Origin of the sequence: Roseovarius salincola (genome assembly GCF_026891095.1) — a bacterium.
GTDB classification, from domain to species: domain Bacteria; phylum Pseudomonadota; class Alphaproteobacteria; order Rhodobacterales; family Rhodobacteraceae; genus Roseovarius; species Roseovarius salincola.
The window spans coordinates 1-53,470 of sequence record NZ_JAPTNL010000010.1 but is presented as its reverse complement, the minus strand read 5'-3'; the positions used below and the strand labels follow the sequence as shown (position 1 = coordinate 53,470).

The window sequence follows — 53,470 nt, the reverse complement described above, 5'->3', positions numbered from 1 at the left end:
CTCGTAGTCAAAGCTGGCATAGCCCTTGGTCACCGATTTCAGCCGGTCGTAGAAATCGAACACCACCTCGTTCAGCGGCAGGTCATAGACCACCATCGCCCGCGCGCCCGCATAGGTCAGGTCGACCTGGATGCCGCGCCGGTCCTGGCAGAGCTTGAGCACGTCGCCAAGGAATTCGTCCGGCACCAGGATCGTGGCCTTGATGCGGGGTTCCTCGACATGGTCGACATAGGTCAGGTCGGGCATGTCGGCGGGGTTGTGCAATTCGTTGACCGCGCCGTCCTTCATGAACACGCGATAGACCACCGAAGGGGCGGTGGTGATCAGTTCGATATCGTATTCGCGCTCGATCCGGTCGCGGATCACCTCGAGATGCAAGAGCCCGAGGAAACCGCAGCGAAAACCAAAGCCCAGCGCCGCGGAGTTCTCCATCTCATAGGAAAAGGAGGCATCGTTGAGCGCCAGTTTCTCGATCGCGTCGCGCAGGCTTTCGAATTCGGCGGAATCCACCGGGAAAAGGCCGCAGAACACCACCGGCACCGAAGGCTTGAACCCCGGCAGCGCGGTTTCGCATTTGCGTTTCTCATGGGTGATGGTGTCGCCGACGCGGGTGTCGCGGACCTGCTTGATCGAGGCGGTGATGAAGCCGATCTCGCCCGGCCCCAACGCGTCGACAACCGTCATGGCGGGGCGGAACACCCCGATCCGTTCGACTCCGTAGGTGGCGCCGGTCTGCATCATGCGGATCTTGTCGCCCTTCTTTAGGACGCCATCCATGATCCGCACCAGAACCACGACCCCCAGGTAAGGGTCATACTTGCTGTCCACCAGCATCGCCTTGAGCGGCGCATCGGCATCGCCCACGGGGGGCGGCAAGTGGTTGACGATCGCTTCCAGCACCTCGCGGATGCCCTGCCCGGTCTTGGCGCTCACAGGGATCGCGCCCGAGGCGTCGATGCCGATCACCTCCTCGATCTGCTCGGCGACGCGGTCAAGATCGCTGGCGGGCAGGTCGATCTTGTTGAGCACCGGGATCAGCTCGTGATCGGCCTCGATCGCCTGATAGACATTGGCGAGGGTCTGCGCCTCGACCCCTTGGGTGGAATCCACCACCAGCAGCGAGCCTTCGACCGCCCGCATCGAGCGCGACACCTCGTAGGAAAAATCCACATGGCCCGGCGTGTCGATCAGGTTGAGCACATATTGCTCGCCACTATCGGCCGTATAGTCGATGCGCACGGTGTTGGCCTTGATGGTGATGCCGCGTTCGCGCTCGATATCCATCGAGTCGAGCATCTGCTCTTTCATGTCACGTTCGGCCACGGTGTCGGTCATCTGGATCAGACGATCGGCAAGCGTGGATTTCCCGTGGTCGATATGCGCCACGATCGAGAAATTGCGGATATGAGAAAGCGGTGTCATGAGGATCGCATATGCGCTGCAAAGCAGGGCGGGTCAATAGCCTGCGTGGGGATGCGGGGCTGGCCTGGTCCCCTTTGCCTGTGCGAGATTGGCCCCGGGACACAAGGGAGCATCACCATGAATGAACCCACCGCCATCACGGTCCGCATCACCGGGCGTGTCCAGGGCGTCGCCTTCCGCGCCTGGACAGAAAACGAAGCGAAGAACCGCGGCCTGACCGGCTGGGTCAGAAACGAGGGCGACGGATCGGTCACGGCCCTGATCGGGGGCGCGCGCGACAGGGTCGAGGACATGCTCGCAGCGCTCCATCGCGGCCCGCCCCGTGCCCATGTCGAGCATATCGAAACCACCCCGGCCACGCCGGAAGGGCGCACAACCTTCGAGATCCGGCGCTGACGCCCGGCCCGCCCCTTCATCTGGCCGCAAATACCTCGGGGGGTCCGGGGGGCTGGCCCCCCGGCGCCGGCCCGGAATATCACCCCCGCCCGGTTCGTGCGCCGATCAGCCGCGCCATGTCGAGCATCCGGCAGGAAAAACCCCATTCGTTGTCATACCAGCCGAACACCCGCAAAAGCCCGCCATTGGAGACCGAGGTCTCGAGCCCGCTCATGATGACGGATTCGGGGCGTGCGCGCAGATCCGAGCTGACCAGCGGCTGCATTGTCCAGCCAAAGACCGGCGAAGCCGCGGCGGCGGCCTCGAGCACCGCGTTGGCGGCGTCGGCGCTGACCGGCGCGCGGGTCTGCACGGTCAGGTCGATGCATGAAACGCTGGCGGTGGGCACCCTTATCGCGCGGGCCTCGATGCGTCCTTTCATATGCGCCAGCACAAGCCCGGTCTGATGCTGGGCGCTGGTGGTCGTGGGCACCATCGAGAGGGCGGCGGCGCGGCTGCGCTCGAGCGCGTCGCGCGGCTTGTCCACGGTGGGCTGGCTGCCGGTATAGCAATGCACCGTGGTCATCTGGCCGCTTTCCACCCCGAAGGCGTCATCCAGCAGCCGCACCAGCGGCGCCAGCGCATTGGTGGTGCAGGAGGCGTTGGAAATGATGCGCTGATCGCCAAGGTCGCCCTCGTTGGCGCCCATGACCAGCGTCACATCGGCTTCGGCCGATGGTCCCGAGACCAGCACCGCGCCCGCGCCCGCCGCCAGCCCGCGTTCGGCCACGGCGCGCGCGCCGCCCATGCCGGTGCATTCCAGCACCACGTCGACGCCGCCAAGGTCAAGCGCGCTCAGATCGGGTTGTGCATGAAAGGGAATGGCGCGCCCATCCACCTGCAACAGCCCCTCGCCAGCCGAAACCTCACCGTGCCATGGGCCAAACACACTGTCATACTGGAAAAGATAGGCACAGGTCGCCAGCGGCTCGATCTCGTTGATGAGCACCAGTTCGATATCGCGCGCATCGCGCAGCAGTATGCGCAGGAGCGTGCGACCGATGCGGCCAAAGCCGTTGATGGCCACGCGGATGGGACGGCTTGTCATGGGATGGTCTCCGACAGGTCAGCTTCGCGGGCACTGTGCCGTGCGATGCGGGAAATGCCAGCCGTGAAACAATATTTGATCAAATCACGGCGCACCCGCCGCGACCGGCGCGATCAGGTCCGGCCCGCTGGCCCGGCTGGAATTCACCTCTCTGCCGACGCGCCAGAATGTGAGCACGTCTTCGGGCGGGGCCTGCATCAGCCGCGCCGCCCCCTGCCCCGCCTCGCCGAGCCAGAGCGGCCAATCGCCGCGCGCGACGATCACCGGCATCCGGTGATGGATGCGCGACATGGCTTCATTGGCCGCCGTGGTCACGATGGCGCATGTGGTCAGGCGCTCCGAGCCCTGCCCGCCCTTTGGCGTCCAATCCTGCCAGATCCCGGCAAAGGCGATCGGGCTTTCATCACTGTGGCGGATGAACCATGGCAGGCGGTTGCCCGCGCCGTCCTTGGTCCATTCATAGAACCCCGTCGCCGGGATCAGGCAGCGCCGCGCGCGGCAGGCCGCTGCAAAGGCGGGTTTACTGGCAATGGTCTCGGCGCGGGCATTGATCAGGAGCGGCCCGTCGCCCGGGCTGTCATACCAATGGGGCACGAAACCCCAGCGCATCGCCGAAAGGTGCCGCTGCCCGTCAAGGGACGTGACCGCATGCACGGCATTGGTCGGGCAGATGTTGTAATCGGGAGTGCGCGGCAGGTCATTGGCGGGCGCGGCCTGAAACAGCCGCGCCATGGCGTCATCGGGAAGGGTATTGGCAAAGCGTCCGCACATGCGCCGACCCTGCCGCAGGCGCGCGTGAATGTGAAGCGGCGCAAGGCGCGCGCGCCGCTTGGCGCTTGACCGGCGCGCATGGGCAGGGCATCACCCGGATCATGCTGATCTACAAGATATTGCGCGCCGGTGAATGGCGCGAATTGCGCGAAAACGCCATCAGCCGGGGGGCGCCGGTCGATCTGGCCGATGGCTATATCCATTTCTCGACCGCCGCGCAGGCGCCCGAGACGGCCGCGAAGCATTTCGCGGGCGAAGAGGGGCTGATGCTGCTGGCGGTCGAAGCGGCGGCGCTGGGGGATGCGCTGGCATGGGAAGAGTCGCGCGGGGGCGCACTTTTCCCGCATCTTTACCGCGAATTGCGCCTTGAGGATGTGCATTGGGCGCAGCCTCTGCCGCTTGAGGGTGGCGCGCACAGCTTTCCGCCGGGCATGACATGAGCAGCGTCGCGCGCCAGTTCGAGCGCATGGGGCTGGCGGCTTTGCACCGGCTGGACCCGGAGCGCGCCCATGATGCGGCGCTGATGGCGCTGCGCGCGAGTCTTGTGCCGCTGCCGGGGCGCATCACCTCGCCGCGCCTGCGCTGCGAACTGGCGGGGCTCGCGCTGGACAATCCGGTGGGGCTGGCGGCGGGGTTCGACAAGAACGCCCGCGCTCTTGGCCCGTTGTCGCGCGCGGGGTTCGGCTTTCTCGAGGTCGGGGCCGTGACGCCGCGCGCGCAGCCCGGAAACCCGCGCCCGCGCCTGTTTCGCCTGCGCGAGGATCGCGGCGTGATCAACCGTTTCGGTTTCAACAATGAAGGCATGGAGGCCGCCGCCGCGCGGCTGGCGCAGCGCCCGGAGGATGCGGTGATCGGGCTCAATCTGGGGGCCAACAAGGACAGCGCCGACCGGGCCGGGGATTTCGCCCGCGTGCTGGCGCATTGCGGGCGCGACCTTGATTTCGCGACGGTCAATGTCAGCAGCCCCAACACCGAGAAGCTGCGCGATCTGCAGGGCGCCGACGCGCTGGCAAAGCTGCTTGAGGGGGTGATGGCGGCGCGCGGCTCGCTGCCCGTGCCGATTCCGGTCTTTCTCAAGATCGCGCCTGACCTGAGCGACGGCGAGCTTTCTGAGATCGCCGATGTGGCGCGCGCGGCGGGCGTCTGCGGGATCATCGCCACCAACACGACACTGGCGCGCGAAGGGCTGCATGGCCCCCACGCAAGCGAGGCCGGGGGCCTTTCGGGCGCGCCGCTGTTCGAGCGCTCGACACGGGTGCTGGCGCGGCTCTCGCAGCTGACGGGCGGCGAGATGCCCCTGATCGGGGTCGGCGGCGTCGCGACGCCCGAACAGGCCTATGAAAAGATCCGCGCCGGGGCCCATGCGGTGCAGCTTTATTCGGCGCTGGTCTTCGAGGGCATGTCGCTGGTCGGGCGGATCGTGCGCGGGCTTGATACGCTGCTTGAGCGCGACGGGTTCGGCACTGTCGCCGGGGCGGTGGGCAGCGGGCGCGACGCCTGGCTCTGATCCGCAGCGCGCGTGCTCCGGGGCATGGGCTTTGAGGCTTTGCAGGCGGGCGGCTTCGACCTAAATTGACGGCGAGCGATCAGCTCACTGTCACGGAGAGGCCATGACGCAGGACGAAGGCACAGAGCAGCGGCGCGGCGGGATTTCGGGCTGGATCGACGCGGTGGTGTTTGACCTCGCGCGTCAGATGCGCTGGACCTTCCTGCCGCCGCTGATGGTGTATTTCGCCGCCGGGGTCTCGGGGCTGACCGGGATCGTGGGCACATTCTATGTCAAGGAATACCTTGATCTTTCTGCCGCCTACCTGGCGGGCCTCGCGTTCTGGGCGGGGCTGCCCTGGGCGCTCAAGATGCCGCTGGGGCATCTGGTGGATATCATCTGGCGCTGGAAATGGCTGCTGGTCTACCTTGGCGCCGGGCTGATCGGACTGAGCATGATCATCATGTACCTGGTGATCGCCGAGACAGCCCTGATGGAAACGATGATGCCGGCCAGTGCCTGGTTCGTCACCGCGTTCATGCTGACGCCCTGCGGGCTGGTGTTACAAGATGCGGTGGCGGATGCGATGTCGGTCGAGGCGGTGCCGCGCCTGGACGCGAGCGGCGCGCCCATCTCCGACGAGGCCAGCCGCGCCATGCACACCACCATGCAGACGCTGGGGCGTTTCGCGCTGATCGCGGGCACGGTGCTGGTGGCGGCGATGAATATCTGGATGTTTCGCGGCATCGAGGCCATGGATGACGGCGCCAAGGCCGATATCTATGCCCGCATCTATCTGATCGCGCTGGTCATTCCGCTGCTGTCGGTCTCGGGCGTGGTGCTGGCGGGGGTGCAGAAATACCGCGCGCGCCACAGGATGCTGGGACGCGGGCTGACGCCCGGCGAGACCGATGCGCTGTTCGAGCGGCCCGACGAGAAGACCGAGCCCAACCCGTGGTATTTCATCGGCGGCGGTGCCTTCGTGGCGTTGACGCTGGCGGTGGGGCTGGGACAGGTGCCTTACGGGCAGGAGATCATCTTTGCCGGGTCGATGGCGATCGTGCTGTTTCTCATGCGCCAGTTGATTTCGGTGCTGGCCCCCGCGCAGGCGCGCGCCCTGATCGGCACGGCGATGATCATCTTCGTGTTTCGCGCGGTGCCGCGCCCCGGCAACGGGCAGACCTGGTTCGAGATCGACGTGCTGGGGTTTGACCAGCAGTTCCTGTCGCTCCTGTCGCTGATCACTTCGGTGCTGACGCTGGCCGGGCTGGTGGTGTTGCGCCCGCTGATTGCGTCGCGCCCGATCGTGTGGATCTTCGTCATGCTGACACTGGCCGCGGGGATCATGAACATGCCCAATATCGGCCTCTATTACGGCATCCAGGACATCACCGCACCGCTGACCGGCGGAGTGGTGGATGCGCGTTTCATCGCGGTGCTGGATACGGCGGTGGAATCGCCGCTGGGGCAGGTCGCGATGATCCCGATGCTGGCCTGGATCGCGCGCAACGCGCCGGCCAACCTGAAGGCGACCTTCTTTGCGGTCATGGCCTCGTTCACCAACCTGGCGCTGTCGGCATCGAGCCTGTTGACGCGCTACCTGAACGAGATCTTCACGGTCACGCGCGAAGTGACCGACAAGGATAGCGGCGCGGTCACGGTCCCGGCGGATTATTCCGAGCTTGGCATGCTGCTGATCGTGGTGACCGCCATCACCGTGGGCACGCCGCTCCTGGTGATCTGGCTGGTGCAGAATTCAAGGTTGCGCAGCACCGACTGAGCGCGTGCCCGCTGGCGGGGGGTGGAGCGAGGGGCCGGCCCCTCGCGCTCCCCGGGATATTTTCAAACAGAAGAAGGCAGGCGCGCGGCGCGTTCCAGGGCCGGGTAGCGCAGGGCAAGCGTGATCCCGCGCGCCACGAAGCTGATCAGCAGCGCCGCCCAGAGCCCGTGATTGCCGAATAACGGCAGCAGGATGAGGACGGCCGCGCCGTAGACCGCAAGGCTGAGCGCCATCATGTTGCGCATGTCGCGGGTGCGGGTCGCCCCGATGAAGATTCCGTCAAGCATGTAGGGCGCAAGGCCGAGCACCGGCACCGCAATGACCCAGGGGAGATAGGCGCGCGCCGCCGCCTGCACAGCGGGCACCTTGGCCATGAGGTCGATGGTGAAGGGGCCGAGCAAGGCAAAGCCGAGCGCCAGCGCGATCACCGCGAGTCCGCCCCAGAGGCTGGAGAGCAGCGCCGCGCGGCGCAGGCGCGCCATATCGAAGCGCCCCATCGCCTGCCCCACCAGCGCTTCGGCGGCAAAGGCGAAACCGTCGAGCGCATAGGAGGTGATCTGCAGGAATTGCAGCAGCACCTGGTTGGCGGCCAGCGTCACGTCGCCGAAATCGGCCCCGAGAAACAGGAAGGAGACGAAGATCCCCTGAAGCATCAGCGAGCGCAGCAGGATATCGGTGTTGACCGAGGCCATGCGGCGCAGCGCGGGCGCGTCAAAGACGCGCGTCCAGTCGCGCCAGGCAGGCAGCGCGAAGGCATCGCGGCAGAGCCAGAGCCCCAGCCCGAGCCCGAACCATTCAGCGATGAAGGTGGCGCCGGCGACGCCGGTCACACCCCAGCCGAGCCCGAGCACGAACCACAGATCAAGCCCCACATTGACCCCGTTCATGGCCAGTTGCACCACCAGTACCGCGCGGGTGCGTTCGAGCGCGATCAGCCAGCCTGTCACCCCGTAAAGCCCGATGATGGCCGGGGCGCTCCAGATGCGGATCGCGAGATAGTCATGCGCGAGGGATTCGACCTCGGCACTGGCCGGGGAAAGCGCGAAGGCGGCGGCGAAGAGCGGGGCCTGGAAGGCGATCGCCAGCAGCCCGGCAACCCCGGCAACCATCAGCGCGCGCGTCAGCATCGCCGCGACCTCGCCCTGGCGCCCGGCGCCGTGGGCCTGGCTGGTGAGTCCGGTGGTGCCCATGCGCAGGAAGCCGAACACCCAGTAGATCGCCGAGAGGATCACCGCGCCGATCCCCACCGCGCCGATGGGGGCGGCCAGCCCAAGCTGCCCGATCACGCCGGTATCCACCGCGCCGAGGATCGGCACGGTGATATTGGCGAGCACGATGGGAATGGCGATCCTGAGCACGCGGCGATGGGTCAGCGCGCCGTCGGCGGGTTCAGCCATCGCGGCGCGGCATCAGGAAATGGCCCGAGGCCTGCGCGAAGGGGCGCGCGCGGTTGTCCTGCCAGGCCTCGACGCGCACCGAGGCGTAGCGCCGCCCCGAACGCGCCACCTGCGCGCGCGCATAGGCGTCGCGCGGCAGGCCCGAGCGCAGGTAATCGACGGTGAAGTCGATGGTCTTGGGCAGGCGCGGCAGACGCCCCGCGGCAAGGTCGGCGGGATCGAGCGCGCCGGCCTCGATCTCGTGCCAGAGCATCGACCAGCTGAGGCCGATGATCGCCGAAACCTCGAGAAAGGCCGCCGTCGCACCGCCATGCAGCGCCGGCAGGAGCGGGTTGCCGATCAGCTTGTCGTCAAAGGGCATGACCGCGGTCAGCTCGTCGCCCCGCCGGTCGAAGGTGATGCCGAGGAAGCGGATATAGGGCACACCATCGACCAGCGCATTGAGCGCGGCGTCGCGGCGTTGCTTGACCACCTGGACGGGTTCGGGGTGCTTGCCGGTTCGCTTGCCGGATGCGGTCATGCCTTTGCCTCCACGGTGAAGGTGCCGGTGGCGGTGGCGACGGGGCGCGCGTCATCGTCATCCATCGCACGGGCACGCACGAAGATCACCGAGCGGGTGAAATGGTAGCATTCGGCGCGCGCGCGGATGCGCTGCCCCGGCGTGGCCGGGCGCATGTAGTCGATGCGCAGGTCGATGGTGGCGGTCAGGCCGGGATTGTCGGGATGGCTCATCGCCGCCGCCCCGCAGCAGGTATCCATCAGCGCCGAGACCGCGCCGCCATGAATCACCCCGGTTTCGGGATCGCCGATGAAGCGGCTGTCGTAGTCCATGACGATCTCGGCGCTGCCCTCGCCGATCTCGGTCAGTTCCATGCCCAGCGCCTGCGAATGCGGGATCGCGGTGATGAACTGTTCGGCGATCCTGGTCTTGTCCACGCTCATGCGGATTCTGCGCCCCCTCTGGGTGTTGCGGCCCCTTTATGGGCCTGAATGCGGGAGGGTCGCAAGGGTGGCGGTTGCTCTTGGTCCGGGGCGGGGCTAACCTTTGCCAAGGGAGTGACCACGGATGGCCGAACAGCGACTGTCATTCAAGGAAATGTGTGCAAGGTTCGACGTGACGCCGCGCACCTTGCGATATTACGAGTATATCGAGCTGCTGACCCCCGACCGCGAGGGTCGCTCGCGGTTCTACCGCCCGAAGGAAATCGCCCGGATGACCCTGATCCTGCGGGGGCGCAGATTCGGCTTTTCGCTGGAAGAGATCCGGCAATGGCTGCTGATCTACGCGCATGAAGGCACCGAGGCGCAGATGCGCACCTGGATCGAGTTGGCCGACCGGCAGCTGAGCGAGCTGGCCGAGCAGAAAACCCAGCTCGAGGAGACCATCGCCGAGCTGCGCGCGCTGCGCGACGAGACCGACGCGAGCCTGAAATAGGGCGGCCCCCTGCCCTGCCCCTTTGCCGTTTCCCGCGATCCACCGACAGGTCCGGGCAAGAAAACTGCGCCGGCGCGTGGGTTACCTTGCTTGATCCTGCGTCAACTTCAAAGTGACGTGACGTATCTCTTACGTCAACGTGATCCGGTGTTGTAGCCAAGCAGGTGACGCCCCAGCTTGGACCCGGATGAAACAGCATGACATGCACAGACGTTTGGGCGATAGGACCGATGACCGAAGAGACCATGACAATCCGCCAGATGTGCGATGCGTTCGACGTGACGCCGCGCACCTTGCGATTCTATGAATCCAAGGAGCTTCTGTTTCCCCGCCGCGCGGGCCAGAAGCGCCTGTTCACCCGGCGCGACCGCGCCCGGCTGAAACTGATCCTGCGGGGCAAGCGCTTTGGCTTTTCGCTTGAAGAGATCCGCCAGCTTCTGGATCTTTACGACAAGGGCGACCAGCAGCTCACGCAGCTGACCTCGGCCTATGCGATCGCGCAGGGGCGGCTGGCCGAACTGAAACGCCAGCGCGACGAGCTGACCACTGCGATCAGCGAGCTCAGCGACCAGATGAAATGGGGCGAGAAGATGATCGCCTCGATCCGGCAATCGCCGACGAGCGCCGCCGAGTAACCCTGCGGCACCGAATTTCAACGGAGAGAGAATAACATGCCCAGCTATACCCCGCCCACCAAGGACATGCAGTTCGTCTTGCACGATGTTCTCGAGGTCTCGCAATCCGACATCCCCGGCTATGACGAGCTGGACCGTGATTTCACCAGCGCGGTTCTGGACGAGGCCGGCAAGATCGCCGCCGATGTGCTGGCGCCGCTCAACGCCGTGGGTGACAGGCAGGGCTGCACGCTGGAAAACGGCGTTGTGCGCGTGCCTGAGGGGTTTCAGGCAGCGTTCGACCAGGTGCGCGACGGCGGCTGGACGGCGCTGGATTGCGACCCCGATTATGGCGGACAGGGCCTGCCCTATCTGATCTCCACCGCGGTGGGCGAAATGTTCTCGGCGGCGAACATGGCGTTCAACATGTATCAGGGCCTGACCCATGGCGCCTATAATGCCATCCATGCCCATGGCAGCGATGCGCAGAAACAGACCTATCTGCCCAAGATGGTCAGCTGCGAATGGGGGGGCACCATGAACCTGACCGAGCCTCATTGCGGCACCGATCTGGGCCTGATCCGCACCAAGGCGGAACCGGCCGGCGATGACAGCTACAGGATCACCGGGCAGAAGATCTGGATCTCGGCGGGCGAGCACGACATGTGCGAGAACATCATCCATCTGGTGCTGGCCAAGCTGCCCGATGCGCCCGAGGGGGTGAAGGGGATTTCGCTGTTCATCGTGCCCAAGTTCATGGTCAACGAGGACGGCAGTCTTGGTGCGCGCAACGCGCTGAGCTGTGGCGGGCTAGAGGAAAAGATGGGCATTCACGGCAATGCCACATGCGTCATGAACTATGACGGCGCGACCGGCTTTCTTGTCGGCGAGCCGCACAAGGGAATGCGCGCGATGTTCACCATGATGAACGAGGCCCGGATTGGCGTTGGCCTGCAAGGCTATGCCCAGGGCGAGGTCGCCTATCAGAACGCGCTTGGCTTTGCGCTGGACCGCCTGCAGGGGCGCGACGTGACCGGCGCGCAGGCGCCCGACAAGCCCGCCGACCCGATCATCGTGCATCCCGATGTGCGCCGCAATCTTATGGACCAGAAGGCGTTCGTGGAGGGCGCGCGCGCCTTCACCTTCTGGGGGGCCTCGATGATCGACGCGAGCCACCGCAAGGGCGACGAAGAGGCCGAGCAGATGGTCTCGCTGCTGACTCCGGTGATCAAGGGTTTCCTGACCGACAAGGGATTCGAAACCACCGTGCTGGCGCAGCAGACGCTGGGCGGGTCCGGATTCACCCGCGAATGGGGGTTGGAGCAGTTCGTGCGCGATGCCCGCATCACCATGATCTACGAAGGCACCAACGGCATTCAGTCGCTGGACCTGGTGGGGCGCAAGCTGGCGCAGAATGGCGGCAAGGCGATCATGGCATTCTTCGACATGATCAAGGCCTATATCAAGGACAACGCGGGCGCCGACGAGGATTTCGACGCGCAGTTCCTGGACCCCCTCAAGGCGGCCAGCAAGGATCTTCAGGCGGCAGGCATGTATTTCATGCAGAACGGCATGAAGAACCCCAATAACGCCCTGTCCGGCAGCTATGATTTCATGCATCTTTTCGGTCATGTCTGCCTGGGGCTGATCTGGGCGCGCATGGCCAAGGCCGCGCAGCGCGCGCTGGCGGCGGGGGATGGCGACAGCGCTTTCCTCGAGGCCAAGATCGCCACCGGGCGCCACTACATGGCGCGCCACCTGCCGATGACCGCCACGCATCTGGCGCGCATCGAGACCGGCGCCGATACGGTGATGGCCCTCACGCCCGAGCAATTCGCCAGCGCGGGCTGAGGAGAGCCGGCCGGCCCGGGGGACGGAGAAGAAAAGGAGGAGGAGACAGGATGCCCAAACGTTTTCGCCTGACCCGCCGTTTCAACGCGGCGATGACCGAGGACGGCTATCGCCGCCTTCGCCGCTTCGCGCAGGAGGCGGGCCTCGACGAGGGCGAGGCGCTGTCCTTTCTTTTCGAGAATTTCGACAGCGTGACCGACAGCGACAACCTTACCCACCGCCTGCGGCTGTTCAATTCCGACCTCGAGGCGCGCAAGAGATGAGCGGAGTGTTCCAATGACATCGCAATGGATGACGGACGAGCACCGGATGCTTGCCGAAATGACCGCGAAATTCATTACCGAGGAATGGGCGCCCCATTTCGCGCGCTGGAACGAACAGGGCGAGATGGATCGCGAGACCTGGCAGCAGGCGGGCGAGCTGGGCCTGCTCTGCCCCTCGATTCCCGAGGAATATGGCGGCGCGGGCGGCGATTTCGGCCATGAGGCGGTGATCTGCATCGAACAGTCGCGCGCCAACCTCGCCAGTTGGGGCAACCCGATCCATTCCGGGATCGTGGCGCATTACATCCTGGCCTATGGCAGCGAGGAGCAGAAGAAACGCTGGTTGCCGAAGATGGTCTCGGGCGAGTTGGTGGGGGCGCTCGCGATGACCGAACCGGGCACCGGATCGGATGTGCAGGGCATCAGGACCCGTGCGGTGCGCGATGGCAATGGCTGGCGGCTGTCGGGACAAAAGACCTTCATCACCAATGGCCAGCATGCCGGGCTGATCGTCACCGCCGCCAAGACCGACCCGGATGCGGGGGCGCGCGGTATCTCGCTGGTGGTGGTGGAAACCGAGGGCGCCGAGGGGTTCAAGCGCGGGCGCAACCTTGAAAAGGTCGGCTGCCATGCGGCCGATACCTCCGAGCTGTTCTTCGATGATGTGGCGATCGCGCCCGAAAACATCCTTGGCGGCGAGGACGGCATGGGTTTTGGGCAGATGATGGATCAGTTGCCCCAGGAGAGGCTGGTCATCGCCTGCGGCGCGCAGGGCGCGATGGAAGGCGCGGTGGCGCGCACCATCGCCTATTGCAAGGAGCGCGAGGCTTTCGGCGGGCCGCTGACGCAGTTTCAGAACACCCGCTTCCAGCTGGCCGAATGCCAGACCAAGACCCGCGTCGCGCGCGCCTTCCTGGATGACTGCATTGCGGCGCATCTGCGGGGCGAACTGAGCGTGGAAACCGCCGCGATGGCGAAATACTGGCTGACCGACACCCAGGGCGAGGTTCTGGATGCCTGCCTGCAACTGCATGGCGGCTATGGTTACATGGCCGAATACGATATCGCCGGGATGTGGGCGGATGCGCGGGTGCAGCGAATCTATGGCGGCACCAACGAGATCATGAAGGAACTGATTGCGAGGGGGCTTTGATGGGTCTGGAGCCGGCGCATAACGCCAGCGCAGCGCCGGGGGTTTCACACCCCCGGACCCCCGTGGAGTATTGCTGGCAAGATGAAGCGGACAGGTCCGCCCCCTCCGATGCGCGGGCCGGCTGGCATCAGGCACCGGAGCGGGGCTTCACCTTGCACGGTCATCGGCTCTCCAGCCTGTTCCGCGCCGATGAAGAAAGCACATCGAAGTTAATTCCGGGTAAACCGGCTCCGGCTTCATCTTGCCGGAAATACTCATGAGCGACACAGCACACGCGCACAGCGCAGGAGGATCGCGATGACCATTGAACTTTACTGCTTTGGCGAAAGCGGCAACGCCTACAAGGCGGCGCTGGCGCTGGAACTGGCGGGGATGGACTGGACCCCGGTATATATCGATTTCTTCAATGGCGAGACCCGCGGCGAAGCGTTTCGCGAGATCAACCCGATGGGCGAGGTGCCGGTGCTGCGCGATGGCGACGTGACCTTGACGCAATCGGGGGTCATGCAGATCTATGTCACGGAAAAGACAGGGCGTTTCGGCGGCGCGACGCCCGAAGAGGCGCGCGAGGTGATGCGCTGGATGTTCTGGGACAATCACAAGCTGTCGAGCCAGGCCGGAATGACAAGGTTCCTGATGAACTTCCTGCCTGAAGAGAAGCGCCCCGAGGGGGTGATCCCCTTCATGCAGGGGCGTCTGAAAGCCGCTTATGCCACGCTCAACAGCCATCTTGAGGGGCGCGACTGGATCGTCGGCGAGGGGGTCACCAATGCCGACCTGAGCTGCTGTGGCTATCTATTCTACCCCGAGCCGTTCGGTTTCGAGCGCGCGGCCTGGCCCCGGATCGACCGCTGGCTGGCGAATATCGAGCGCCTGCCCGGCTGGAAACACCCTTATGAGCTGATGCCCGGATCCCCCGCGGACCGGGCCTGAGAGAGGAGACGACGATGTCTGACGCCTATATCTATGACGCCGTGCGCACCCCGCGCGGCAAGGGCCGCAAGGATGGCGCGCTGCACGAGGTCACGAGCGTGCGCCTTTCGGCGGATGTGCTGAACGCCGTCAAGGCGCGCAACGGGCTTAAGGGTCACGCCGTCGAGGACGTGATCTGGGGCAATGTCACGCAGGTGAAGGAACAGGGCGGCTGCCTTGCGCGCACCGCCGTTCTGGCCTCGGAGCTGGATGAGCGCATCCCCGGCCTTGCGATCAACCGCTTTTGCGCCTCGGGCATGGAGGCGGTCAACCTGGCCGCCAACCAGGTCATGGGCGGCGCTGGCGATGGCTATATCGCGGGCGGCGTCGAGATGATGGGCCGCGTGGCCATGGGCAGCGACGGCGCGGCGATCGCCGTCGATCCGAGCGTCGCGATGGAGAGCTATTTCGTGCCCCAAGGCATCAGCGCCGACATCATCGCGACCGAGTTCGGCTTCAGCCGCGACGAGGCCGATGCGCTGGCCGTCGAAAGCCAGAACCGGGCCGCTGCCGCCTGGGCCGACAACCGCTTTGCGAAATCCATCATCGGGGTGAAGGACCAGAACGGTCTGAGCATTCTTGACCGGGACGAATACATGCGCCCGGGCACCGACATGCAGAGCCTTGGCGCGCTCAAACCCAGCTTCAAGGACATGGGCGAGGTCATGCCGGGCTTCGACGCGGTGGCCAAGCTGAAATACCCGCATCTGGAGGCGATCAACCATATCCACCACGCGGGCAACAGCTCGGGCATCGTCGATGGCGCCGCCGCGGTGCTGGTGGGCTCGAAGGCATTCGGCGAGAAATGGGGCCTTACCCCGCGCGCCCGCATCCGTCAGACCACCAAGATCGGCACCGATCCCACGATCATGCTGACCGGCCCGGTTCCCGCCACCGAAAAGGCGCTGAAGGACAGCGGCATGAGCATCGGCGATATCGACCTCTTCGAGGTGAACGAGGCCTTCGCGGCGGTCGTTCTGCGCTTCATGCAGGCGTTCGATGTCGATCCCGGCCGGGTCAATGTCAACGGCGGCGCGATCGCCATGGGCCACCCGCTGGGCGCCACCGGCGCGATCATCATCGGCACGCTGCTCGACGAGTTGGAGCGCAGCGACAAGGAAGTCGGGCTTGCCACGCTTTGCATCGCGTCCGGCATGGGCGCGGCCACGATCATCGAGCGGGTTTGAGCCGCGGCGAAGGGAGATTAGGACAATGACCGATTTCACGATGGAAAAAGGCGCCGATGGCGTCGCCGTGATCACCTGGGACACGGCTGGCAAGTCGATGAACGTGATGAACGAGCAGGGATTTCTGGACCTCGAGGCGCTGACCGACGACGCGCTGGCGGATGATGGCGTCAAGGGCGTGGTCATCACCAGCGGCAAGGAGGGCAGCTTTGCCGGGGGCATGGACCTCAACGTCATCGCCAGGATGCGCGACGACGCGGGCGACGAACCCGCGCGCGGGTTGTTCGAGGGCGTGATGGGCATGCACGCCATCCTGCGCAAGATCGAGCGCGCCGGCATGGATGACAGGAACAAGGGCGGCAAGCCGATCGCCGCCGCCCTGCCCGGCACCGCGCTTGGCATCGGGCTGGAGATCCCGCTGGCCTGCCACCGGATCTTTGCCGCCGACAACCCATCGGCCAAGATCGGCCTGCCCGAGATCATGGTCGGCATCTTTCCCGGCGCGGGCGGCACCACGCGGCTGGCGCGCAAGCTCGGGGCGATGGCGGCGGCGCCGTTGCTGCTGGAGGGCAAGCTGAACGATCCCAGGAAAGCCAGGACCGCCGGGGTGGTCGACGAGGTCGTGCCCGCAGGCGAGTTGCTGGACAAGGCGCGCGAATGGGTGCTTTCGGAGCCCGCCATCGTCAAGCCATGGGACGAGAAGGGCTACAAGATGCCCGGCGGCGAGCCCTATCACCCCGCAGGGTTCATGACTTTCGTCGGTGCCAGCGCGATGGTCAACGGCAAGACCCAAGGCGCCTTTCCCGCCGCCAAGGCCTTGTTGAGCGCGGTCTATGAAGGCGCGCTGGTGCCGTTTGACACCGCCCTCAAGATCGAGGCGCGCTGGTTCACCAACGTGCTGATGAACCCCTCGTCAAGCGCGATGATCCGCTCGCTTTTCATCAACAAGGAGGCGCTGGAAAAAGGCGCCAACCGGCCCGAGGCGCCGGACCAGAAGGTGAAGAAGCTGGGCGTGATGGGCGCCGGCATGATGGGCGCGGGCATCGCGCTCGTGTCGGCGCAGGCGGGTATCGAGGTGGTCCTGATCGACCAGAAGCAGGAGGCCGCCGACAAGGGCAAGGCCTATAGCGCCGATTACATGGACAAGGGCATCAAGCGCGGCAAGGCGACCGAGGACACCAAAGCCGCCCTGCTGGACCGGATCACCGCGACCACGGATTACGCCGCGCTCGAGGGCTGCGATCTGGTGATCGAGGCGGTGTTCGAGGATCCCGCCATCAAGGCCGAGGTCACCGGCAAGGTGCTTGAGGTGGTGGGCGCGGATTGCATCTTTGCCACCAACACCTCGACCCTGCCGATTTCCGAGCTGGCCAAGGCATCCGACAGCCCCGAGACCTTCATCGGCATTCATTTCTTTTCGCCGGTCGAGAAGATGCGCCTTGTCGAGATCATCAAGGGCGAAAAGACCGGCACGCGCGCCGTCGCCAAGGCGCTGGATTACGTGCGCCAGATCCGCAAGACGCCGATCGTGGTCAATGACGCGCGGTTCTTCTATGCCAACCGCTGCATCATTCCCTATATCAACGAGGGTATCCGCATGGTCGCCGAAGGGGTCACGCCTGCGCTGATCGACAATGCGGCACGCCAGCTTGGTTTCCCGGTGGGGCCGCTGCAACTGGTGGACGAGACCTCGATCGACCTTGGCGCGAAGATCGCGCGCGCCACGAGGGCCGCGATGGGGGATGCCTATCCCGACGCGGCGGTCGACGAGGTGATCTTCTGGATGGAAAGCGAAGGGCGACTGGGCCGCAAGGCGAATGCGGGTTTCTTCGACTATGACGACAAGGGCAAGCGGCAGGGTTATTGGAGCGGGCTGGCCGGGAAGTTCCCGCCCGCTTCTGAACAGCCCGGTCTGACCGAAGTGCAGCACCGCCTGATGTTCGCGCAGGTGCTGGAGGCCGTGCGCGCGCTGGAGGAAGGCGTGCTGGAGGACATCCGCGAAGGCGATGTCGGGGCGATCCTGGGCTGGGGTTTCGCGCCCTGGTCGGGCGGGCCGTTCAGCTGGCTCGATATCATCGGCACGCCCTATGCCGCCGAGCGCTGCGATCAGCTTGAGGCGGCATATGGGGAGCGTTTTGCCTGCCCTGCGCTGCTGCGCGAGATGGCCGGGCGCAACCAGGGCTTCTATCGCCGCTTCGCCCCGGACGCAGAAGCGGCCGCCTGAGGGCCGGCCAGGGCGCAACGCCCGCGCGGCCCCCTGTCGGTCGCGCGGGCGCAAAACCTGCACATCTTCAGAAGGACGAGACCGCCGCGCGCATGTCCCGTGGCAACGGGATTGTGTCGCTCGAAAGCTCGATCTCGATCTGTGCGGCCAGCGCGCGCGCCTCGTCGGGCGGCAACACCGTGTAAAGCGGCCCGTCCCGGTCGTGCATCGCCCGGTCCATGAGATCGCGCGACGAGGGCGCGAAGAACAGCGCCCCGGTTTCGTCGAACACCACTTGATCTTCGGCGAAATGCAGCACCACGACCTGCTGGTTCCGCTCGGGGGGCACGCGGGCAATGCCGCGAATGCCCTCCAGCACCTCGCCCGGCAAAAGCGCGAAGGGATCGCCGTAGAGCGCCTCGGCGGCATCGCTTTCCAGCAGCATCGCCTGATCGGGCAGCACCCGGATCACCGTGCGGTTGCCCAGCGCGCCGCGCGGCACCTCAAGCGGCCAGAACCGGCGCGGACAGGCGCTTTCGCCGCTCCAGAGCGGGTCGCGCAGCACTTCGGTCACGCGTTGCAGCCCGGCATCGAATGTCAGGACCTTGTCGCCCATGGCGATGGCCTCGACAGGGCGCCAGCCCATGGCGGTGGCAATGCGGGTGCCTTCGACCAGTCCCGTCATGATCCCGGCCGCGCCCCCGTCACAAGTTTCATCATGTCCCGCCATGCGTTCGGCCCCCCAGGGCGCGCAGACAACCATGCCAACATTCCTGTCCTTTCTGTCGGCCGGGGCAGCCGGCCAATCCTCAGGGTTGAGACCATCAGGCATGATTCTCTTGCCCCTGTTTGGTCAGGAAAGTGGCGAAATCTGGGCATTGTTGTCGCGATGTCGCCAGACCCTTTGCATCTTATGGGTTGGCATGGCGCGGGCGTCTTATCGCGCGCTGCGGAATGCGTAGCCGAATCGCGCGATATCGGTGTGGCAGATCGCGGCCAGGGTTTCGGCGTCGCGGTCGCTGTAGAAGGGGCGGAAATCGCGTGGGCGCCGCGAACGATTCGTGACGCCCGGTTCCAGCCGGAAGCCCAGATGCGCCCAAAGCGGCGCGCAATCTTCTTCAAGATGTTCGAGCCGGATATAGGCGTCGCAATATTCCTGCCCGTCGGCGGCACGCATATAGCTGCCATAGGGGGATGCGCGAAACGCGCCCGCCGTCTGAGGATCGTTCAGGAAGCCGCTGAAATCACGGGATTTCGCCAGGGTGACGGCAGGGTGGTCGAAGTCCTGATCGCGCAGCCAGTGGTAATAGCTGACCATCCGGTCCCAGGGGTTGCGCACCAGCGTGAAGGTGAAGGCCGCCGCGATCTGGGCCGGTGTCACCAGCCCGTCGATATCGGCCAGGGTCGAATGTTTCCAGAGCCGCCCAGCGCCGGGCGCGCCCGCCAGCCGCTTGCGCCGCTTGCGCGCCTTGGGGGTGTCGCCGATCAGGATGTCATCCTTCATCGCCCGCCCTTCGAGCGCCAGCGCCATCGAGGTGCCGCCTGTCTTGGGAATATGCACGAAAATATAGCTGCGCCCGGACGAGATGATCATGCATCAGACGCTAGAACAGCGCGCGCACGGTCAAAAGAGGCTAAGTTGCGGCGCAACACTCTTTTCATTTGTGCGACACCTGCGCACTATTCTGTCCCGCCGGGAGGGCGGATTTCACGAAGGGGGAGGACCACGATGGGTTGGATGGCAGACGAAACCGGGCTCGAGCGCAACAGCGCCAATTTCGTGCCGCTGACACCGCTGTCGCATCTGCGCCGCGCGGCGCAGCTGTTTCCCGATCACGAGGCGGTCGTCTATCGCGGCATCCGGCGCAATTACAGCGAATATCACGAACGCTGCACACGGCTGGCCTCGGCGCTGGCGAAGCTGGGGGTTGCGCCCGGCGATGTGGTGGCGACGCTGCTGCCCAACCTGCCCGCCCATGCCGAGGCGCATTTCGGCGTGCCCGCCTGCGGCGGCGTCCTCAACGCGATCAACACAAGGCTCGAGGCCGGGACCATCGCCTATATCCTAGACCATGGCGGCGCCAAGGTGCTGCTGGCGGACCCGCAATTCCTGCCCGTGGCGGCCGAGGCCTTCGAGGAGATGGAGAACGAGCCGCCGATCCTGATCGAGGTGGCCGACGACGAGGCCGGGGTGCATGCCCACGGTCACTATACCGAATACGAGGAGCTGCTTTCCTCGGGCGATCCCGGTTTCGAATGGATCATGCCGCAGGACGAATGGGAAAGCCTTGCGCTGAATTACACATCCGGCACCACGGGGCGGCCCAAAGGCGTCGTCTGTCATCATCGCGGCGCCTATCTGATGACCATGGGCACCGCCGTCAGCTGGCCGATGCCGCGCCATGCGCGCTACCTGATCATCGTGCCGCTGTTTCACTGCAACAACTGGAATCACACCTGGATGATGCCGATGCTGGGGGGCACCGTCATCTGTTGCCGCGACATCACCGCGCGCGCCATCTATGACGCCATCGCCGATGCGGGCGTCACCCATTTCGGCGCCGCGCCGATCGTGCTGAACACTATCGTCAACGCGCGCGAGGACGAGCGGCGCGAACTGGATCAGGTCGTCGAGGTCTACACCGCCGGCGCCCCGCCGCCCGCCGCCACTTTGCGCGCGATCGAGCCGCTGGGCTTCAAGGTGACGCAGGTCTACGGGCTGACCGAAACCTATGGCCATGTCACCGAATGCGTCTGGCAGACCCGCTGGAACGGTCTGGATGACGAGCAGCGCTATGCGATCAAGGCGCGCACCGGAGTCCTGATGCCGATGATGGAGGAGATCACCGCGATGGACCCAGACACCATGGCCCAGATCCCGATGGATGGCAGCAGCCAGGGCGAGATCATGATCCGGGGCAATTCGGTGATGAAGGGTTATCTCAAGAACCCGCGCGCCACGCGCGAGGCCTTTCGGGGGGGCTATTTCCATTCCGGCGACATCGCCGTGCAGCATCCCGACGGCTATCTTCAGATCGCCGACCGCGCCAAGGACATCATCATTTCGGGCGGCGAGAATATCAGCTCGGTCGAGATCGAGGGCGTGCTGATGATGCATCCCGCCGTGCTGCTTTGCGCGGTGGTGGCGATGCCCCATCCCACCTGGGGCGAGGTGCCCTGCGCCTTTGTCGAACTGAAGGACGGCGCCAAGGCCGAAAAGGACGAGTTGATCGCCTTTGCGCGCGAACGGCTGGCAGGGTTCAAGACGCCCAAGCACGTGGAATTCCAGGAGCTTCCCAAGACATCCACCGGCAAGATCCAGAAATTCGAACTGCGCGCCATTGCCCGGACACTCTGAGCAAGGCGATTGCCGCCCCGTGTCGGCGCGTGCTATCGTTGCGCGGAAAGAGGCAGAGCAGGCCCGCACATCTCGATGACCGCACTCAGCGAATACCAGAGGCTCGAAGCGCCGGGCCTGTGGCGCGCTTCCCCCGAGGATCAGCGCAGCGACGTGATCGTGTCGATCGGCGATGCGACCCTTGTGATCACCGACCTGCGGGAAAACCCGCTGGCGCATTGGTCGCTGGCGGCGATCAGCCGCGCCAATCCGGGGCGGCAACCGGCGATCTATCACCCCGATGGCGACCCCGGCGAGACGCTGGAACTGGACGCGGGCGAAAAGGATATGATCGCCGCCATAGAAAAGCTGCGCGCCGCGGTCGAACGCCGCCGCCCGCGCCCCGGACGGCTGCGGCTGGTGATGGCGTCGCTTTCGGTGCTGTCGGTGCTGGCGCTGCTGCTGTTCTGGCTGCCCGGCGCGGCGCGCGACCATGCGCTTTCGGTGGTGCCCGATGTCAAGCGCACCGAGATCGGCAACGAGCTGATGACCCAGGTGCAGCGCATCGCCGGCCCCGCCTGTCGCGCCGCCGAAGGGCGCACGGCGCTGGACCGGCTGGCGCGCCGCCTGCCCGCACCGGGCGGCGGCACCGGCGCGCTTGAAGTGATGCGCGACGGCGCGCGCAGCACGGTCAGCCTGCCAGGAGGGACGATCCTGATTCATCGCGAACTGGTCGAGGATCACGAGGAGCCCGATGTGGTGGCGGGCTATATCGTGGCCGAACGTCTGCGCGCCGAGTTGCACAGCCCGCTGGCGGACCTTCTGGATCATGCCGGGGTCTGGGTGACGCTGCGCCTGTTGACCACCGGCGAGATCGAGGCCGATGTGATGGACGATTACGCCCGCAGCCTTCTGACCAGCCCGCGCCCGGCCCTGCCCGATGACACGCTGCTCAAGGGCTTCGAGGCCTGGGGCGTGCGCTCGACCCCCTATGCCTATGCGCGCGACATCACCGGGGAATCCACCCTGCCCCTGATTGAGGCCGACCCTTTCGCGGCCCAGGCGCCCGAACCGCTGTTGAGCGATGCCGACTGGCTGCGCCTGCAGGGAATCTGCGGCGGCTGAGCGCCCCCGCGCCGCAAGGCGGCGGGGGATTTGGCGTTTTCATCCCGGCGCGGGGCAAGTATCACTTGGCCCAAAGGCAAGGTGGTTTTCATGAGGGCAGAGATGACGCAGACGATGATCGGGGTGATCGGCGGATCGGGGCTTTACGATATCGACGGGCTTGAGGACGCGACATGGGTCAGCGTCGAAAGCCCATGGGGCAAACCATCCGACCAGATCATGACCGGCAGGCTTGACGGGGTGAAGATGGCCTTTCTGCCGCGTCACGGGCGCGGCCATGTCCACAGCCCCTCCACCGTGCCCTACCGCGCCAATATCGACGCGCTCAAACGTCTGGGCGTCACCGACGTGATCAGCCTGAGCGCCAGCGGCAGTTTCCGCGAAGAGATGGCGCCCGGAGATTTCGTGGTGGTCGATCAGTTCATCGACCGCACATTCGGGCGCGAGAAAAGCTTTTTCGGCGCCGGTTGCGTCGGCCATGTCAGCGTCGCCCACCCCACCTGCCCGCGCCTTGGCGCGGCTTGCGCGCAGGCGGCGCGTGCCGCCGGGATCACCGTCCATGAGGGCGGCACCTATCTGGCGATGGAGGGGCCGCAATTCAGCACGCTGGCGGAATCGCGCATGTATCGCGAGGCCTGGGGCGCGGATGTGATCGGGATGACCAACATGCCCGAAGCCAAGCTCGCCCGCGAAGCCGAGCTGTGCTACGCTTCGGTCGCCATGATCACCGATTACGACAGCTGGCACCCCCAGCATGGCGAAGTCGACGTGGCGCGCATCATCGCCACGCTGATGGGCAATGCCGACAAGGGGCGCGACACGCTGCGCGCCCTGCCGGTGCTTCTGGGCGCAGAGCGTGCGCCCTGCCCGCATGGCTGCGACCGCGCCCTCGACAACGCGATCCTGACCGCGCCCGAGGCGCGCGACGCCGCTCTGGTGGCCAGGCTCGATGCGGTGGCGGGGCGCGTACTGAGCGGCTGACCGGCAATCAGCTGCCGAGGCCCAGCCGTTTGATCAGCCCCGCATCGCGCATCCGCTCGCCGAACCAGACCGAACCGTCGGGCGTGAAGTGGAACCCGTCATAGACCAGCACCTCGCCGGGGGTGATGAACCCCTTGCATTCGTCCTGCGAACACATCAGCGAAAGCGGGTCGATGAAGCGCTCGCCCAGGATTTCGGCCAGACCGGCGTTGATCTTGCGCGCGTCCTTGACCGGGCTGGTGGACCAGGCCATGCAATCGCTCAGGCACTGGTCAAGGATATCGGAGCGCGAGAAGCGCACCGACTTGGTGCCGAACACCCAGAACTTGTTGCCATATTCCGAGATCAGCCGGTCAAGGCTGGCCTGCATCAGATCCACCTCCCATTCGCTCCAGGCGGTGGCGAGGATCACGATGTCGGCTTCCCCGATCAGCGCATAGGTCTTGTCGGCCATGAGGTCGTTATGCTTGGCGCCGCAAAGTTTGAAGCGGCTTTCTTCGGTGAATTGGGCGAAATCTTCGGGCGGGATGAAAAGATTGCCGCAGGTCGCGCCGACCTGGGCGCTGACTACAGACACGTCCTTGTCGATCACTGCCGCCAGCGCATTTTGCAGGTCGGCCGAATTGCTGTCGCCGATCAGCAGCAGCTTGGTCGCGGCGTCCGCGTCGAAATCCTGAAGGCGGCTGGCATCCTTGGCCTCCCATGTGGTCAGCCCATAGGCATCCGCGCGCGCGAACATGTCGACCACCGGCTGCGGGTAACGGAACATGTTGCCATTGCTGAGCGTTCCCACCAGCCCGACGCCGATCAGCGCCAGCGATCCGACCACCGCGAAACCGCCAATCTTCATGCGGCTGGCAAAGACCTTCCTGCGCCGGGTCGGGGTCTCGATGACGTAGTAGGAGAACACCGACAAAAGCGCCGTCGCCGCCAGCATCAGCGCGGTATGCCAGAGCGGCGCGTTGCGCCCCACCGCGTGGCCGTAAAAGGCCAGGATCGGCTGGTGCCAGAGATAGGCGCTGTAGGACACCAGCCCCACCGCCACCACCGGGCGGAACGCCAGAAGCCGATGCGCCAAGGTGCCCGGCTGCGCAAAGAGGATCACCGCCACCACGCCAAGCACCGGCACCACGGCATAAATGCTTGGGAAAGGCGTGCTGTGATCATAGGCGAAGATCGCGAACCCGATCCCCGCCAGCCCCAGCGCCGACAGGACGTTGGCCAGACCCGGCGCCACGTCCACCGCGCCGCGCCGGTCGACGTAAAAGGCGGCAAAGGCCCCCGCCAGCAATTCCCACGCCCGCGCGGGCAACAGGAAGAACCCGGCCTCGGGCTCCTGGTAGGCGGCCCATTGCGCCAGCACCAGGCTGAACAGGAACACCCCGATCAGGATCTGCGTGATGCGCCGCTTGCCCCAGCGCCAGGCCATCATCAGGAACACCGGGAAAATGATGTAATACTGCTCTTCGACCGCGAGGCTCCAGGTATGCAGCAGCGGCTTGATCTCGGCGGCGGTATCGAAATAGCCCGCTTCGCTCCAGAACAGGAAATTCGACGAAAAGGTCGCCACCGCGATCAGGCTCTGGGCGAAATCCTTGAAGTCGGTGGGAAACAGCACCAGCCAGGCCACAGGCAGGCAACACAGCGACACGAAGAACAGCGCCGGAAGGATACGCCGCGCGCGCCGCTCGTAGAAATTCATCAGGCTGAACCGGTCCTCGTTCAGCTCGGCCAGGATGATGGTCGTGATCAGGTAACCCGAGATCACGAAGAACACATCGACCCCGACATAGCCCCCGCCAAAGGCCTCGAACCCGGCATGGAACAGGATCACCGGCACAACCGCGACGGCGCGCAAGCCGTCGATTTCAGCACGATACTTCAAGAAGTGTCTCCGCATGTCCATTCTATGCGCCGTTTCACATACTGACCACGCGGTTCCGAGTAAATAGCCCTTGATCCGCCGCGTGCCCATGCCGCCCCCGGTGTCGCCGCTATGCCGCCTGCGCGCGCCCGCGGCGCGACGGATCGCACCCTTGCAAGGCGGTGCGGCATCGGCCAAACAATGGGCTGTTCCAGCCAGTGAAAGGCCGCCCATGCCCGTGATCCGCACCGTCAAGGATTATATCCGCACCATCGTGGACTTCCCCCATGAAGGGATCATGTTCCGCGATGTGACCACGCTCTTCGCCGATCCGCGCGGTTTTCGCATGGCCATCGACCAGATGCTGCACCCCTATGCCGGCGAGCGGATCGACAAGGTCGTCGGGCTGGAGGCGCGCGGTTTCATCCTGGGCGGGGCGATCGCGCATCAGCTGTCGCTGGGATTCGTGCCGATCCGCAAGAAGGGCAAGCTGCCCGGCGCGGTGATTTCCGAGGATTACCAGCTGGAATATGGCGAGGCCGTTGTCGAGATCCATGACGACGCCATTCAGCCGGGCGAAAAGGTGCTGGTGGTCGATGACCTGCTGGCCACAGGCGGCACCGCCGAGGCAGGCATCAGGCTGATCGAGCGGCTGGGCGGCGAGATCGTGGGCTGCGCCTTCGTCATCGACCTTCCCGAACTGGGCGGGCGCAGGCGCCTCGAGGCGATGGGCATGGACGTGCACGCGCTGTGCAACTTCGACGGTGCCTGACACGGCCTGCCTGCGTGCGCCCTGCTCAGGCGATCACGGGCCGCGCAATCATCCGTGAAAACCGCAAAGCGCGCTGGACCGCGCCCCGCTATGATGTCTGAATGCCGCCATGCAAGATTGGCTGCACAGCATGTCGCAACCCCAACAGCGTTACGCGCTCGGCCGCAGGTTCGAGGCGCTGACCGAAGAGTCCTTCACCGTGCTGCGATGGGCCTTCATCGTGGGGTTCGCGCGGTTCCTGTCGGTGACGACCGGGGCCTTCTGGGCGGTGGCGATCCACTGGACGCTGAGCGCATTGCTGCTGGGATACCTGGCATCGCGCTTTCTGCTCCGGCCTGAAATCCCGCTGTTCGGTGCTACCGACCGGCGCTGGAAACGGATCGTTCAGACGGCGGCGAATATCCTGATCTGCGTCGTCGCCTTCGCATGCGTCATGTGGGGTCTGAACATGCTGGCCGACGGCGTCGCGCAATACAGGTTCGCGCCGATGCCGGGTTGATTGCGCCCACCCGCTAACGCCCGTAATAATCCCGGTACCAGGCGACGAACTGCGCAAGCCCCTCGTGGATGTCGGTTTCGGGGCGGTATCCGGTCAGGCGTTGCAACAGGCTCGCATCCGCCCAGGTGGCGGGCACGTCGCCCTTTTGCATCTCCATCATGTTGTAGCTGGCCTTGCAGCCCAGCGCGGCTTCGAGCGCGGCCACGAAATCCATCAGGCGGACGCTGGTGGAATTGCCGATATTGACCACCCGCCAGGGCGCGACCGGCGACAGGCTGTCGCCCGGCGCGATATCTTCGGGCGCGGCGGGGCGCGCGGGGGGCGCGTCGATCAACAGGCGGATGGCGCGCACCAGATCGCCGACATAGGTGAAATCGCGATACATCTCGCCGTGATTGTAGATGTCGATGGGCCGCCCGTTCAGGATCGCGTCGGTGAACTTGAAATAGGCCATGTCGGGGCGCCCCCATGGCCCGTAGACCGTGAAGAAACGGAACATGGTGGTGGGCAGGTTCCACAGATGCGCATAGGCATGACCCATCGACTCGCTGGCCTTCTTGGTGGCGGCGTAGATCGTCATCTGGGTGTCGGCCTTCATGGTCTCGGCGTAGGGCATCTGCGTCTCGGCGCCGTAAACCGAGCTGGTCGAGGCCATCAGCAGGTGGCGCACATCATGGCGGCGCGCGGCCTCCATCACGTTGAAACTGCCGATCACATTGGCATCGAGATAGGCGCGCGGATTTTCAAGGCTGTAGCGCACCCCCGCCTGCGCCGCGAGATGCACGATCACATCGGGTGCGCAGGCATCCACCGCGCGGTCCAGCGCCGCGCCATCCTCCAGCATCGCCTCATGAGCGGTGAAACCGGGCTTGGCGGCCAGCATGGCGTGGCGGCGTTCCTTGAGGGCGACATCGTAGTAATCCGTCATCCCGTCAAAGCCATGCACCTCGACGCCCTCGTCCAGCAGCAGATCGGCAAGGTGATAGCCGATGAACCCGGCGGTTCCGGTGATGAAGACCCGTGTCATGATCCCTGCCCTTCCTTGCGCATGCCCGCGCATGCGCATTCCGAGCGATAGCCCGAGCCGGAGCCTAGCACAAGGCGCGGGCGGGAAAACCGCGCCCCGGCACTGGCAATCCGGCGCGGACTGGACCAAAGTCGGCGCAACCGGAAAACACAGCCCGAAAGCGCGTCATGACAGACAGGACGAGGCATCATATCGTGATCGGCGATGGCGGCACCGCCGCCGCTTTTGCCGAAATGGCCCAACTGAACCCCGGCGACCGGCTGAGCGTGATCGCCAATGCCCCCGAAGCCCTGGGGCGCGGTCTGGCTTACGGCGATCACGCGCCCGATGCGCCATGGCGCTATGCCTATCTGCTCAACTCCCCTTCGGCGGCGGTGCTGCCGGAATTCGCCGACTGGCTGCGCGAGCATTGGCCCCACGTGTCGCGCACCATGCAGGGCCGCCGCCCCGATTGGCTGGGCTTTGGCGCGGGTCACATCGAAGCGGGCGATCTGGCCGCGCTCTTTGCGCCGCGCGCTTTCTTTGGCGATTACCTTTCGCAGATGGTGGAAACCGCGCTTGCGCGCCACCAGCGGAACGGCGTCACCCTGAACCGGGTCAAATCCGTGGTGCGCGGCCTCGACCATGACGGAACGCGCTTTCGCGTGACCCTCGATGATGGCCGCGTCGAGACCGCCGATCGCGTCGATCTGGCCCCCGGCACCCCGGCGATGGATGCGTTCTGCACCGATGCGGGGCCGGGCGCGTTTCCCATGCTTTACGGGCGCGAAGAGGCCATCTCCGCGCGGCTTTCCCCCGGTGACCGGGTGATCTGCCTTGGCGCCAATGCGGCCATGCTCGACGTGCTGCGCTTCCTGCAATCGCTGCTGGCTGAGCGCGACATCCGCATGACCGTGCTCAGCGCCAGCGGGTTGCGCCCCGAGCCGCTGATCTGGGAGCGCCCGCGCAAGCCGGATGTGGTGCCGCGCATCACCGGCCCCTTCGCCACCTGCGACGATTTTCTGACCGCGGTCGACAGTGAAATCGCCCGGATGCGGCGCGACGAGGGCGCGGGCATGTCGCAGCTTCGCCCCGGTTTCAAGAACTGGGCAACCGGCGACAAGCTGGCCGAGTTGCTGCCCGACCCCACCGAACGCCGCCGCGTGACCCACCCGCTGGAGCGCCGCTTTCGCCGGGGCACCCATGACAGCATCGCCGATTTTCACCGCCTTCTGGCCGCCGGGCAGATCACCGAGATCATCGGCCGCGCCCAGCGGGTCGAACCCGCCAAAGGTGGCGCGCGCGTGCATCTCGAGACCCGCGACGGCGCGGACATGCAGCTTGACGCCCCCCTGGTGATCAACTGCGCGGGTCCGGGCGCGCGGCTGGCGCTCGATCCGCTCAGCGAAAGCCTGGTGGCGCGCGGCTGGCTGGCGATGGCGCCCGATGGCGCCGGGCTGATGACGGGGCCGGGGCTCAGGATCGGGCCGCCCGGCCTGCGCTACCTCGCGCCCACGGTGATCGAGGTGGGTGATACGGTGTCACCTTTTCCGCTCTTTGATATGGGCGGGCTGCGCCAGCAGGTGGCGCTGGCGAACGGCATCACCTGAGCGCCGCGCACGATCAGTAGACCCGCCCGCGCGCCGAGACCGGCCAGACGCAATCCACCTTGCCGCCGCGCAACCCCACGTACCAGTCATGGATATTGCAGGTCGGATCGCAATGGCCGGGCACCAGCTTCAGGCGGTCATTCACCCTGAGCACGCCCTTGGGGTCGGCAATAACCCCATGTTCGTCGCTGCATGTGATATATTCAAGCGCATCGCCCGCGCGCCCGAACACCACCGGCAGACCGCTATCGACCGATTGCGCCTTGAGCCCAGCATCCACTACCGCGCGATCCGCGCGCACATGGCTCATGACACTGGTCATGAGGAACAGCGCGTTCTCCCATCCCCCCAGCCCGTCCAGCCGCCGCCCCTCAGCGTCCTGAACCCGCCCGTAATCGGCATCCATGAAAGCGTAAGAGCCGCATTGCAGCTCGGTATAGACTCCGGATTCGGTCTCGAACTGGTAGCTCCCGGTGCCCCCGCCGCTGACCACGTCGCAAGGCAGACCGGCCTTTTCCAGTGCCGCGACCACCTCGCGGGTCATGGCGATGGCGGTCTCGATATGGGATTTGCGTGCGTCATAGCTGCGCAGGTGCTGCGCTGCGCCCTGATAGGCCTGAAGCCCGGCAAAGCGCAGCCCCGGCGCCGCCGCGATGGCGCGCGCGATCTCAAGCGCCGCGTCGCTGTCGCGCACGCCACAACGCCCCGCCCCGCAGTCGATCTCGACAAGGCAATCAAGCGTCGTGCCGTGGCGCGCGACCGCCGCCGACAGTTCGGCCACGTTTTCGATATCGTCAATGCAGCAGCCCAGCCTTGCGCCAAGCCCCGGCAATCGCGCCAGCCGGTCGATCTGACGCGGGTCGCGCAGTTCGTTGGTCAAAAGAACATCGCCAATCCCGCCGCGCACGAAAACCTCGGCCTCGCTGACCTTCTGGCAGCAGACCCCGCAGGCCCCGCCGATGGCGATCTGCAACTTTGCAAGGTCGACGGATTTGTGCATCTTGCCATGCACCCGCAGGCGCATTCCCTGCGCCTTGGCATAGGCGCCCATCTTGCGCAGGTTGCGTTCCAGCGCGTCCATGTCCAGCACAAGACAGGGGGTCGCTATCTCGGCCTCGTCCATCCCCGGCAGGGCGGGAATATCAAAGCCCGCTTCATATTCATCAAGCTCGCTCATACCGGCATCCTGACCCGCCGCCGCGCCGATGAAAAGATGGAAAGCGCAGTCGCGGCCGGACGGGCGGACTCTTCAGGCCGTCACGCCGCCGGGTAACTGGAAAACACCGTCGCCCCGCCATCGCGCCCGATCAGGTAGACGTCATAGGCCTCGCGCCGATCCTCCGGGCCCATGCCGGGCGAGCCATAGGGCATCCCCGGCACCGACAGGCCGACCGCATCGGGGCGCGTCTCCAGAAGCGCGCGGATATCGGCGGCGGGCACATGGCCTTCGATCATGTAGCCGGCGATCTTCGCGGTGTGGCAGGAAGCCATGCGCGCCGGAATGCCGTTCTCGGTCTTATATCGGCTGAGCGCGGTGCCGAAGCTGGTTTCGGTCGACACCTTGAATCCGTCCGCCTCGAGGATCTCGATCCAGGCCGAACAGCAGCCGCAATTGGGATCCTTCATCACGTGGATTTCAAGCGGTGCCCGGGTGGCCGCCACCGGCAGCCCCGCCACGGCACCAAGCGCCGCCCCGGCGACAATGAATCCGCGGCGCGAGAATGCTTGCTGGGTCATGGTCTTTGCTCCTGTGCTGGTGCCGGGGATGATAGCGCCCTGCGCATCGCCCGCAAGCCCGCGCCCGCCCGGTGATGCGCCTATGTCCGCCGTCAGGCCAGCCAGACATCAAGGAACAGCATCACCACCAGCCCTACGGCCAGACCCAGCGTTGCCTTGTTCTGATGGCCCCGGCGGTGGGTCTCGGGGATGATCTCGTGGCTGATCACGTAAAGCATCGCGCCCGCCGCAAAGGCCAGCCCCCAGGGCAAGAGCGGTTCCGCGACCGAAATCACCCCGGCCCCGATCAGCCCGCCCACCGGCTCGACCATGCCTGTGAGCGCGGCAATGGACCAGGCGCGGCGCCGGTCATAGCCCTCGCCCAGAAGCGCCACCGCCACGGCCAGCCCCTCGGGCGCATTCTGCAAGCCGATCCCGATGGCCAGCGGCATCCCCCCCGACAGGCCATGCGCCCCGAACCCGACGCCCACGGCCAGCCCTTCGGGGAAATTGTGGATGGTGATGGCGATGATGAACAGCCAGACACGGCGCAGCGATGCAGCCTCCGGCCCCTCGCGGCCCAGCTTGAAATGCTCATGCGGCAGCGCCTCGTTCATCAGGTGAACCGCGCCCATGCCGATCAGGATGGACACGCAGGTGATCGCCGCCGGAACCGGCCCGGCGCCAAAGCGCGCTTCGGCAGCATCGAGCGACGGGATGATCAGTGAAAAGAACGACGCCGCCAGCATCACGCCGGCGGCAAAACCCAGCGACATGTCGCGAAACGCCTGCCCCGGCATCCGCCCCGCCAACACCGGCGCAGCACCGACCCCGGTCATCAGGCCAGCGGCAAGGCTGCCGAGAAAACCAAGCAGAAGGGGCGAAGATATCTCGTCCATCGGATCTTTCCGGCTTCATTCAAGGGCAGCCGCGCCAGGCGCGGCTGCCCCCGTTAGACGCCACTGCGCGGGCATGTTCAAGGGTTGCGCATGCGGTGGCCCGTCAGGCCCGCTTGCGCCCGGTCACCATCGCGCGGGACAGATTTTCACCATGCGCATGGCTGGCCAGCGCGACGCCGCCCAGATGCAGCACGATCAGGACCACCGTCAGGTTGGCGGCGGTCTCGTGGATCTCTTCCCAATCCGCCTCGCCTTCGTGCTCTCTCCCATGCTCGTCCCCGGCCTGCGCGACGATCCCGGCCAGCGGCCCGCGCCCATCTTCGGTGGCCAGCGTGACCATGCCCGAAACCGCCGTCACCGCCAGCGCCGCCAGCAGCGCCAGGGTCATCGCGCCCCCGGCGGGGCTGTGGCCGAGATGGCGCGCGGCGCGCCCCGCAACGAGCGCGCGCAGATAGCGCAGCACCCGCGCCGGGCCGGTCACGAAATCCGAAAACCGCGCCCGGCGCGGCCCCACCAGCCCCCACAGGATGCGCAGCGCGACCACCGCCGCGATGGCATAGCCCGCCCGGACATGCAGCCATTCCGGCTCGCCCTCGGTCAGGTAGGCGGTGGCGAACGCCACCACCAAGATCCAGTGACCCATGCGGATCAGCGGATCCCAGACCTTGACGGTCTCCTGCCCTGCCCGATCAGGCATCAATCGTCATACCCGTAGCGGCGGACCTGATCGCCGGTCACGGGATCGAAATAGCCTTCGACCCTCATGCCGTTGGCGTCGATCATCTCGACATCGTAAACCCCGTGTTCGATCTCGATCTCGCGGATGCGATAGCCCTTGGCCTCGATCCGGGTTGCCAGATCGGCGATGCTGATCCAGTCGGCGCGATCGGCGGCGCTACCCTGCATCCGGCGAAAATCGTCATCCGAGGCCTGTGCGATACCGGCACCCAGTGCCAGGGTCGATGCGCCTGCGGCGGCAAGAAGAATGTTGCGAATCATGGTCTGTCTCCTTCGTGTTGACATGCGGCGGGATTGCCGCGGAACATCGCCCTTTTGCCCCACCCTGCCTGACGCCCGCCTGACGGCGATTGTCAGCTTGCTGTCAGGTGCGGGAGGTTAGAAACTGCACATGATGAAACACATGCGCCCTCTTCCGCTTGCACTTGCGTTGCTCCTGCCGCTTCTGGCGGTCTCCACGGCCCTTGCCAGCGGCGATGATGATGACGATCATGATCGCGCACGCGCCGCGCTGGAACGCGGCGCGATCCTGCCGCTGGCCGAAATCGCCGCGATCGCGCAGACCGCCTACGGGGGGCGGTTGATCGAGGTGGAGTTCGACGAGGAGGACGGCCGTTTCATCTACGAGCTGGAGATGATCCGGGCGGATGGCCAGATGATCGAGGTCGAGATCGACGCCGCCAGCGGCCGCATCCTCAAGATGGAGGCCGAAGACGACTGATGCGCGCGCTTGCCGTCGAGGACGATCCCCGGATCGCCGCCGATCTTGCCGCCGCGCTTCGCGGTGCGGGATTTCGCGTAGAAACCTGCGCCGATGGCGAAGAGGCCTGGTTCCTTGGCGATACCGAGGATTTCGACCTTGTGGTTCTTGACCTCGGCCTGCCGGGGCTCGACGGTCTGTCGCTGCTCAAGCGCTGGCGCGCCGCAGGGCGGCTCATGCCGGTGCTGGTGCTGACCGCGCGCGGCGCCTGGCAGGACCGCGTCGAGGGCATCGAGGCGGGCGCCGACGACTACCTGCCCAAGCCCTTCCGCATGGAGGAACTGGTGGCACGGGCGCGCGCGCTGGTGCGCCGCGCGGCGGGCCATGCCACCGCGCTGCACGAGGCGGGTGCGCTACAGCTTGACACCAACCGCATGACCGTCGCCGCGCATGGCGCGCCGGTCAGCGTGACGGCTCTGGAATACCGGCTGCTGTCCTACCTGGCGCTGCACCGTGACCGCGTCGTGCCGCCCACCGAATTGCTGGAACATCTTTATGGCGACGATGACGCGCGCGAGGCCAACGCGCTTGAAGCGGTGATCGCGCGGCTGCGGCGCAAGCTGGGCAAGGGCGTGATCGGCACGCGGCGCGGCTTTGGTTACTTTCTCGAAGGCACCGGCGCATGAACCGGCTGTCGCTGCGCCTCAGGCTGGCGCTGGCCGGGGCGGCGGCGATCGCGCTGGCGCTGGGGCTGGCGGCGCTGGGGCTGGCGGCGCTGTTCGCCACCCATGTTGAGCGGCGCGCGATGAACGAGCTTTCGGTGCAGCTCGATCAGGTGCTGGCCGGGCTGGAGCGCGGGGGCGACGGCGCGCTGGGGCTGGCCACGCCCCCCGCCGATCCGCGCTTCGGGCGCGCCTATGGCGGGCTTTACTGGCAGATCGAGGCAGAGGGGCGCGTGCTGCGCTCGCGCTCGCTCTGGGATTACGCGTTGCCGCTGCCGCCTGACGATCTGGGCGCGGGCGCGCCGCATCGCCACGCCCTGCCCGGTCCCGATGGCGGCACGCTGCTGGTTCTCGAACGCAGCGCCCGCCTGCCCGAAGCGCTTGGCGCGACGCCGCTGCGCGCCGCGGTCGCCATGGATGCGAGCGAACTGGTGCAGGCAAAACGCGCCTTCCTGGCCGACATGGCACCTTATCTTGCCTTGCTGGCACTGGTACTGGCGGGTGCGGGCTGGGCGCAGCTGGTGATCGGGCTGCGCCCGCTGCACCGGCTGGGCGCGCGGGTCGGCGCGCTGCGCGCGGGCCACACCATGCGCATGGGCGGCGACTGGCCGCGCGAGGTGCAGCCCCTGGCAGCCGAGATCGACGCCCTGCTGGCCGAACGCGACAGCGCCACGATGCGCGCCCGCGCCCGCGCGGGCGACCTGGCGCATGGGCTCAAGACCCCGCTCCAGGCCCTGATGGGCGAGACCGGCCGCCTGCGCGACGCCGGCCAGACCGCCGCCGCCGATGCCATCGACAGCGTCGCCGACGCGATGCGCCGTCATGTCGAGCGCGAACTGGCCCGCACCCGCAGCGCCGCCCGCACCCGCAATGCCCGCGCCGATGTGGCGCTGGTGGCCGCGCGGGTGATCTCGGTGCTGATGCGCACCCCGGACGGCGCGCGCCTTGACTGGCACCAGACGGTGCCCGAAGCGATGATGGCCGCGCTTGATGAAAGCGATCTTGCCGAGGCGCTTGGCGCATTGGCCGAAAACGCCGCCCGCCATGCGCGCGATCACGTCACGCTGAGCGCAACCGCCCTGGACGACACGACCCTCAGGATCGACATCACCGATGACGGCCCCGGCATCCCGGAACACCGTCTGGCCGGGCTGACCGCGCGCGGCGCGCGCCTTGACGAAAGCGATACGGGCAGCGGGCTGGGCCTTGCCATCGCGCGCGACATCGCCGAGGCGGCGGGCGGGCAACTGACGCTGGACAGCAGCGGCGCAGGACTGAAGGCCAGCCTGACCCTGCCCCGCGCCTGAACCTTCACGCCGATCAGGACGCCCATTCACCCTTGCGAAAGACCGGCACCCGCGTGCCATCGGCGGTGATCCCGTCGATATCGGTGTCGGCCCCACCGATCATCCAGTCCACATGGATCAGGCTGGCATTGCCGCCCCGGCGTTCGATCTCTTGCGCGCTCAGATCGCCGCCATCCCTGAAACATTTGGAATAGCACTGCCCCAGCGCGATATGGCAGGCGGCGTTCTCGTCATAAAGCGTGTTATAAAACAGCAGCCCCGATTGCGAGATCGGCGAGGAATGCGGCACCAGCGCCACCTCGCCCAGCCGCCGCGCGCCCGCATCGGTCTCCAGCAGCTCTTGCAACACCGCCTCGCCCTTCGTCGCGCTGGCGCCGGTGATGCGCCCGCCCTCGAAACGCATCTCGATTCCCTCGATCAGACTGCCCTGATGCGAGAGCGGCTTGGTGGCGCGCACATGGCCCTCGGTGCGCATCGCATGGGGCGTCGTGAAGACCTCCTCGGTCGGAATGTTGGGATTGCAGGTCACGCCGTTGCGCGCGCTCGAGGCCCCGCCCTGCCATTCATGCCCATCCGCGAGCCCGACCATCAGGTCGGTGCCCGGCCCGGTGAAATGCAGCGCATCGAAAACCCGCTCGTTCAGCCAGCGCGTGCGCGCGCGCAGCTTGTCGTTGTGGGCCTGCCAGGCGGCGACGGGATCGTCCTCGTCCTTGACGCGCGAGGCGGCAAAGATCGCTTCGGCCAGCCGCGCGACGGCCGTCTCCTCGTCGAGATCGGGAAAGATGCGCTGCGCCCATGCAGCGCCGGGATAGCTGACGATCGACCAGTTGATGTCGAAATTCGCGATCTTCTCCAGCGCCGGCTTGTAGGCCATCGCATTGGCCTTGCCCACCCGCGCCACCCTTGCCGGGTCCTCATCCGCCAGCAGCATCGGATCGTCCCCGACGATCGCCATGCGCGCCGCACCGTCCGCAAAGGCCTTGGCCATGCCATCGAACAGCCAGCCCGGCGCGCGGTCAAAGCTCGCGTCCCGCGCATTGCGATAGCGCGCCAGCGTCAGCGCCTCATCCCCCAGGATCGGCGTCACCAGCCCCGCGCCCGCGCGATAGGCCTCGGCCACGATCCGGCGCACCAGCGGCAGCGCCGTGACCGGTGCCGTCAGCACGAGGTCCTGCCCCTCCTGAAGGTTGAGCCCGACCTGCACGGCCACCCTGGCCAGACGGTCCAGGCTTTGTTGGTGATCGTCCTCGAATGTCATGATTATCCCCGGTGTTCTGGCATTGCGCGCGCCACGTTCCGCCATGCCTGCAAAAAGGTCAAGCCGACGGGCCGCGCGCGCAGCGGCACCGCCCGGATCACCATCGCGCACAAAGCCCGGCGTGATCATCGGCGCGGATCAGGCGCCCATGCAAAGGGCCGCGCCCATGCGGCGCGGCCCTCCTTGATGCATATCGCCCGGCTCAGCCGTTCTTGCGGCGGAAATGCAGCTCGCGCATCAGGGCCTTTGCGGCCAGATGCATACCCGAATTCTGCAACTCGTCGATACGCTGTTCGATTTCTTCGTCGGTCATGCTGCTCATGGCTCTCTCCTTCTGGTCTGTTGTCCGGTCGATCCACCGGGGCGCCGGACCCAAGGTCCGCCCCCGCAGAGTCGCGTTATGCGTCAAGACCGCCTGATACCGGGGCCTGCATCGGCATGACGCCGAAAGCTGATACGCTAACGCTCGGGCCGGGCATTCACCCCGGCCCCATGTGCAGGGACAAGCAACGCTTCAATCACCCGCACGGGACTGTGTGCGCTATATCGCCTCTCAGGGCGCGAACATCAACCCCCGGCCCAGCGACCGGACCGCCGATCGCTCAGTCCGCACCGGATTTGACGGCCGGGCGCAGCAGCGATTGCGCCGTGTAGACCAGGATCGCCAGCCCGACGGCACCCGCAGCGGCAACGCCCAGAAGCACGATCCAGTCCACCGGACCGCCGATATCGGACAGCGCCGAATTGGTCATCCGCAGCACGAATATCACCGCCGCGACCGCCCCCAGTGGCATGAAAAGCTGTGCCAGCAGGAACTTGCGCGCAGACATGTGCCGGTCACGCACCAGCACGTAAAGATAGGCCACGGTCACGATCGCCGCGATCACCACCATCGCCCAGAACAGACCCCGCCCGAAGATTTCCTCGAACACGGCCAGCAGGGTCTCGAATGTCAGTTCTTTCATGGTCGGCCCTCCTCAGACCTTGCCGCGCAGCATGGCGTTATAGGTGGGTTTGAGCGCGATTTCCTTCATCAGCCAGGAAATCCACAGCTCTTCCAGCGGGGCAATCACTCCGGGGAAAGATGGCGTCAGCCGGTTCTCGTAATCGAACTCGACCAGCATCGCGCGGCCGATTTTGGTGATCATCGGGCAAGACGTGTAGCCGTTATAGATCGCGCTGCCTTCGCGCCCGTCCAGTTCGGCGACAAGGTGATCCTCGACCACCGGCACCTGCCATTTGACCGATGCGGCGGTCTTGCCCTTGGGCACGCCGTTGATATCGCCGACGCCGAAGACATTGGCATAGCGGCGATGGCGCAGCGTGCCGGGATCGACCTCAATCCAGCCCTGGTCGACCCACCTGTCGGCCCAGCTCAGGCCCGAGTCGCGCACCACCTGCGGGGCGCGCTGCGGCGGGATCACGTTGGTGAAGTCGAAACCGATCTGCACTTCGCGCTCCGGCGTGACCGTCACCGTGCCATCCGCCGCCAGCGCGCGGCTTTCGGGCACGCGGTAATGCGCGGTCTTCGCCGCCGCGTCGATCCCCGTCAGAACATGGCTCCAGCGCACGTCAAAGCCGCGTTCGTCAAAGATCAGCTTGGCCTTCTCGTCGACCACCGGCACCGAGAACAGCGCCTTGTTATGCGCCGCGTAGATGATCTGCGAGGCGTCGCGCCGCCCCTTCCGGCGCAGGTAGTCATCGGTCAGGAAGGTGTATTTCAGCGGCGCGCCGGCGCATTTCATCTCGGTCGGCGGACGTCCGAACAGCGCCACGCCGCCCTTGTCGGTAAAGGCGTCCATCGCGCGCCAGGTCGCCGCGGCCTGCTCTGGCCCGGCGTAAAGCGCGCCGATCCCGTTCTGACCCACCTGGTCAAGCGAGAACCCCTCGACAGCGTCCCAGTCCAGCGACAGGCCCGTGGCCACGATCAGGTAGTCATATTCCAGCCTGCTGCCCGATGCCGTGGTGACGATCTGCGCTTCGGGGTCGATCGCGGCGGCATGTTCGCCGATCCATTCCACCCCGTCCGACAGCCAGTCGCCCGTATCGCTGAGCGTGTAGCTGGCCGGTTTCAGACCGGCCGCGACCAGCGTGAAACCGGGCTGATACCAATGCTGCTGGCGCCCGTCCACGATGGTGATCGCAGCCCCCTCGAGGCGCTCCGCCAGCCGGTTGGCCATCGCCGTGCCCGCCGCACCCGCACCTAGGATCACGATCCTGGCGCTTGTGCGCACCGGCTCCGCCCGTGCCGCGCCAGGACCCGCCACGGCCAGCGCCGCAGCACCCCCCGCCGCAAGCCCAAAGAAGCCGCGCCGCGATGTCTCGCCCCTCAAGAATTGCTCCATTCCCTCACCTCATCGCCTATCACATCAATCATATTCCGGTATGGGAATGTATACCATCTTTGCAGCGCGCGCATTGATCACGTCCCTGCCCTGCCGCGACCTGTCGCCGCACAGGACACCGTTTCGCGGCCTGATCTGTTGGTTTCCGGGCGCGCAGGCGTCTACGGCACACCGATCCAGAGCTTCGCCAGCATCCAGACCGCCATGCCCATCATCATCAGATTCTCGGTCAGCGACACGAAGCCCAGCGGCACCTCGCTATCGCCCCCTACACAGGCGCATTTGAGCTCGCGCCGGTCGATATAGACGGCCTTGAACACGCTTGCCGCCCCGACCGAACCGATGAACAGCGCCACCGGCGCCGCAATCAACGTCAAGACCCCGGCAATCATCAACAAGCCCGCCCCGGTCTCGGCAAAGGGATAGAAATAACCATAGCGCACATGGCGCCGCGCCAGCAGGTCGTAATTGAGGAACATGGTCGAGAAACTCTCGACATCCTTCAGCTTCTGCAAGCCAAGCAGCACCATCGAGATCGCGATGAACCACTCGATCACCCGCACCGTGAACAGCCCCTGACCGGACACGAAACCCACCGCCAGCGCCATCAGCGCCGCCACCGTGAACAGCGCGACGATCGGCTGATAAGCGCCCGCGAAACGGCGCGCCTTGCCGAAATGCTCCAGCAGCGCCTCGTATCCGCCGATCCGCTCGCCGCCGATGAACCCCTGCGGCGTTGTCTTCACGTCATGGCGCTGCATGAACGCCTCGACCTCCTCGCGGGTCTTCAGAGGGTGGTCCTCCACCTCATAGCCCTCCCGCTCCAGCAGGTCCTTTGATTTCAGCCCGAACGGACAAAGATGATCCGGCATCATCATCCGGTACAGCGCCGCGCGCTTCGCATCCGCCTTGCCGCTCTCTTTCATGCTCATCTCTCGCCTCCCTTCCCGATCAGGGGGTCTTTTCGCGTTCTGCGCCTTCGGACGCGTCGCCGTTGGTCTCGATATCCGCGATATAGCGCTTCATCTCGTCGATCTCGCTGCGCTGCACCTCGACGATGGCATCGGCCAGCGCCTTTACGCGCGGGTCCGACAGATCGGCGCGCTCGCTGGTCAGGATCGCGATCGAATGATGCGGGATCATGGCCTTCATCCATGCCACATCCCCGACCGTCTCCTGGGAACGCAGCAACCAGAGCGATGCCGCGAACACCACGGCAGCGCCCCCGAAGATGGCGATATTCGCCCTTCGGCTCTCATACATGGCGTGCATGAAACCCAGCATGATCACGGCCATCGCCGCCCCCATGTAAAGCGCCATCCAAAGCCGGGTCTGCGAAAAGAAAACGTGATCCATTGAATAGGTATTGAGATACATGAGCCCGTACATGGCCATGGTCGATGTCGCGATCATCGACAGAAACCTTGCGTAACTCATCTCGTCCCTCCTTTTCATCCCAACGCATGATACGGCGAAAGGTTCACCCGCGCCGCAGATTCCCGTGCCGCGCCACCACCCGACGCGCCCCCATCCCTTCATCTGGCCGCAAATACCTCGGGGGGTCCGGGGGGCTGGCCCCCCGCTTGGCGCATCAATGGGCGCCGATTGTTACCGATCCGGCAAGGCGCGCAGCAAAGCACAGGTCCGGTGCATTTCCGCAGATCGCCCTGAAACAAATCAACTTATTGAAAGATATATGTTTTCTACCTCATACCGCGACCTCGCTCGCGCTTCCTTGAGCCGTGAACAACGCGGCGTTCACGGCCTCGGGGGACGGCGTGACCGGCTGTTCACATCGCCTGGCCACACCTTTCGCCAACAGCATTCCGGGCACATCTTGGTGCCATCGAAACGCGGCACAGCCCGCATTGACCCAAACAGACACGAACCTGAAACCGAAAGGAACTGACATGACCTACGCAACCAAGACCCCCGCCTTCCGCATCGCCGCCCTCGCTCTGGCCGGCACCCTGATCGCCTCGGCCATCCCCGCCAGCGCAATGGAGATCAATCCCTCCGACCGCGCCCCCACCTGGGTGAGCGAAAGCGACTTCAGCGCCATGAACGCAAACGAGATCTACGAGATCGACCGCGCCCAGCGTCTTGGCGCCAGTGTCATCATCGAAGGACATTCGGCTTCGCAAAGCCGCGAAGTCGTCGACGCTGCACTGGCGGAAACCCCGGTCACACGCACCGTCTCCTCCTTCGACCCGACAGGCTACAGCGACCCGCAGGACACCAGCCTCGGCTCCCACGGCCGCTGAGCGCAGAGCCTCTCTCCGAAAACGATACCGCCTCGCGCCACATCCCTGGCGCGGGGCGAAACGATCGTGCACCGGTGATCCCCCGAATGCCGCGCTGCCGCCCGCTGAACCCGGACCTGCATAGGAATGCTCTCATGCTCTCGCCCACCTCGATGCCTTCCGGCGCCCTTTGGCCGACGACGGCTGACAGCGCCTGACCATAGGCGGAGCACGGTCTTCGGGCCACCCGTCCGGGCCGTCATTGCTCGATGGCAATCGCCCCGATCAGCAAGCCAGACCCAACCGCTTCAGATAGGCAAAGCCGCTTGGGATGGCGTCCTTGTCACGCAGTTCAAGCACAAGATGCGGAGAGCCCCGGCAATCCGCCAGGGCGCGGAAGACGGCCGCCCATTCGATTTCGCCTTCACCGGGAGGCCAGTGGCGGTCCGCGTGGCCATCAAGATCCTGCAGATGAACATGTGCCAGCAAGTCGCCCGCATCACGCACGAAATAGTCCACCGGCGGCGCGCCGGACATGCGGCGCGCAAGATGGGCGTGGCCCGTGTCGACAGACAGGGCGATGGCGTCCGACCCGAAGCTCTCGACCATCATCCGCCGCGTCGCCGGGTCGACGTCATGTATGTTCTCGATGACCAGCGTGACCCCCTTGTCCTCGGCGGCGCGCATCACGGGCGCCAGCGTCTGGTGAATGCGCGCCCGCTTCTGTTCGGCATAGTCCGGCGTCACCATCAGGTTGTTCTGATACCACAGCGTGTAGGGCGAATGCAGCACCATCTGCCGCGCGCCGATGCTGTCAGCTGCCTCCAGCGCCATGAGCAACCGCCGGGTGATGAGGGCGCGCAGCTCGGGATCCTTGTTGTCGATGTCCAGACCCTCGAAGGGTCCGTGAATACCGATCCGGCCGGTAAAGCCGTCAAGCGCGGCCCTGGCCATGGCGACCCGGTCGTCAAGCCCGGCGGTGAGCGCTTCAAATGTCATGAAGTCCTGCACTTCGATGTCGCGCGCATCGTCGAACAGCCAGTCGCGGTGCCGGGGGATCTCGGCGATCTTCAGGCAGGCGCCGATCTTCAACGGTGTCATGCGAAAAGCTCCTCTTTCATGAAAACGGATCCGGCGGGTGTGCCGCGATAGGCCATGCGCCCCGCGACCCAGGTTCCGGTGATGGCGGGGGCGCATCCCTTCGGCCAGTCGAGCAGCACGAGATCGGCCCGGCGGCCCACCACGATCTCGCCGCGATCCGCCAGATTCATGGCCGCTGCCGGACCCTTGGAGACCAACCGCCAGAGCGCCAGCCGGTCGGCGCGTTTCTCTGCATCGAGCCGCGCCACGGCGGCCAGCATCGCGGGGTAGAAATAGTCCGAGGCCAAGGCGTCGCAGAGGCCCGCCTCGACCATGTCACCCGCCCCCAGAGAGCCGATATGACTGCCGCCGCGCGCCGCATTGGGCGCTCCGAAGATGATCGCATCGCCCGCATCATGCGCGGCCTCTACCGCGTCAAGCACCATGGGAAACTCGGCAACCCGCGCGCCCAGGTTTCGAAACCATGTCCGCGCCTGCTGCGTCGTGTCGTCATGGGACAGCATCGGCGCGCCCGCGATGCGGCCCATCCGCGCCACGCGGGCAATCCGGTCGGGCACATCCCCGCGCCGCTCCCAGACCCTGGCCAGCAGCGCAATATAGTCGTCCTCGGACAGTCCCGCGCGTTGCGCCTTGGAAGCCGTGCGCCTCTTCATCCGCTCGTCGTCCAATGCGGCGATGGAGAAATCAGGCGACAGCTCGAACCCGCGCTGCTGGATCGGGACGTCATAGGCGCGCATCGTCATCGAGGTATGATCATTGAAGGCAATGGCCGGCAGAAGGGGGTCGTTGAGGGCCTCTTCAATCACATCCAGCGCCTCAAAGGCGAAGGTTTCCCATCGTAGCTGAACGCGGTTTTCCACGGTCAGGCGCGGGGCCATGGCCGCCATGCAGCGCATCAGGTCACGTCCGCGCGTCACATCACGCAACCCCGGCTCCCAGGCCAGCGTGATGGCGTGATAGGCGGTGGCAATCCCGTTGGCGGCCAGTTGCCGGTCGGTGTCGATGATCGCCGCCTCCTGCGGGAAATAGACCCCCGGTCGCGGCATGAGTTGCCTCTCGAACGCGTCGCCATGCACATCGATGAGAGCGGGCGCCAGCACCAGCCCGCGCGCATCGATCCGCGTGCCTGCGACCGGCCCGCCGATCTCGGCGATCCGGCCCCCGGCCACGGTCACCGTGGTCTCGGCGATCTCGGTCGGCAGGTAGACCTTCGCGCCTTCAAAGGTGATCATCAAAGCCGCTCCATCGTCAGGTGCCAGTGCCACGAGCCCGGCTTTTCATGTTCACGATCCTCAAGGCGCAGACACTCGAAACCGGAGAAAATCGCCAATAGCTCGGCGGCGGAACAAAAGTAATGCGGGTGGGTCTTGCCCGTGCCTGGCGCATCGAACACCCAGGCGTTGCGGCTGATTTCCCGGCCCGAAAAGGCCGCTTGTTCATGCGGCAGGCGGCGCTTTGACAACATCGTGCCAAGATAAGAACCGCCGGGCTTGAGGATACGGCGGATCTCGCCGACGGCGCGCAGCAGGATGTCTTCATCGCCGTGATAGATCACGTTCCAGGACAGCACATGATCAAAGGAGCATGTCTCGAAAGGCAGGACATCCATGCGCGCCAGCACGGTCTCGACGCCGCCTGCGCGGTCGATCTGCGCCAGACCATCGGGCGCGGCGTCCAGCGCCACCACATCGAACCCCTGCGCCGCAAGCCAGAGCGCGTGCCGCCCGACACCTGCGCCCAGATCCAGAATGCGCGCACCGGGCGCCAGCGTCCGCGACCAGGCGATCACGTCCGGCTCGGGGGTAAGCCATTTGCTGCCCGCCTCGATACCTGCCCACTCGGCGTTCCAGTGGGTGTCGGCTGTATCCGTGTTCATCGCTGTTCTCCGATGATCTTGATGCGGGCATAGCCCGAGAGTTGTTCGATCCCGATCACGACGACGGCGATCATCAGGATAACCGTCAACGCGGTCGGATAGTCGAAAAGATCAAAGCCCACCTTCAGCTCGATTCCGATGCCGCCCGCGCCCACAAGGCCGAGGATGGTCGAAGAGCGCACCGCCTTTTCCAGGGCGTAAAGCGCGGTCGACACGAAGGCCGGCATGGCAGCCGGAACGGTGGCGCAGGCGACGACGTCGATCCCGCGCGCGCCGGTTGCCGTCAGGCTTTCGGCGGGGCCATTGTCGGTGGCCTCCATATCGTCGGCAAAGAAGCGCCCGCAAAAGCCGATGGTATCGACCACGATAGCAAGCATTCCGGCGAAAGGCCCCAACCCCACGGCCACGACGAAGACCAGCGCCCAGGCGATGTCCGGCACCGCGCGGATGACGCTCAGCGCCACGCGCACGATCTGATTGACCCATGGCCCGACGATCAGCCCGCGTGCCGCCAGCAGCGCGACGGGCAATGACAGGATCACCCCCAGAACGGCCCCCGCAACCGCGATCTGCAAGGTCTCGACCATCTTCCAGCCCAGGCGCGTCAGCACATCCGTCGACAGGTTGGGCGGGAAAGCACGCGACAGGAAGTCGGCAAAGCGTGGCGGCGAGGTCATGACCTTCTCGACCGAGAATCCCGCGCCCGAGAGGCACCAAAGCAGCACAACCAACCCGGCCGCGTAGCCAAGAAAGGAGATGGCCGAGGGGCGTTCGAAACGCGATGGCGCAGGCAGGTCAGTCATACAGCCCCCTGAGATCCGCGCTGCGCAGGCTGTCGCCGGTAGCGTCGAGCTTCATCCGCCCCTCCGCCAGCCCCAGCACCCGATCGCCGTAGCGCAATGCATGGTCGATGTTGTGAGAGGTGAAGACAACCGTCACACCGTCCTGCCGTGCAAGATCGAAGAACAGCGCCATGACGTCCTCTCCGGCCTGCGGATCGAGCGAGGCGCAGGGTTCGTCGGCGAAAATCACCTCGGGACGGGACACGATGGCGCGGGCGATGGCCACGCGCTGCGATTGCCCGCCGGACAACCGGTCGGCACGCCGCAGCGCCAGATGCCCCAGAGCGACCTTGTCGAGCGCCTGCAGGGCCGCCGTGCGCGAGGCGGCGGGCGCAAGGCTGTGGGTCCAGTGGCGCGGCCCGCCTCTATGTCCCAACAGCCCGTGCACCACGTTGGACAGGACCGACAGGCGCGGCACGAGGTTGTGTTTCTGCGACACCAGCCCCACGCGGGACCGCAACGCGCGCAGCTTCGCCGCCCGTGCCCCTGTGGCATCTTCCTGCAACAGCCGCACACGCCCCTCCGAAACCGGGATAAGCCCCATCAAGCAGCGCAGAAGTGTCGATTTTCCCGCGCCGTTGGCGCCCACCAGCGCGGTCGCCTTGCCGCGTTCCAGGCGAAAGCTCAGATCGGCAAAGATCGACGTGTCGCCAAAACGCTTGGCGATGCGCTCCGCCTCGATATCCACCACGGGAACCGGGACGCCATGCGCCCCGGTCCGGTCAGGCCTGACAATCGCTTCGGCCCGGTGGCTGATGACAAGATCACTCACCGATGAACGTGTCGAACTGCGGATACCCGGCATTGCCGTACATCGAGCGCACGTAATCATAGGCGCTGTCCTCGATGGCGACGAGGTCCATGCCGACATACTTGTCGTTCTCCGCATGGGCGGTGATGCCGGCAATGATACGGCCCTTGTTCTCGAGGATCGCGTCCCGCACGGCCATGGCCGCATCCTTTGGCACATGCGCGCCGGCCATGATCATGTCATTTGGCAGGTCGCCCGAGCGGGCGATGACCTTGAAGAAGCCATAAGGCAGATCGGTTTCCGCATTGCGCACGTTGAGCCACGATCCGGCATTCGAGCCGATCGCGTCCACATCGCCGTTCTTGAGCGCCTCATGCGCAATGTTGCGCGAGGTATGGGTCTTTTTGATGTCGTTCACCGGATCAACACCGTGATCGGCCAGCACCTGCATCGGGCACAGCATGTTCGAGGTCGAGCCGATATCGCCGAAGGCCACGTTCTTGCCCTTGAGGTCGGCGGGCACATTGATGCCGCTGTCGGCGCGCACGATGACGGCGCAATGATAATCCGGCCGGCCAAGGCCGATCAGCGCATCGGCCTCGGTCAGCTTGTTGATGACCACGTATTCGGCCGGGCCGGAGACGACGAAATCGACCGTTTTGCCACGCAGCGCCTCAGCGGCGGCCGTGCGCGAGTTGACCGGGAAGAATTCGAACGTGTCGTCGGTGGCCTCTTCCAGCGCTGCCTTGAAGGGACCCCATTCAGTCTGCAGGCGTTCCATGCCTTCGACATCGGTCACGGCCAGTTTCCAGGTCTCGGCAGCGGCGCCGGATGCGGCGAGGGCTGCAAGGCTTGCGCCCAGCAGGAGGGTTTTGAATGTCATGACTGTCTCCATTGAGAATTCATCCGGATGAATCGGCCAGCGCTGTAACCGTTCAAAGACATCCTCATGAACCCTTTGTGAAACCTGCAATGCGCCCGGCTCCGAGCGGTTTGAAGCTCTTGCGAAAGGGGCGATTGTCACGCAGTTGCATTGCGAACGTCACCGGGCTGTCATACTGGATCGGTAGCCCAAATTCATTCGGATGATTGTACAATGACCAGAGCCCTCTGGCGGGAGATCCGCGCATTGATCGAGCAGGACATCGTGGACGGTGTCATCGAACCGGGAGCAAAGCTGCCGACCGAGCCGGAGCTGGCACAGCTCTACGCGGCCGGCCGCCACAGCGTCCGGCGCGCGGTGACCGATCTTGCCAAGGCGGGATATCTGAGCGTCGAACAGGGGCGCGGCACCTTCGTGCAGGCCAGGCCGATGATCGATTATACCATCGGCCGCCGCACCCGCCTGCGGCGCAATCTCGATCCCAAGGGAATCGAAGTATCGGGTGAAACGCTGGGCTATGCCCGCATTCCCGCGCCGCCCCGCGTGGCCCGGCTGCTCGCGCTGGAACCCGGCGCGGAGGTCGTTGACACGCATCGCCGCTCCATGGCGGACGATGTTCCGGTCAATATCGGCCATATCTACCACGACGCGGCGCGCTTTCCAGACTACCCCGAGCGCCGCCTGGCCATGGGATCGACCACGGCAGTGTATCGCTCCTACGGAATCGGGGATTACCTGCGCGGCGAAACCCGCATACATGCGCGCGCCGCGCGCGGTGACGAACCACGACGGCTTCACCAGCACCCGGACATGCCGGTATTGGTGGTGCGCGCGGTCGACACGTTGCTTGATGGATCGCCCATTGCCCACAGCGAGGTCATCTGGTCGGCGGCGCGGGTCAAATTCAGCATAAACCCCGACGAGGACGACGGATGACCCAGCCACCGGACGTCTTGTCCGATCACTGTGACGAGAAACTGCTGGGCATTCTCGCCCGCGCCGATGCCGCCCGCCTCAAGCCGTTCGCCGAGCCCCTGATCGCCGATCCCGGCGTGATCGAGATGCGCGAACAGGCGCGGCGCTGGCCGGTCCCGCGTCGGCGGAGCATGTGTTCCTCGATCATATGAGCGATGCGCAGGTCCTGCGCGATCTTCGGCTCGGCTCTGACCTGCACCCCGAAGTCGGCGCGACACTGGTCGTGAACGCGGCGCTTGGGACGGGGCCGCGCCTGCCATGCCCGACAGCACCATGCGCAACGACATCCCCGACGTTACGCGTGAGCCGCTGCTTTTCCCGGCCAAACGCGCGCACACGCTGCAATCGCTGGCGCGTGCCGAAACCGGGGGCGCCGCAATGCAACCGTAGCCCGCCGAATGACCCTCCGTTCGCTGACCAGGGATTGGGAGCCGATGGCCTACGGCTGCCTTGATGCATCGGCCAGGCGCGAAATGCGGCGCAGGATGCTCAAGGCCATCGCCGTGCCGGGCTGCCAGATGCCCTATGCCTTGCGAAAGGTGCCCATGGCGCGCGGATGGGGCACCGGGGTTCGCAGGTCTGCTGCATGCTGGTGACATCCCGGACCCTGATCAAGGTGATCGACCAGGGCGCGGGTGAAAGCATCAACGCCGCCTCGATCCGCAAGTTGCTCGCGTTTGTGTCCGGCGCCCAGAGAACGACCGACAGTCTTGTGGCGGACCTGATCCAGTCGCGCCAGCGTATCCCCGAGGAACGGCTGCGCGCGGATCAGGTGCTGGTTCTGCAAGTGCCGAACCCCGAACCCCTGCGGCCCGTGCAGCCCGACAAGCCCATTGCGCGCCAGATGCGCGCCGATGCCGATTACAGGCGGATGTGGCTGCAACTCTACGAACAGATCGTGCGCTCGGGGCGGGTGATGCAGTGCGCCGCCTATCCCAGCCTCGTCAATGGGCGTCACGTCATGCCCCCCTTGCCCAATCCGCGCTGGGACGTGCCCAAACTGCACATGGCGCAGCATCTGACATTGCTCGCGGCCGGGCGTGAGAAACGTCTGCATGCCGTGCCGCCCTTCACGCGGGTCGAGCCGCTGGTGTTCGACGATGTGCCCTACCTGGTGGAGGATCGCCGCGATCTGACCTGCCACCGTTCCGGCGCGCGCGGTTTCTTAATGAAAGAGACCCCGCAGGCGGACGGCTCGTCGCTGCACGAGATCGGCCTCGCCCGGTGCGTCCCGGCAAGTGGACCGCCAAGACGCGCCTGTCTGACGTCACCCGCGTATTGCCCGATCATGTTCAGCGCGGCCCGATACGCATCGCGAACGGTCTCATCGCCCAGATCACGGATACCGGCATGATGAAGGCGATTGGCGCGCCCAACGCCATGCGCGGTCAAAGCTATTCCGGCAATCGTTCGGCCGTGTCGCGCTGACACTGGTGGCAGGCGCACCCGTCCATGCCAACGGCACGTTCTGCGACCCAAGAGGCGCCCGGAACCGCCGCCTGACGTGAAATGGCGTTGTCAACAAAGCGTCACAGTCAGGTAGCCCGGTTGTTACGTTGATCGGGCATTCCTCTCCCAAGTCAATTCATTCGGATGAATCGTCTGCGGTTCACCGCCTGATCACAGGGAGAGCAAGCGCCATGACCGCGACCCTCAGCCTTCGGGGCGTGACCCGGCAGTTCGGCGACACGACTGCCGTGGACAACGTCTCGCTCGACATCCGGCCCGGCGAATTCGTCGGCATCATCGGCCGCTCCGGCGCGGGCAAGTCCACGTTGCTGCGCCTCATCAACCGCCTGATCGACCCCGGCGCGGGGGAGATTGCATTTGACGGGACCGAAATCACCGCATTGCGGGGCCGCGCCTTGCGCCACTGGCGGCGCGACTGCGCGATGATCTTTCAGCAGTTCAACCTCGTGGATCGTCTCGACGTCCTGACCAACGTCCTGATCGGGCGGCTGGCCGAGCACGGTTTTCTGTCCTCCATGGCCATGCGCTTCACCGATGAAGAGCGCGTCCTGGCGATCGAGGCGCTGGACCGGCTCGACCTGCTGCCGCAGGCGCTGCAACGCGCAGGGACACTTTCGGGGGGACAGCAACAGCGCGTCGCCATTGCGAAAGCTCTGGTTCAGCGGCCCAGGATCATGCTGGCCGACGAGCCCATCGCCTCGCTCGACCCCGCCAACGCGACCCGCGTCATGGACGGGCTGAAACGGATCAATCAGGAGGACGGGCTGACCGTTCTCGTCAACCTGCACACGCTGAACACCGCGCGGGCCTATTGCCACCGCATCGTCGCCATGCGCGCGGGCCGCGCGATGTTCGACGGCACGCCCGCGCAGCTGACCGATGACGTGGTGCGCGACATCTACGGGATCGAAGGGCTGACGGAGTTCAACGAGGCCGTCACCTCCACGGCGGCGCGCCCGACAGGCAACGTGACCGAGCCCGCCTGACAGCGGACCCGCCAGCCCACCCGGAAGACAACGCAAAAAGGAGATCCAATCATGCGTTTCGTCACCACCACCGCGCTGCTCGCGCTTACCGCCATGCCCGCTCTGGCCGAAGGCTGGAAGGACGACTACCAGATCATCCGCTTCGGCATCCTCTCGGGAGAGAACGAGCAGGACCGCCTGATGCGCAACGAGCCGCTGCGCGTCTACCTTGAAGAGACGCTGGGCGTCGACGTCGAGATCTTCACCGCCGGCAATTATGACGGCGTCATTCAGGCGGTCGCCGCCGACCAGATCGAAGTCGCGCGCCTGGGCTCGTCCGCCTATGCCGCGGCCTATACCGAAACCGGCGGCAAAGTCGTGCCGACCCTGACCTCAATCGCCCAAGATGGCAGCACCGGCTATTATTCGATTGTCGTGGCCCGCTGCGACAGCGGCATCGAAAGCCTGGCCGACGCCAGGGGCAAGGTTCTTGCCTTCGCCGATCCCGACAGCACCTCGGGCTATGCCGTGCCCTATTTCAACATGATCACCAAGGAAGGCTTCAAGCCCGAGGAGTATTTCCGCTCGGTCGTCTTCGGCGGCAGCCACGAAGCCGGCGTGACCGGCGTGGTCAACGGCACGTTCGACACCGCCGCCATTTATCAGGACAATGACTCGGCCGGGGTTTATCAGCGCATGGAAGACAAGGGCATGATCGACAAAGGGGTTGTCTGCAAAATCTGGGAAAGCCCGGAAATCACCTCCGGCCCCTGGACCTTCCGCCAGAATCTGCCCGAAGAGATGATCGAAGACGTGACCGCCGCGATCGAGAGCTTCCCGAAGGACGACCCCGAGGGCTATGCGCTCTATTCATCCTTCACCGGGGACGATCCGAACCCCGAGGTCGGCTTCTCACGGGTCGACCATGACCGCTACCAGTGGATCGTCGACATGCGCGCGTGGATCAAGGACCAGCGCCGCTCGGGCTCCTGATCCTGTCCCGATCCGGTCGGGGCAGCCGCGTGCTGCCCCGGTCCGCATAACCAGCCAGCGCTCGGGGCCTCGGCTCCGATCCCCAGTACGCAAGGGGCCGACCGATGACCGTCACCGCCGATCCTTCGATGATGGCCGCCAAGGGCGATCAGCGAACAGAATTCGAACGGGCCTTCACCGCCCGGCGCCGCCGCGCCCGCATGGGCTGGGCCATCGGCACGGTGATCTTCATCACGCTCTTCGCCTTCACATCCTGGATCGGGGACTTCTTCAAGGTCACCCAGGTGACGATGCCGGACGGATCGCGCGACTGGCGCTGGATCATCCCGGCCGGACTGCCGCGCCTTGGCGAGTATCTTGAAAAGACGATCCCGGTGCTGCGCTGGGACAGTCTGGGTGCCGATATCGGCGAATGGTTCTGGCGTTGGAAAACCTGGCTGACCCTTCTGTTCGAAACCATCCTGATTGCCTTCATGGCCACCACGCTGGGTGTGATCGGGGGATTCGTGCTGTCCTTCCCGGCGGCGCGCAACCTGTCGCCCAATGCCTGGGTGAACTGGATCACGCGCCGCTATCTCGAAATCGCGCGGACGGTTCCCGAACTGGTCTGGGCGCTTATCTTCGTGTTCTGCTTCAGCGTCGGCCCCTTGGCGGGGGTCATGGCGATCGGGCTGCACGCGACCGGCGCGCTCGGCAAGCTCTATTCGGAAGTGAACGAGAATATCGACATGCGCCCCCTGGAGGGCGTCAAGGCCGCCGGGGGCACATGGTTCGATCAGATCCGCTATGGCGCGGTGCCGCAGGTTCTGCCCAACATCATCAGCTACACGCTGCTGCGCTTCGAGATCAACGTGCGGGCCTCTTCGATCATCGGCTATGTGGGCGCGGGCGGGCTGGGGCAGGAATTCCGCACCGCCATGTCCCTTCAGGAATACACCGACCTCTCGGCGCTGTTCATCATCATCTTCCTCACCGTGGTGGCGATCGACTACGGCTCTGAAAAGCTGCGTCACCGGATCATCGGGCTGGACAGCGACACCGGCCACCGCCGCGCGGCCCGCGCGCAAGCTGCCTGAAGGAGCACCCCATGACCATGACTCCCGACCGGATCGAAGCCGCCCGCGCCCGCCTGCCGCTGGCCTTTCGCGCGCCGCTGCCCGTGCGCCTGCGCCGCTATGCGCTATGGACACTGTTTTTCGCGCTGCTGGCCTGGTGCGTTTACGATTTCAACATCACGCCCGCCCGCATCTGGGAGGGCCTGGGACGGTTGGGACGGGTCCTCAGCTTCATGTTCCCGCCCCATATCTGGGACAACTGGGCGGATTTCTCCGAGGTCCTCAAGGGTCTGGGCGAGACCCTGGCCATCGCGTTCCTCGGCACGCTCTTGGGTGCCGTCATTGCCTATCCGCTCTCCTTCCTTGGCGCCAAGAACATCAACCGCCTGTCTTTTCTGCGCCTCGGCGCACGCCGCGGCTTCGACCTGATCCGCGCGTTCGAGACCCTGATCCTCGCGCTGATCTTCATCCGTGCCTTCGGGCTCGGTCCGCTGCCCGGCATTCTCGCCATCGCGGTGTCCGAGATCGGCACATTCGCCAAGCTCTTTTCGGAAGCGCTGGAAAACACCTCCTCCAAGCCCATCGACGGGGTGAAGGCCTCGGGCGGCTCGCGCCTTCAACAGATCCGGTTCGGCATCGCGCCGCAGGTCAACCCGGTGATCCTGTCGATCCTGCTCTACAACTTCGAATCGAACGTGCGCTCGGGCACGATCCTCGGGATCGTCGGCGCAGGGGGCATCGGCTTTCTGCTCGCTGACAGGATCAGCGCATACAAATGGGACGAGGCATGGTCGATCATCTTCCTGATCATCGCGATGGTTTACCTGATCGACTGGCTGTCGGCTTTGCTGCGCTCGCGGCTGATCGGTAGGCCGGAGTCGGCGAAATGAGCGATTTCAGCATCACATGGTCCGCGCATCTCCCCGAGGGCGCGACGCGGGCGCAGATACCCGGCGGCCTGCCCTCGCCGGACGCGGTCTGCGACGGGGTCACCGTGACAGGCGGTCACGCCCGGCAGATCACCGAAGCGACGACCGGCCAGACCGCGCTTTGCCTCGCGCCCGGGGCGACCGGGGCGACCGATCCGACCGTGTGCTGATCCTTCACCCAAGCGCAAGGCACCTATCCCCAAGCGCTCGTCACGCCGCACCCGCCGCGCTTCACGCGCATCGCCGATGCCCTGCGCGCCGAAGTGGCGGGGATCGAGGCGGATCAGACCGGAAAAGCAGGGATGATGCGAGAACGGCCATTGCTGGGTGCTCACCCGGATCGGCGGTGCGGTTGAGACCTGGGACATCGCGCACCACCTGAAGACGCGCAATGTACGTCGTCAGATAATTTGGGACGCTTGAGCGGTTTTCGGATTGGAGGCTCTGGCCCATCCTTGATTGAGATTATGCGGTTTCAGTTTCGTGGCGCA

56 protein-coding genes and 1 pseudogene (1 of these 57 cut by a window edge) are annotated in these 53,470 nt (G+C 65.7%); 31 read left to right on the top strand and 26 right to left on the bottom strand.

Annotated elements, in window-relative coordinates; translation table 11 throughout:
• Positions 1–1,422 carry the 5' portion of a translation elongation factor 4 gene (gene lepA / locus N5A93_RS12000; protein WP_268955340.1) on the bottom strand. Its footprint begins 378 nt before the window's first position, so only the first 1,422 of its 1,800 coding nucleotides appear in the window; its start codon is at positions 1,420–1,422; the stop codon falls past the left edge of the window.
• Between the two features lie 117 nt (positions 1,423–1,539).
• On the opposite strand from lepA, the gene N5A93_RS11995 reads away from it, so the two are divergent.
• A complete protein-coding gene (locus N5A93_RS11995; protein ID WP_268955339.1) occupies positions 1,540–1,818 on the top strand; it encodes an acylphosphatase in 279 nt (92 codons plus the stop codon).
• Positions 1,819–1,897: 79 nt separating this feature from the next.
• Here the strand turns inward: N5A93_RS11995 and N5A93_RS11990 are convergent, their stop codons facing one another.
• On the bottom strand, positions 1,898–2,905 hold the full coding sequence (locus N5A93_RS11990; RefSeq protein WP_268955338.1) for a type I glyceraldehyde-3-phosphate dehydrogenase: 1,008 nt from the start codon (positions 2,903–2,905) through the stop codon (positions 1,898–1,900).
• A gap of 84 nt (positions 2,906–2,989) precedes the next feature.
• The gene (locus N5A93_RS11985; RefSeq protein WP_268955337.1) at positions 2,990–3,676 is read right to left on the bottom strand and encodes an SOS response-associated peptidase; all 687 of its coding nucleotides are present in this window, start codon (positions 3,674–3,676) and stop codon (positions 2,990–2,992) included.
• A 101-nt stretch (positions 3,677–3,777) separates the two neighbouring features.
• Here N5A93_RS11985 and N5A93_RS11980 point away from each other — a divergent pair, with 101 nt between their 5' ends.
• From N5A93_RS11980 to N5A93_RS11970, 3 genes are all read left to right on the top strand, one after another.
• A complete protein-coding gene (locus N5A93_RS11980) occupies positions 3,778–4,116 on the top strand; it encodes a DUF952 domain-containing protein (RefSeq protein WP_268955417.1) in 339 nt (112 codons plus the stop codon).
• Positions 4,113–5,183 (top strand): quinone-dependent dihydroorotate dehydrogenase, encoded by a 1,071-nt coding sequence (locus N5A93_RS11975; RefSeq protein WP_268955336.1) that lies wholly within the window; start codon positions 4,113–4,115, stop codon positions 5,181–5,183. Before N5A93_RS11980 ends, N5A93_RS11975 begins: the two co-directional genes overlap by 4 nt.
• Positions 5,184–5,286: 103 nt before the next feature.
• Positions 5,287–6,942 (top strand): MFS transporter, encoded by a 1,656-nt coding sequence (locus N5A93_RS11970; RefSeq protein WP_268955335.1) that lies wholly within the window; start codon positions 5,287–5,289, stop codon positions 6,940–6,942.
• Positions 6,943–7,004: 62 nt separating this feature from the next.
• Here N5A93_RS11970 and N5A93_RS11965 read toward each other — a convergent pair whose 3' ends face one another.
• The 3 genes from N5A93_RS11965 to N5A93_RS11955 are packed head-to-tail and all read right to left on the bottom strand — an operon-like array spanning position 7,005 to position 9,281.
• Positions 7,005–8,339, bottom strand: coding sequence for an MATE family efflux transporter (locus N5A93_RS11965; RefSeq protein ID WP_268955334.1), 1,335 nt, complete (start codon positions 8,337–8,339; stop codon positions 7,005–7,007).
• Positions 8,332–8,859, bottom strand: coding sequence for a PaaI family thioesterase (locus N5A93_RS11960; RefSeq protein WP_268955333.1), 528 nt, complete (start codon positions 8,857–8,859; stop codon positions 8,332–8,334). The genes N5A93_RS11965 and N5A93_RS11960 overlap by 8 nt, the downstream gene beginning before the upstream one ends.
• Entirely contained in the window at positions 8,856–9,281 is a 426-nt protein-coding gene (locus N5A93_RS11955; protein ID WP_268955332.1) for a PaaI family thioesterase, read from the bottom strand. Before N5A93_RS11955 ends, N5A93_RS11960 begins: the two co-directional genes overlap by 4 nt.
• Positions 9,282–9,405: 124 nt before the next feature.
• Here N5A93_RS11955 and N5A93_RS11950 point away from each other — a divergent pair, with 124 nt between their 5' ends.
• The 8 genes from N5A93_RS11950 to N5A93_RS11915 all read left to right on the top strand — a co-directional run bounded on the left by N5A93_RS11950 (position 9,406) and on the right by N5A93_RS11915 (position 18,038).
• Positions 9,406–9,774, top strand: a complete 369-nt coding sequence (locus tag N5A93_RS11950) for a MerR family transcriptional regulator (RefSeq protein WP_268955331.1) — start codon at positions 9,406–9,408, stop codon at positions 9,772–9,774.
• 230 nt (positions 9,775–10,004) lie between these two features.
• Complete coding sequence (locus tag N5A93_RS11945; RefSeq protein WP_268955330.1) at positions 10,005–10,409, top strand: MerR family transcriptional regulator; 405 nt, start codon at positions 10,005–10,007, stop codon at positions 10,407–10,409.
• Between the two features lie 36 nt (positions 10,410–10,445).
• Positions 10,446–12,239: an acyl-CoA dehydrogenase C-terminal domain-containing protein gene (locus tag N5A93_RS11940; protein WP_268955329.1), complete on the top strand. Its 1,794-nt coding sequence runs from the start codon at positions 10,446–10,448 to the stop codon at positions 12,237–12,239.
• A gap of 50 nt (positions 12,240–12,289) precedes the next feature.
• Positions 12,290–12,502, top strand: coding sequence for a hypothetical protein (locus N5A93_RS11935; protein ID WP_268955328.1), 213 nt, complete (start codon positions 12,290–12,292; stop codon positions 12,500–12,502).
• A gap of 13 nt (positions 12,503–12,515) precedes the next feature.
• Complete coding sequence (locus N5A93_RS11930) at positions 12,516–13,655, top strand: acyl-CoA dehydrogenase family protein (RefSeq protein WP_268955327.1); 1,140 nt, start codon at positions 12,516–12,518, stop codon at positions 13,653–13,655.
• A 297-nt stretch (positions 13,656–13,952) separates the two neighbouring features.
• On the top strand, positions 13,953–14,588 hold the full coding sequence (locus N5A93_RS11925; RefSeq protein ID WP_268955326.1) for a glutathione S-transferase family protein: 636 nt from the start codon (positions 13,953–13,955) through the stop codon (positions 14,586–14,588).
• 14 nt (positions 14,589–14,602) lie between these two features.
• The gene (locus N5A93_RS11920) at positions 14,603–15,814 is read left to right on the top strand and encodes an acetyl-CoA C-acetyltransferase (protein ID WP_268955325.1); all 1,212 of its coding nucleotides are present in this window, start codon (positions 14,603–14,605) and stop codon (positions 15,812–15,814) included.
• Between the two features lie 25 nt (positions 15,815–15,839).
• Entirely contained in the window at positions 15,840–18,038 is a 2,199-nt protein-coding gene (locus N5A93_RS11915; protein ID WP_268955324.1) for a 3-hydroxyacyl-CoA dehydrogenase NAD-binding domain-containing protein, read from the top strand.
• A 67-nt stretch (positions 18,039–18,105) separates the two neighbouring features.
• Here N5A93_RS11915 and N5A93_RS11910 read toward each other — a convergent pair whose 3' ends face one another.
• Complete coding sequence (locus N5A93_RS11910) at positions 18,106–18,702, bottom strand: Hint domain-containing protein (RefSeq protein ID WP_268955323.1); 597 nt, start codon at positions 18,700–18,702, stop codon at positions 18,106–18,108.
• Between the two features lie 252 nt (positions 18,703–18,954).
• Entirely contained in the window at positions 18,955–19,611 is a 657-nt protein-coding gene (locus N5A93_RS11905; protein WP_268955322.1) for a sulfotransferase family 2 domain-containing protein, read from the bottom strand.
• Positions 19,612–19,746: 135 nt separating this feature from the next.
• On the opposite strand from N5A93_RS11905, the gene N5A93_RS11900 reads away from it, so the two are divergent.
• From N5A93_RS11900 to N5A93_RS11890, 3 genes are all read left to right on the top strand, one after another.
• Positions 19,747–21,375, top strand: a complete 1,629-nt coding sequence (locus tag N5A93_RS11900; protein ID WP_268955321.1) for an AMP-binding protein — start codon at positions 19,747–19,749, stop codon at positions 21,373–21,375.
• Positions 21,376–21,450: 75 nt separating this feature from the next.
• Positions 21,451–22,479, top strand: coding sequence for a M48 family metalloprotease (locus N5A93_RS11895; RefSeq protein ID WP_268955320.1), 1,029 nt, complete (start codon positions 21,451–21,453; stop codon positions 22,477–22,479).
• A gap of 102 nt (positions 22,480–22,581) precedes the next feature.
• Positions 22,582–23,460: an S-methyl-5'-thioadenosine phosphorylase gene (locus tag N5A93_RS11890; protein ID WP_268955416.1), complete on the top strand. Its 879-nt coding sequence runs from the start codon at positions 22,582–22,584 to the stop codon at positions 23,458–23,460.
• A 7-nt stretch (positions 23,461–23,467) separates the two neighbouring features.
• Here N5A93_RS11890 and N5A93_RS11885 read toward each other — a convergent pair whose 3' ends face one another.
• Positions 23,468–25,345 carry an acyltransferase family protein gene (locus N5A93_RS11885; RefSeq protein WP_268955319.1) on the bottom strand — a complete coding sequence of 626 codons (1,878 nt, stop codon included), beginning with the start codon at positions 25,343–25,345 and terminating at the stop codon, positions 23,468–23,470.
• Positions 25,346–25,556: 211 nt separating this feature from the next.
• Between N5A93_RS11885 and N5A93_RS11880 the strand changes: the two genes are divergently transcribed.
• Positions 25,557–26,096, top strand: coding sequence for an adenine phosphoribosyltransferase (locus N5A93_RS11880; protein ID WP_268955318.1), 540 nt, complete (start codon positions 25,557–25,559; stop codon positions 26,094–26,096).
• Between the two features lie 130 nt (positions 26,097–26,226).
• Positions 26,227–26,595: a hypothetical protein gene (locus N5A93_RS11875; protein ID WP_268955317.1), complete on the top strand. Its 369-nt coding sequence runs from the start codon at positions 26,227–26,229 to the stop codon at positions 26,593–26,595.
• A 13-nt stretch (positions 26,596–26,608) separates the two neighbouring features.
• On the opposite strand, the gene N5A93_RS11870 is transcribed toward N5A93_RS11875, so the two are convergent.
• Positions 26,609–27,622 (bottom strand): NAD-dependent epimerase/dehydratase family protein, encoded by a 1,014-nt coding sequence (locus N5A93_RS11870; protein WP_268955316.1) that lies wholly within the window; start codon positions 27,620–27,622, stop codon positions 26,609–26,611.
• Between the two features lie 167 nt (positions 27,623–27,789).
• On the opposite strand from N5A93_RS11870, the gene N5A93_RS11865 reads away from it, so the two are divergent.
• Positions 27,790–29,211: an FAD/NAD(P)-binding protein gene (locus tag N5A93_RS11865; RefSeq protein ID WP_268955315.1), complete on the top strand. Its 1,422-nt coding sequence runs from the start codon at positions 27,790–27,792 to the stop codon at positions 29,209–29,211.
• Between the two features lie 13 nt (positions 29,212–29,224).
• Here the strand turns inward: N5A93_RS11865 and N5A93_RS11860 are convergent, their stop codons facing one another.
• The 5 genes from N5A93_RS11860 to N5A93_RS11840 all read right to left on the bottom strand — a co-directional run bounded on the left by N5A93_RS11860 (position 29,225) and on the right by N5A93_RS11840 (position 32,825).
• The gene (locus N5A93_RS11860) at positions 29,225–30,388 is read right to left on the bottom strand and encodes a DSD1 family PLP-dependent enzyme (protein WP_268955314.1); all 1,164 of its coding nucleotides are present in this window, start codon (positions 30,386–30,388) and stop codon (positions 29,225–29,227) included.
• 80 nt (positions 30,389–30,468) lie between these two features.
• A complete protein-coding gene (locus N5A93_RS11855) occupies positions 30,469–30,948 on the bottom strand; it encodes a DUF411 domain-containing protein (protein ID WP_268955313.1) in 480 nt (159 codons plus the stop codon).
• A gap of 92 nt (positions 30,949–31,040) precedes the next feature.
• Complete coding sequence (locus tag N5A93_RS11850) at positions 31,041–31,826, bottom strand: ZIP family metal transporter (RefSeq protein WP_268955312.1); 786 nt, start codon at positions 31,824–31,826, stop codon at positions 31,041–31,043.
• Between the two features lie 103 nt (positions 31,827–31,929).
• A complete protein-coding gene (locus N5A93_RS11845) occupies positions 31,930–32,523 on the bottom strand; it encodes a cytochrome b/b6 domain-containing protein (protein WP_268955311.1) in 594 nt (197 codons plus the stop codon).
• On the bottom strand, positions 32,523–32,825 hold the full coding sequence (locus N5A93_RS11840) for a PepSY domain-containing protein (RefSeq protein ID WP_268955310.1): 303 nt from the start codon (positions 32,823–32,825) through the stop codon (positions 32,523–32,525). Before N5A93_RS11840 ends, N5A93_RS11845 begins: the two co-directional genes overlap by 1 nt.
• 133 nt (positions 32,826–32,958) lie before the next feature.
• On the opposite strand from N5A93_RS11840, the gene N5A93_RS11835 reads away from it, so the two are divergent.
• The 3 genes from N5A93_RS11835 to N5A93_RS11825 are packed head-to-tail and all read left to right on the top strand — an operon-like array spanning position 32,959 to position 35,293.
• On the top strand, positions 32,959–33,285 hold the full coding sequence (locus tag N5A93_RS11835; RefSeq protein WP_268955309.1) for a PepSY domain-containing protein: 327 nt from the start codon (positions 32,959–32,961) through the stop codon (positions 33,283–33,285).
• Positions 33,285–33,950: a response regulator transcription factor gene (locus tag N5A93_RS11830; protein ID WP_268955308.1), complete on the top strand. Its 666-nt coding sequence runs from the start codon at positions 33,285–33,287 to the stop codon at positions 33,948–33,950. Before N5A93_RS11835 ends, N5A93_RS11830 begins: the two co-directional genes overlap by 1 nt.
• Positions 33,947–35,293, top strand: a complete 1,347-nt coding sequence (locus N5A93_RS11825; protein WP_268955307.1) for a sensor histidine kinase — start codon at positions 33,947–33,949, stop codon at positions 35,291–35,293. The genes N5A93_RS11830 and N5A93_RS11825 overlap by 4 nt, the downstream gene beginning before the upstream one ends.
• Positions 35,294–35,306: 13 nt before the next feature.
• Here the strand turns inward: N5A93_RS11825 and N5A93_RS11820 are convergent, their stop codons facing one another.
• From N5A93_RS11820 to N5A93_RS11800, 5 genes are all read right to left on the bottom strand, one after another.
• On the bottom strand, positions 35,307–36,551 hold the full coding sequence (locus N5A93_RS11820; RefSeq protein WP_268955415.1) for an aminopeptidase: 1,245 nt from the start codon (positions 36,549–36,551) through the stop codon (positions 35,307–35,309).
• A 602-nt stretch (positions 36,552–37,153) separates the two neighbouring features.
• Positions 37,154–37,516: a DUF5368 domain-containing protein gene (locus tag N5A93_RS11815; protein WP_268955306.1), complete on the bottom strand. Its 363-nt coding sequence runs from the start codon at positions 37,514–37,516 to the stop codon at positions 37,154–37,156.
• A 12-nt stretch (positions 37,517–37,528) separates the two neighbouring features.
• Positions 37,529–38,896 carry an NAD(P)/FAD-dependent oxidoreductase gene (locus N5A93_RS11810; protein ID WP_268955305.1) on the bottom strand — a complete coding sequence of 456 codons (1,368 nt, stop codon included), beginning with the start codon at positions 38,894–38,896 and terminating at the stop codon, positions 37,529–37,531.
• 161 nt (positions 38,897–39,057) lie between these two features.
• Entirely contained in the window at positions 39,058–39,822 is a 765-nt protein-coding gene (locus tag N5A93_RS11805) for a MauE/DoxX family redox-associated membrane protein (protein ID WP_372920960.1), read from the bottom strand.
• 25 nt (positions 39,823–39,847) lie between these two features.
• Complete coding sequence (locus N5A93_RS11800; RefSeq protein WP_268955303.1) at positions 39,848–40,333, bottom strand: DUF305 domain-containing protein; 486 nt, start codon at positions 40,331–40,333, stop codon at positions 39,848–39,850.
• 473 nt (positions 40,334–40,806) lie between these two features.
• Between N5A93_RS11800 and N5A93_RS11795 the strand changes: the two genes are divergently transcribed.
• Positions 40,807–41,160 (top strand): hypothetical protein, encoded by a 354-nt coding sequence (locus N5A93_RS11795; protein ID WP_268955302.1) that lies wholly within the window; start codon positions 40,807–40,809, stop codon positions 41,158–41,160.
• A 264-nt stretch (positions 41,161–41,424) separates the two neighbouring features.
• On the opposite strand, the gene N5A93_RS11790 is transcribed toward N5A93_RS11795, so the two are convergent.
• Genes N5A93_RS11790 through N5A93_RS11765 form a run of 6 tightly spaced genes read right to left on the bottom strand, consistent with a single transcriptional unit; the run spans position 41,425 to position 46,592 of the window.
• Positions 41,425–42,240 (bottom strand): sugar phosphate isomerase/epimerase family protein, encoded by an 816-nt coding sequence (locus N5A93_RS11790; RefSeq protein ID WP_268955301.1) that lies wholly within the window; start codon positions 42,238–42,240, stop codon positions 41,425–41,427.
• Positions 42,237–43,472, bottom strand: coding sequence for an alpha-D-ribose 1-methylphosphonate 5-triphosphate diphosphatase (locus N5A93_RS11785; RefSeq protein WP_268955300.1), 1,236 nt, complete (start codon positions 43,470–43,472; stop codon positions 42,237–42,239). Before N5A93_RS11785 ends, N5A93_RS11790 begins: the two co-directional genes overlap by 4 nt.
• On the bottom strand, positions 43,472–44,116 hold the full coding sequence (locus N5A93_RS11780) for a class I SAM-dependent methyltransferase (protein ID WP_268955299.1): 645 nt from the start codon (positions 44,114–44,116) through the stop codon (positions 43,472–43,474). The genes N5A93_RS11785 and N5A93_RS11780 overlap by 1 nt, the downstream gene beginning before the upstream one ends.
• Positions 44,113–44,919 (bottom strand): phosphonate ABC transporter, permease protein PhnE, encoded by an 807-nt coding sequence (phnE, locus tag N5A93_RS11775; RefSeq protein WP_268955298.1) that lies wholly within the window; start codon positions 44,917–44,919, stop codon positions 44,113–44,115. The genes N5A93_RS11780 and phnE (N5A93_RS11775) overlap by 4 nt, the downstream gene beginning before the upstream one ends.
• Positions 44,912–45,730 carry a phosphonate ABC transporter ATP-binding protein gene (locus N5A93_RS11770; RefSeq protein WP_268955297.1) on the bottom strand — a complete coding sequence of 273 codons (819 nt, stop codon included), beginning with the start codon at positions 45,728–45,730 and terminating at the stop codon, positions 44,912–44,914. Before N5A93_RS11770 ends, phnE (N5A93_RS11775) begins: the two co-directional genes overlap by 8 nt.
• The gene (locus N5A93_RS11765; RefSeq protein WP_268955296.1) at positions 45,723–46,592 is read right to left on the bottom strand and encodes a PhnD/SsuA/transferrin family substrate-binding protein; all 870 of its coding nucleotides are present in this window, start codon (positions 46,590–46,592) and stop codon (positions 45,723–45,725) included. The genes N5A93_RS11770 and N5A93_RS11765 overlap by 8 nt, the downstream gene beginning before the upstream one ends.
• Before the next feature lie 213 nt (positions 46,593–46,805).
• Here N5A93_RS11765 and phnF point away from each other — a divergent pair, with 213 nt between their 5' ends.
• From phnF to N5A93_RS11715, 9 genes and pseudogenes are all read left to right on the top strand, one after another.
• Positions 46,806–47,528, top strand: a complete 723-nt coding sequence (phnF, locus tag N5A93_RS11760) for a phosphonate metabolism transcriptional regulator PhnF (RefSeq protein WP_268955295.1) — start codon at positions 46,806–46,808, stop codon at positions 47,526–47,528.
• Complete coding sequence (locus N5A93_RS11755; RefSeq protein ID WP_268955294.1) at positions 47,525–47,719, top strand: hypothetical protein; 195 nt, start codon at positions 47,525–47,527, stop codon at positions 47,717–47,719. Before phnF ends, N5A93_RS11755 begins: the two co-directional genes overlap by 4 nt.
• Positions 47,720–47,825: 106 nt before the next feature.
• Complete coding sequence (locus N5A93_RS11750) at positions 47,826–47,957, top strand: hypothetical protein (protein ID WP_268955293.1); 132 nt, start codon at positions 47,826–47,828, stop codon at positions 47,955–47,957.
• A gap of 8 nt (positions 47,958–47,965) precedes the next feature.
• Positions 47,966–48,921 (top strand): annotated as a pseudogene (locus N5A93_RS11740) (alpha-D-ribose 1-methylphosphonate 5-phosphate C-P-lyase PhnJ).
• A 286-nt stretch (positions 48,922–49,207) separates the two neighbouring features.
• Positions 49,208–50,023 carry a phosphonate ABC transporter ATP-binding protein gene (gene phnC / locus N5A93_RS11735; RefSeq protein WP_268955290.1) on the top strand — a complete coding sequence of 272 codons (816 nt, stop codon included), beginning with the start codon at positions 49,208–49,210 and terminating at the stop codon, positions 50,021–50,023.
• 51 nt (positions 50,024–50,074) lie between these two features.
• A complete protein-coding gene (gene phnD / locus N5A93_RS11730) occupies positions 50,075–50,995 on the top strand; it encodes a phosphonate ABC transporter substrate-binding protein (RefSeq protein ID WP_268955289.1) in 921 nt (306 codons plus the stop codon).
• 104 nt (positions 50,996–51,099) lie between these two features.
• Positions 51,100–52,071, top strand: coding sequence for a phosphonate ABC transporter, permease protein PhnE (phnE, locus tag N5A93_RS11725; RefSeq protein ID WP_268955288.1), 972 nt, complete (start codon positions 51,100–51,102; stop codon positions 52,069–52,071).
• Between the two features lie 11 nt (positions 52,072–52,082).
• The gene (gene phnE, locus N5A93_RS11720; protein ID WP_268955287.1) at positions 52,083–52,940 is read left to right on the top strand and encodes a phosphonate ABC transporter, permease protein PhnE; all 858 of its coding nucleotides are present in this window, start codon (positions 52,083–52,085) and stop codon (positions 52,938–52,940) included.
• On the top strand, positions 52,937–53,149 hold the full coding sequence (locus N5A93_RS11715; protein WP_268955286.1) for a hypothetical protein: 213 nt from the start codon (positions 52,937–52,939) through the stop codon (positions 53,147–53,149). The genes phnE (N5A93_RS11720) and N5A93_RS11715 overlap by 4 nt, the downstream gene beginning before the upstream one ends.
• Positions 53,150–53,470: the final 321 nt, after the last annotated feature.

Excerpts from the sequence above, each read along its gene's own strand:
- N5A93_RS11915 (WP_268955324.1), top strand. The coding sequence starts at position 15,840 with ATGACCGATTTCACGATGGAAAAAGGCGCCGATGGCGTCGCCGTGATC.
- N5A93_RS11810 (WP_268955305.1), bottom strand. The coding sequence starts at position 38,896 with ATGGAGCAATTCTTGAGGGGCGAGACATCGCGGCGCGGCTTCTTTGGG.
- N5A93_RS11880 (WP_268955318.1), top strand. The coding sequence starts at position 25,557 with ATGCCCGTGATCCGCACCGTCAAGGATTATATCCGCACCATCGTGGAC.
- N5A93_RS11910 (WP_268955323.1), bottom strand. The coding sequence starts at position 18,702 with ATGACGGGACTGGTCGAAGGCACCCGCATTGCCACCGCCATGGGCTGG.
- N5A93_RS11930 (WP_268955327.1), top strand. The coding sequence starts at position 12,516 with ATGACATCGCAATGGATGACGGACGAGCACCGGATGCTTGCCGAAATG.
- N5A93_RS11925 (WP_268955326.1), top strand. The coding sequence starts at position 13,953 with ATGACCATTGAACTTTACTGCTTTGGCGAAAGCGGCAACGCCTACAAG.
- N5A93_RS11945 (WP_268955330.1), top strand. The coding sequence starts at position 10,005 with ATGACCGAAGAGACCATGACAATCCGCCAGATGTGCGATGCGTTCGAC.
- N5A93_RS11750 (WP_268955293.1), top strand. The coding sequence starts at position 47,826 with ATGCCCGACAGCACCATGCGCAACGACATCCCCGACGTTACGCGTGAG.
- N5A93_RS11940 (WP_268955329.1), top strand. The coding sequence starts at position 10,446 with ATGCCCAGCTATACCCCGCCCACCAAGGACATGCAGTTCGTCTTGCAC.
- N5A93_RS11890 (WP_268955416.1), top strand. The coding sequence starts at position 22,582 with ATGACGCAGACGATGATCGGGGTGATCGGCGGATCGGGGCTTTACGAT.
- N5A93_RS11960 (WP_268955333.1), bottom strand. The coding sequence starts at position 8,859 with ATGACCGCATCCGGCAAGCGAACCGGCAAGCACCCCGAACCCGTCCAG.
- phnC (WP_268955290.1), top strand. The coding sequence starts at position 49,208 with ATGACCGCGACCCTCAGCCTTCGGGGCGTGACCCGGCAGTTCGGCGAC.
- N5A93_RS11765 (WP_268955296.1), bottom strand. The coding sequence starts at position 46,592 with ATGACATTCAAAACCCTCCTGCTGGGCGCAAGCCTTGCAGCCCTCGCC.
- N5A93_RS11985 (WP_268955337.1), bottom strand. The coding sequence starts at position 3,676 with ATGTGCGGACGCTTTGCCAATACCCTTCCCGATGACGCCATGGCGCGG.
- N5A93_RS11840 (WP_268955310.1), bottom strand. The coding sequence starts at position 32,825 with ATGATTCGCAACATTCTTCTTGCCGCCGCAGGCGCATCGACCCTGGCA.
- N5A93_RS11795 (WP_268955302.1), top strand. The coding sequence starts at position 40,807 with ATGACCTACGCAACCAAGACCCCCGCCTTCCGCATCGCCGCCCTCGCT.
- N5A93_RS11875 (WP_268955317.1), top strand. The coding sequence starts at position 26,227 with ATGTCGCAACCCCAACAGCGTTACGCGCTCGGCCGCAGGTTCGAGGCG.
- N5A93_RS11900 (WP_268955321.1), top strand. The coding sequence starts at position 19,747 with ATGGGTTGGATGGCAGACGAAACCGGGCTCGAGCGCAACAGCGCCAAT.
- N5A93_RS11975 (WP_268955336.1), top strand. The coding sequence starts at position 4,113 with ATGAGCAGCGTCGCGCGCCAGTTCGAGCGCATGGGGCTGGCGGCTTTG.
- phnE (WP_268955287.1), top strand. The coding sequence starts at position 52,083 with ATGACCATGACTCCCGACCGGATCGAAGCCGCCCGCGCCCGCCTGCCG.
- N5A93_RS11800 (WP_268955303.1), bottom strand. The coding sequence starts at position 40,333 with ATGAGTTACGCAAGGTTTCTGTCGATGATCGCGACATCGACCATGGCC.
- N5A93_RS11715 (WP_268955286.1), top strand. The coding sequence starts at position 52,937 with ATGAGCGATTTCAGCATCACATGGTCCGCGCATCTCCCCGAGGGCGCG.
- N5A93_RS11870 (WP_268955316.1), bottom strand. The coding sequence starts at position 27,622 with ATGACACGGGTCTTCATCACCGGAACCGCCGGGTTCATCGGCTATCAC.
- N5A93_RS11805 (WP_372920960.1), bottom strand. The coding sequence starts at position 39,822 with ATGAAAGAGAGCGGCAAGGCGGATGCGAAGCGCGCGGCGCTGTACCGG.
- N5A93_RS11990 (WP_268955338.1), bottom strand. The coding sequence starts at position 2,905 with ATGACAAGCCGTCCCATCCGCGTGGCCATCAACGGCTTTGGCCGCATC.
- phnF (WP_268955295.1), top strand. The coding sequence starts at position 46,806 with ATGACCAGAGCCCTCTGGCGGGAGATCCGCGCATTGATCGAGCAGGAC.
- N5A93_RS11950 (WP_268955331.1), top strand. The coding sequence starts at position 9,406 with ATGGCCGAACAGCGACTGTCATTCAAGGAAATGTGTGCAAGGTTCGAC.
- N5A93_RS11820 (WP_268955415.1), bottom strand. The coding sequence starts at position 36,551 with ATGACATTCGAGGACGATCACCAACAAAGCCTGGACCGTCTGGCCAGG.
- N5A93_RS11920 (WP_268955325.1), top strand. The coding sequence starts at position 14,603 with ATGTCTGACGCCTATATCTATGACGCCGTGCGCACCCCGCGCGGCAAG.
- phnE (WP_268955298.1), bottom strand. The coding sequence starts at position 44,919 with ATGACTGACCTGCCTGCGCCATCGCGTTTCGAACGCCCCTCGGCCATC.
- N5A93_RS11935 (WP_268955328.1), top strand. The coding sequence starts at position 12,290 with ATGCCCAAACGTTTTCGCCTGACCCGCCGTTTCAACGCGGCGATGACC.
- N5A93_RS11835 (WP_268955309.1), top strand. The coding sequence starts at position 32,959 with ATGAAACACATGCGCCCTCTTCCGCTTGCACTTGCGTTGCTCCTGCCG.
- N5A93_RS11965 (WP_268955334.1), bottom strand. The coding sequence starts at position 8,339 with ATGGCTGAACCCGCCGACGGCGCGCTGACCCATCGCCGCGTGCTCAGG.
- N5A93_RS11980 (WP_268955417.1), top strand. The coding sequence starts at position 3,778 with ATGCTGATCTACAAGATATTGCGCGCCGGTGAATGGCGCGAATTGCGC.
- N5A93_RS11825 (WP_268955307.1), top strand. The coding sequence starts at position 33,947 with ATGAACCGGCTGTCGCTGCGCCTCAGGCTGGCGCTGGCCGGGGCGGCG.
- phnE (WP_268955288.1), top strand. The coding sequence starts at position 51,100 with ATGACCGTCACCGCCGATCCTTCGATGATGGCCGCCAAGGGCGATCAG.
- N5A93_RS11785 (WP_268955300.1), bottom strand. The coding sequence starts at position 43,472 with ATGATCACCTTTGAAGGCGCGAAGGTCTACCTGCCGACCGAGATCGCC.
- N5A93_RS11905 (WP_268955322.1), bottom strand. The coding sequence starts at position 19,611 with ATGATCATCTCGTCCGGGCGCAGCTATATTTTCGTGCATATTCCCAAG.
- N5A93_RS11790 (WP_268955301.1), bottom strand. The coding sequence starts at position 42,240 with ATGACACCGTTGAAGATCGGCGCCTGCCTGAAGATCGCCGAGATCCCC.
- N5A93_RS11815 (WP_268955306.1), bottom strand. The coding sequence starts at position 37,516 with ATGAAAGAACTGACATTCGAGACCCTGCTGGCCGTGTTCGAGGAAATC.
- N5A93_RS11995 (WP_268955339.1), top strand. The coding sequence starts at position 1,540 with ATGAATGAACCCACCGCCATCACGGTCCGCATCACCGGGCGTGTCCAG.
- N5A93_RS11850 (WP_268955312.1), bottom strand. The coding sequence starts at position 31,826 with ATGGACGAGATATCTTCGCCCCTTCTGCTTGGTTTTCTCGGCAGCCTT.
- N5A93_RS11895 (WP_268955320.1), top strand. The coding sequence starts at position 21,451 with ATGACCGCACTCAGCGAATACCAGAGGCTCGAAGCGCCGGGCCTGTGG.
- N5A93_RS11780 (WP_268955299.1), bottom strand. The coding sequence starts at position 44,116 with ATGAACACGGATACAGCCGACACCCACTGGAACGCCGAGTGGGCAGGT.
- N5A93_RS11855 (WP_268955313.1), bottom strand. The coding sequence starts at position 30,948 with ATGACCCAGCAAGCATTCTCGCGCCGCGGATTCATTGTCGCCGGGGCG.
- N5A93_RS11845 (WP_268955311.1), bottom strand. The coding sequence starts at position 32,523 with ATGCCTGATCGGGCAGGGCAGGAGACCGTCAAGGTCTGGGATCCGCTG.
- N5A93_RS11970 (WP_268955335.1), top strand. The coding sequence starts at position 5,287 with ATGACGCAGGACGAAGGCACAGAGCAGCGGCGCGGCGGGATTTCGGGC.
- N5A93_RS11755 (WP_268955294.1), top strand. The coding sequence starts at position 47,525 with ATGACCCAGCCACCGGACGTCTTGTCCGATCACTGTGACGAGAAACTG.
- N5A93_RS11865 (WP_268955315.1), top strand. The coding sequence starts at position 27,790 with ATGACAGACAGGACGAGGCATCATATCGTGATCGGCGATGGCGGCACC.
- phnD (WP_268955289.1), top strand. The coding sequence starts at position 50,075 with ATGCGTTTCGTCACCACCACCGCGCTGCTCGCGCTTACCGCCATGCCC.
- N5A93_RS11830 (WP_268955308.1), top strand. The coding sequence starts at position 33,285 with ATGCGCGCGCTTGCCGTCGAGGACGATCCCCGGATCGCCGCCGATCTT.
- N5A93_RS11860 (WP_268955314.1), bottom strand. The coding sequence starts at position 30,388 with ATGAGCGAGCTTGATGAATATGAAGCGGGCTTTGATATTCCCGCCCTG.
- N5A93_RS11955 (WP_268955332.1), bottom strand. The coding sequence starts at position 9,281 with ATGAGCGTGGACAAGACCAGGATCGCCGAACAGTTCATCACCGCGATC.